Below are 52,614 nucleotides of genomic sequence, written 5' to 3' on the forward strand. Positions count from 1 at the left end.
TGTGATGGAAGAATTGGATCGTGCAAATGGAATTATTAATGACTTTCTCTCCCTTGCACAGAACCGGATCTCAGAGAAGCAATTATGGCAACTGGATCATATTATTCATGATTTAAGTCCACTACTGTGGGCTGATGCGAATCTACGTGGGCAAACCATTGAACTTATTCTAGATGCACAAATTCCTGCGCTTGAGCTAAATGCCAAAGAGATCAAGCAGCTACTTCTAAATTTATGCCGTAATGGCATGGAGGCTATGGAGGATAAGGGTCAACTTACGATCGAAACTCGTATAGACAAGCAGTATGTGGAAATGATTATTAAAGATACGGGTCCTGGAATTTCTAAGAGCAAGCAGGAAAAGCTGTTTGAGCCCTTTTTTACAACTAAGGTGAAAGGGACTGGACTAGGTCTAGCCTTATGCTTAAGCATTGTTGAACGTCATAATGGTAAAATTAGTGTCGAATCGGAGGAAGGCGAGGGAACTGCATTTATAGTTAAATTCCCGCTCAATCGTTCCGTTCAATCGGTGAGTTAAACATATCCACTTTCGAGCCTATCCCTTGCTTTCATATCATAGGAATGTATAATATTATTAACAGCAATGGTTGTTTTGCAATAATATAAATCACATGCTGAAGCCAGAGGAGTGATCAAGAATGTCTATGTCATTTGACAGATATATGAAAGATATGATTCAACCGATGCGGGATGAGTTGACCAGTCTTGGTATTCAGGAACTTAGAACACCGGAAGATGTTGAACTACATCTATCTGACGCCAAAGGAACTACGCTAGTTGTCGTGAACTCGGTATGCGGATGTGCCGCTGGGCAGTGCCGTCCAGGTGTAGCTACTGCACTAAGTAACGATTTGGTACCAGACAACTTGTTCACTGTATTTGCCGGTCAAGATAAAGAGGCTACGGCTAAGGCACGTGAGTATTTCGCTCCGTATCCGCCATCATCACCTTCGATCGCAGTGCTTAAAGATGGAGAGCTCGTTCATTTCATTGAGCGTCATCAAATTGAAGATCGTTCAGCTGAAGAAATTGCTGCTGATCTGTCTGAAGCTTTTGATCGTGTGTGCCGTTAGATAACCGTACTGCATGTTACATATGGCCCCAGGAATTCGGCATATCCGATTCCTGTGGGCTTTTGTATTTAAGATTAAGTGATTTGAAATTGGGCATGCTTAAGGGTTAGATGTGATGTTGCAAACTTATGAAAAGAGGTGCTTGATAGTGAGTTTACAGGATGAAATCATTGCAGATTTAAAAGTGAAGCCGGAAATTAATGTGGAAGAGGAAATCCGTACCAGAGTAAACTTTCTTAAAGCTTACGTCAAGAATGCCAACTCGAAGGGACTGCTCATTGCGATCAGTGGGGGGCTCGACAGTGCTGTAGCTGCGGGTCTATGTAAGCTTGCTACCGATGAATTGACGAAAGAAAATGGACAAGAATATATGACTCTGGGTGTTTACCAGCCTTATGGCACACAGGATGATATCGACCATAGCTATGCGGTGTCCAAGGCGTTCAATCTTAAGCATACGCTTGAAACTAATATTGAAGATGCGGTCGGTGAAGTAGCTCTTGAAGTTGAACACGGACTCAAACAGTTGGGTATACATCGCCACATCACACATCAGAACAAAGGAAACGTGAAAGCAAGAACGAGAATGGTTATGCAATATGCACTCTCATTCGATTTAAATCTACTCGTTGTAGGTACAGATCATGCTTCTGAAGCCATTACTGGATTCTATACCAAATGGGGCGATGGGGCGGTTGATATTACACCGCTTAGCACCCTTAATAAGCGTCAGGTTCGACAAATCGCTGCTTATATTGGTGTACCTCAGGCAATCCTCGAAAAGGCACCTACAGCCGGCCTGTGGGAAGGTCAGACAGACGAAGCTGAGCTTGGAATTTCGTACGACGAAAATAGCGATTATCTCGAAGGCAAGCAGGTATCGGATGCTGCTCGCGAGAGTCTGGAGAGCTACTACAAGCGCACAGCGCATAAACGTAATACAATTCCTGGCATTTAATGCTGAGGAATAGAAATACATAAAGGGATCGTTCTTCCGTAGCTGACTACGGTATAGGACGATCCCTTTATATGTCATGCAGCAAGGTGCTCGCTAAAATGTGGTTTTAGTTCATGTGATTGCTTTGGTTTTCTTCTTCAAACTGCTTGCAATCCAAATACACTGAGCGAGGAGTATCAAAATGACTAAGCCATCCATGATGACAGGTGTATTAATTGAAGTGCCAGCAACTTCTGGGCTCAGGAAGCGAATCAGATTATGTATAAAGTGAAACAAAATGAGCGGCAGGATATTGTTATTCTTAATAATTAATAAGGAAAGAGCTGCACCAATAAGTAAGGCATAGATGATTTGCATGATTGTGTCGAGGAGATTCTGACCGGAAAGCATGTTAAGCAAGTGGGTAATACCGAATAGAACACTTGAAGTGATCACTGCTGTAGGGATACTTTTGTTGAGGAGTGCTTTTAGAATAAGGCCACGGTATACCGTCTCTTCTACAAATCCGACTAAGAGTGTGAAACCTAGGAAGTATAACAGCTCTGAGGAAGTAACCTCCTTGAAACCTGAGGCACTGATTGCAGCTAGAACGGCAACGAATGGAAGATAGTAGAGCCATCCGCGTTTAGGTATTTCTAATAGCGGTCTAAAGCCCATATAACGCCATCTACGTTTCCAGGATAGATAAATGATAAGGGCGATCGCGATAGGAATGAATGCAATGAGTACAGGAAGTGTGGCATCGTCAACTTTTTTAATGGTAGCGTAGGCACCGGCTGCAAACATGATGATCAAAAGTAGCAGCTCGACAATGACAACCGTCCATATTGGATGCTTCTTAGCATACGGTGAAGTATTCTTATTATTCGTTATTTCAATAGACATTAGATCGGTCATTCCTTTGCATTTTTGATGAAATATTCATATCATAAAATATTGGATGTTACGATATTTAACCTCCTTAATATTTGGGTTTAATGTAAATTAATACATAATAATATATATTATAATTGATGGATATGTATTTTGGGGCAAAAATGTAATTTTAAGTTCATAGAAATGGTTGCTAAGGTTACTCGCACGAAGGCTCGGCTCCTGTTACAATAAGAACTGATGTCAGGGAAGGAAGGTGCAGGGCGATTGATCTATGGAATCGGGAACGATGTACTTGAAATCAAGCGGCTGTCGCTTCTGCTTGACGGACCTCTAGGTTTAAAGTTTATGGAGAGAGTGCTAACTTTAGAAGAGCGAGAAGAGGCACAGACCAGAGGCGGTAAGCTGACGGAGTTTGTAGCAGGACGTTTTGCGGCTAAAGAAGCGATTTCCAAAGCTTTTGGCTGCGGTATAGGGAAGAAGCTTAGTTTTACGGATATGAACATTTTGCCTGATGCATGTGGACGTCCAATCGTCGTGATTAACCCAGAAGCATGGAGACGCTTGGGTTTGCCAGGAGAACCTGAGTATCGGGTTCATTTGTCGATATCCCATCAGACAGAGCTAGCTTCAGCATTTGCCGTTGTGGAAAAATGCATGTAATAGACCGAAAGGATTGAAATAGAATTTCATGAACAATCAGAAACAACAAAGCTATTTCAGTAAACATCTGCTGGAATGGTATCTTGAGAACAAACGAGATTTGCCTTGCGTCGCCATCGCAATCCCTATTATATCTGGGTTTCAGAAATTATGTTACAGCAGACGAGAGTGGATACGGTAATCCCATATTTTAACCGATTTATTGAAAAGTTCCCTTCAATTGAAGCCTTGGCAGATGCGCCAGAACAGGAGGTACTTAAGAGCTGGGAGGGATTAGGGTATTACTCTCGCGCTCGAAATCTTCAGTTTGCAGCGAGACAGGTTAAAGAGCTACACGGAGGCATCGTACCGGATGATAAACAAGCTGTATTCGCGCTAAAGGGAGTAGGGCCATATACGGCGGGTGCTATCCTCAGCATCGCTTTTAATAAGCCTGAACCTGCGGTGGATGGCAATGTCATGCGTGTACTTTCCCGATATTTCCTTATTGAAGAAGACATCATGAAAGGGAGCACCCGTGCTTTTATGGAGAAGCTTGTCGTTATGCTTATTCCCGATGGACAGGCCTCTCACTTCAATCAGGCACTTATGGAGCTGGGTGCACTTGTCTGCACACCTAAATCACCACACTGCCTAACCTGTCCTGTTATGGAGCACTGTTCAGGACGAATTGAAGGCAGGGAGGAGACACTCCCCGTGAAGACTAAGGCTAAGCCGCCGCGTCCGGAATATCGTGTAGTTGCCCTCGTAGAAGGCACAGGTGAACATGAGGGAAGAGTACTCATTCGGCAACGGCCGCAATCTGGACTACTTGCACGGATGTGGGAACTCCCACATGTACAGGTACCTATTGATCGCAGCGGGCGGATGCCTGATGAACCTGCGATGGACATTTTAGGCCGAGAGCTGGCGGATGAAGGGTTTAGAGCAAGACCATTGGATCATCTGACGGATGCAGAGCATACGTTTAGCCATATTCACTGGAACCTACAAGTGTATCGATGCCGTGAAGAGGATCTGCCGCAGGTGGCAGAATCTAAAACGAATTATAGCGTCCTTACAACTGAAGATGTTGATACGAATACCGACCAGCCCTCGTATATATGGATTAATAAAGAAGATATGGAGCAATACGCCTTTCCATTGGTATTCTTGAAGACACTGAATCTATATTTTGATAAGCAGCAGAGTAAATAACACAAAAAAACCCGCACTCCTTAAGGAATGCGGGTTTGCTTTAGGCTATATTAAGCTTGTTTTGCTTGCTCGTAACGTTTGCCAACTTCATCCCAGTTCACTACGTTCCAGAAAGAAGCAATGTAATCAGGACGTTTGTTTTGGAATTTCAGGTAGTAAGCATGCTCCCAAACATCAAGTCCTAGAACTGGAGTCAGGCCTTCGCTGATTGGGTTGTCTTGGTTAGGTGTGCTAGTAACAGCGAGTTTGCCGTCTTTACCTACAACAAGCCATGCCCAGCCGCTACCGAAACGTGTAGTAGCTGCTTTAGCGAAATCTTCTTTGAATTTATCAAAGCCACCCAATTCGTTGTCAATTGCTGTAGCCAATGCGCCAGTAGGATTACCGCCAGCATTAGGTCCAATAACTTCCCAGAATAGGGAGTGGTTTGCGTGTCCGCCACCATTGTTACGAACAGCTGTACGAATGCTTTCAGGTACGCTATCTAGGTTTTGAAGAAGTTCTTCAATGCTCTTATTTTGGAGTTCAGGTGCATTTTCCAAAGCAGCATTCAAGTTAGTCACATATGTGTTATGGTGACGATCATGGTGGATCTCCATCGTCAAAGCGTCAATGTGAGGTTCAAGCGCGTTGTTCGAATAAGGAAGTGCCGGTAATTGAAATGCCATAATTAAAAAACCTCCCGAAAATGTTTTTTTTATGGGATCAATAAAAGATGATCCATATCATAAAGCATGATTCAAGATGTGATTTCATCCCAAAATGACATGCCCTATAGGCCGGAATATGTAGCTTAAATCGCAACTTAGTTATATTAAACCGTATTTTTTAGATTAAATCAACATTTATGTTTACAAAGTCGATCTGCATAAAAAAGAATAAGTCTACATAGCCCGTATATATCTATTACCCTAGCGAGCGATAATTATGCGAGTCTATAAAATCCATTAAATGTTAATTTTGCGATGCTAGAAAACAAATGCCTGATATAAAGCGCTTTCAAAAGAAATAGGGTGTTTTTTGAAGCATACTATGGTTTAATGAATGATAAAGAGGGAATTTAACGGTTTTTGTCGTAATTTTTATTCTGGATTGTAAGAGGTTTGAGAGAGAAATAATCTCTTCTAAATCATCTGATTAAGCTGACAAAAAGGGAGATTTTATACATGCATGTTCGTTCCTTTCAGTTGAGTGATTGTACATCGGTCACTGAATTACTGCAAATTGCTTTGTCCGAAGAATGTTACGAAAATACGATTGAACCGTTCTCAAGACAATTGTCATGGGACTCAGATTTGATTATGGTAGCAGAAGAAGATGGCGACATTATCGGTGCTTTGATCGGCACGATCGAGAACAATCATGGCTGCTATTACCGGATTGCGATTCACCCGGATTACCGCCGTCAAGGGGTAGGCAGTGCCTTGGTGTCTGCGATGGAAAGTCGGTTTCAACAACGTAAAGTAAGTCGGATTCTAGTTGCCGGAGATGAACACAACAAAGCGATTATGCCATTGTATGAAGCGATGGGATACGGAGCGAATAAAATTTTGGAGGCCTTCCAAAAGCTAAGCATTATCGCACAATAATAGAGAGAACAGAACCGGAATTTCCTTTCTTTGTATGTACAAGCTATATTGATGATATGGAGCATATCTGTGCCGCCGTTGCAAAAGCGCACAAGATATGCTTTTCTGTATATAAGGGTAAATTTTGAATAGATGAGGTGTAACATGAATGAAATGAACGTGCAGGAACCGCAACAAGATAAGGTTTCCGGCGGACGAGACAAGGTAAGAGCAGAGAAATCTAGCGGACTCGCTGAGTTTTGGGATTGGGCTAAAACCATAGTGATCGCATTTGTCGTCATGATGCTACTTAATTTATTCGTATTTAATCTTTCTTCGGTGAGAGGTCAGTCCATGCAGCCAACATTATATGAGAATGAGCGGTTATTTGTTGATAAAATCGTGTACGATTTTACAAATCCCAAACATGGCGAGGTTGTCGTATTAAAGGACCCAAGCGATGGGCCTGATAAGAAAGAATTTCTAGTAAAACGTATTGTTGGAGTACCTGGTGATATTGTGGAAGTTAAAGAACATAAGCTTTACGTGAATGGTATATTAAAGGTTGAACCCTATACGGAAGTGGATATTCAAGATGAGGACTTTGCTCCGATTACTATAGAAAAGGATCACTATTTTGTAATGGGTGATAACCGGCATTTAAGTGCGAGCAGAGACAGCCGTTCCTTCGGTAGTGTAAAGGCTGGAGATATTGTTGGACGGGCTGAGTTTATTTTCTGGCCAATAACCCAAATAAAGTCATTATAAATTCGGATACTGTGAAATTTTAAATAGAAAAGGAGGCGAATGAGATGACATCGCAGAAGAAACAAGCAGGCTACGCTCCTTCGCCATCCCCTTGGGAACAGCTTAAACAAGAAATTAAAGAAGCAGCAGCTGATTTTGGTATTGATGATATTGGTTTTGCTTCGGCAGATCCATTTGTATCGCTGCGGTCGATTTTGCAGAATCACCGTGATTTAGGATATGAGTCTGGTTTTGAAGAACCCGATTTAGATAAAAGAGTTACCCCCGCACTTCCCTCATCCGAGCCTGCCTCATTAATTGCCATCGCTGTTGCTTATCCTTCCAAAATGATGAATCCGCCGAAAAATGAGCCTGGTCAGTATCGTGGGATATTAGCACGTTCTGCGTGGGGACGGGACTACCATCAGGTCCTTCGTGACGCAATGGCTAAGCTAGAGGCGTTTATTCGTGAGCGTGTGCCTGAGGCTGTGCTTGAGAGTATGGTGGATACTGGAGCTTTAGTTGATCGTGCTGTTTCCCAGCGGGCTGGGATAGGCTTTAGTGGCAAGAACTGCTGCATTATTTCTCCTAAATGGGCTCATGGATATATCTCGGCGAGATGGTGACCAACATCCCATTCCCTCCAGATACACCAGTTACGGAAGATTGCGGCGATTGCACGCTTTGTATTGATGCTTGTCCGACGGGAGCACTCGTAGGTCCCGGACAGCTTAATGCGCAGCGGTGTATATCTTTTCTTACACAGACTAAAGGATTCTTGGAAGAGGAAGTTATGCGCAAGATTGGCAATCGGTTGTATGGTTGTGATACTTGCCAGGTTATCTGCCGAAGAATCACGGGAAAAACTGGACGCATCATGAATATTTGTTGCCACAGCCTGAGAAGGACAAACCCCTGCTATTGCCGATTCTCGATTTGAGTAATCGTGAGTTCAAGGAGAAGTTCGGTGAGAGTGCTGCTGCTTGGAGAGGCCGTAAGCCGATTCAGCGTAATGCGGTTATTGCACTTGGGAATTTCAAAGACATCTCTGCGGTACCTCGCCTTGGCAGGTTGCTGCAGGAAGATCCACGGCCAGAGCTGCGGGGAGCTGCAGCTTGGTCGCTGGGACGAATTGGAGGTAAAGAAGCAATGGATATTTTAAATAGAGAGATTGCTAAGGAGCAGGACGAGAAAGTTCAAGAGATGCTGAAGCAAGCAAGGGAGAAGCTAGATCCTGAGACAGGATCGCCAAAATCTGTGAAAGAGATTATTGAAGCTGAACGCGTGCAAGCACAAGTCCCTTTTTCTCAATCATCCGAGGAAGATAAAGTTATTTATTACGACGAAATGGAATCGCCTATTGGTCCGTTAACGATTGCAGCGACCGGTAAAGGGATTTGCCTGATCGAATTTGGACCCTTTGTTGTTAAAGAGGCGGTGCTCCAGAAGTGGTCACGTACTTGGTGTGGTGGAGCAGAGTTTGAACATAATGAAGAGCGACTAGCAGAGGTGAAGCAGCAGCTTAAGGCATATTTTGATGGAGAGCGAAAGATCTTTGATCTACCTCTTGATTTGCGTGGCACTGCTTTTCAACTACAGGTTTGGAACGCTCTTGCCGATATTCCTTATGGAGAGCTTCGTTCCTACTCTGACATTGCAAGTGCTATTGGCAGAGCCAAAGCAGTTAGAGCAGTAGGGGGAGCCAACAACAAAAATCCGGTTCCTTTGATTGTTCCTTGCCACCGAGTGATTGGGACTGACGGTAGTTTAGTTGGTTATGGTGGGGGCATGGAAATCAAGCGCCAGCTTTTGCTCGCTGAGGATTCTTTACCGGATCGTACCGCTTATCGCGGGTAGGTAACTTAGGATCGAAATCGGGGGAAGTAACATGAGGTATGTGGGCATAGGGAATGTTGAGCCTGGGCAGTATCTTGGAAAAACGATATATTCAGGTAAAGGAACAGTGCTTTTATCTGCGGGTGTTCAGTTGACTGTGTTCATGATTAATACGCTTAATCGGATTGGTGTTCCAATGGTATATATTTTAGATCCTTTATTCGCGGATGTTGAATTGGACGATATGCTTAGTGGAGAAACAAAACAGGCTATTATTCAGGAGATGAGTGATACCTTCGAGGCTGTCCGTTCAGGGAAGGAATGGAACGCACAGCATATCAACTCAACCGTTGAGAAGCTACTAGAAGATGTGATGAGTAATAGGGATACATTAGTTCAGCTAACGGATATCCGTACAATGGATAATAGTCAGTACATCCACGCTATAAATGTTTGCTTGTTGTCTACGACAATAGGTGTAAATATGGGTCTGAATTATTTGCAAGTCAAAGAATTGGCGATAGGGGCACTACTTCACGATATTGGTAAGAACGGTATGAGAGAAGAAGATATCGTACCGGGTCAAAAGACACATCATACGTGGCGCGGATTCGAGAAACTGAAACATAAACGTGAATTTAATCTATTGATTGCGCATGTAGCTTTGCAGCATCATGAGCAAGTTGATGGATTTGGTTTTCCACGCGGCCTAACGGATGAAGAGATTCATATGTATGCTAAAATTGTAGCTGTTGCCAATACGTATGATCGCTTAATTAATCCCCTACATCCTTCAAAGAAAACCCTTTTACCGCATGAGGCTTGTGAGAAAATGATGGCCATGTCAGAGAAACAATTGGATCATGAGGTGCTTTTTCAATTCAACCGGATTGTCTCCATTTATCCAAATGGCACCATGGTTCGATTGTCCACAAAAGAAATGGGCGTTGTGGTAAGGCAGCATCGTGGTCTCCCGGGTCGTCCTATCATCCGAATAGTACATGGAGAAGCGAATGCTATGGATGTAGTAGAGCTCGATATGGCGAAGGAAACGACCGTATTTATTGAGGGTGTCCTTGCGTAGAAATCCATTTGTCAGCTTTTATTGTACATGCTATGATAAGTTCGTGTTGCAAAGCACAATTACTATTTTAAACCATAGAGGTGGCGGAGTATGCAATATGTTATACCTGTTATTACGTTAATTGTAGGATTAATCGGGGGATTTTTTATTGGGGTGTATTATTTGCGCAAGCAAATGGAGAAAATGCAAAGTGACCCTCAAATGCTGCAAAAAATGGCCAAGCAGATGGGATACAATTTAAATGGAAGCCAAATGCAAAAGGCACAACAAATGATGAAGAATCAGCAGTCAGGTAAGAAAATCCCAGGATTAAACGGAAGCGCAAAACATGGACAAGGTCGCAAAGGAAAGTAACCCCCGTATATAGATTAATATAGATGAGAACCAGGGGTTGTGGGAGGAGGAAGTGCCATGGCTGGTGTTAAAGATTATGTAAATACCGAGGTAGGTAATAACCGTGAACAAATAGAGCATCATGTCGCACAGATTCTGAGATTGATCGGCGAGGATACCGAGCGGGAAGGACTGCTCGAAACTCCGGCACGCGTCACTCGAATGTATGAGGAGATCTTTGCGGGATATGAGGTTGATCCGCGTGAGGCACTTGGTGTAACATTCGACGAGAATCACGAGGAACTGGTCATTGTAAAAGATATTGTTTACTACAGCCAATGTGAACACCATATGGCGCCTTTCTTCGGGAAAGTGCATATCGGATATATTCCTAGTGGTAAAATTGCCGGACTCAGTAAGTTTGCTCGTTTGGTAGAAGCAGTGACTCGTAAACTGCAGGTGCAGGAGCGAATTACTTCGCAAATCGCTGATATTATGGTAGAGGTCCTGAATCCTCACGGCGTTATGGTCGTTGTTGAAGGTGAACATCTATGTATGTGCGCGCGTGGCGTGAAGAAACCGGGCAGTAAGACGGTTACATCTGGAGTGCGCGGTATCTTCCGTGAAGATTCAGCATCCAGAGCAGAATTCCTGTCATTGATTAAGAGCTAGCATTAAGCATTAATTAATGAATAGAACCAGTATAAAAAGAGGATCTATCCCATGATGGGGACAGATCCTCTTTTTATTATTTATTCTTAAGATTTCGGGCGTTATCAATATCAATTTGTTCGGCAAGCTTCACATTTCCAAGGAAGGTCGAGACACGGCGTAAATATTCCCTTGGATGCTCGCGGAAGATCAACTCATGCAGGCTTCCTTTGGAAATCCAAACGTCCGAAAAGGGATTCGTCTGATTAGCTGCCAACTTCTCTGGAATCGGATAGGGTGCCTTCTCATCCGCTGTTCCATGAATAAAGAAGATGGGGAACGGATAATCTTTCTTTTTGACTTCCTGATATGGAATTTGATTCAGACTTGTTCCATTTAGAACAGGAAAGAGAAGTTCTAGTATTTCCTGTGAAGGATGGCGCGGCAGATCAATCTGATTCTTGATGTTATGATACAGCGTATCTGGTTCGAGTAGGAATGTGCTATCGAGAATCATGGCATCAACATCTTTCGTGTGCAGTCCCGCTTGTAATGCTGTGCCGGCACCCATGGAGAAGCCCCACACAACGATTTGTTTGGACCCATGCTGCTTGGCAAATTGTATAGCACCGAGTAGCTGCTGAGCCTCCACTTTGCCGCCTGTAGCCACATCCTTGCTGTTCTGAGAAGCAAAGCCATAATCGAACATAACCACATTAAAATTCAAACGATGTGCGAAATGAGCTAAATCATACATTGGAATCCATGTTTCTTCTCGGTTGGCCCCGTATCCATGACTAAAAACGATTGTCTTACTGGAGCCCGGAGAGGGGATATACCAGCCCTGCATCATCCGGCTTCCATCGAGCGCCGGAAATGTGATGTCTTCGTATTTCATAGACTTGGCCTGCATAGGATTGGAATAAAGAGGGGCTACTGTCGGATTAGATAAAACCCATGCAATATATGCGTGCAAAGCGATGAAGCAGAAGAGGAGGAAGAATAAGATCGATAGAAGTAAAGCTACCACAATATGCTTAAAGCGAATAAGACGTGGTGACAGTGGTATAGGTGTGCTAGACAGGGGGCGAGATAGCTGCACTTCATTCTGTGATGTGTTATTCATACTTGCCCCTCCTTTATTTATGTTTCTTGTATATACTAGTGTAACTTGTATTTTAAAAATGCTAAATAAATAAAATTTTACTCTATATCCTATTCCGACCCACCCATAAAGTCAAACATTGCGAGATTTATCGATACGTTTTATTTAATTTTTTATTCGGATAAAGTAGACTTTCTAAGTTTAATTTCTTATAATTTATGTAACCACGTTTCATGTGGTGAAACATAGGGAGGGCTGGATATCCATGGAAGACCGCAAGTTGACTGTGCGTGCCGTGGAACGGGCACTTGATATATTAATGTGTTTTACTAAACATAATGAATTAGGATTAACTGAGATTGCCGGTATGATTAATCTCCATAAGAGTACGGTTCATCGTCTGATGACTACACTGGAAGAGAAGGGGTTTGTCATCCGAGATGCTGCTACAGAGAAATATCATCTCGGAATGAAAGTGTGGGAGCTGTCGACCCACCTGTCCCAGAATGACGATCCATCGGTCATGTTATTACCTGCTATGGAACGATTGCGTGATCAGTTGGGAGAGACCGTAAGCCTGTATTTGCGTGATGGCAAAGACCGGATACGGATTCAGGCCGTGCAGAGCAATCAGGCCATCCGCCGAGTGGCTCAAGTCGGAGCAAGGTTGCCGCTATATGTAGGTGCATCAAGTAAAGTATTAGTTGCATTTGCACCACTAGGGGAACAGCAGGATTTGCTGAACGATCCTGAATGGCCCGATTCTATCGACCGTAATGGCTATATGCGGCAGTTAAAAGAAATTACAGAGCGTGGCTATGCTACGAGCCTAGAGGAGCGGGAACCGGGTGCAGCGGCCGTGTCTGTGCCTATCGTTAACCGCAGTGGAGTTGTGACTGCTGCATTATCTGTATCAGGACCCGTAAGCAGACTCTCGATGAATACGCTACATGAGTTTGCTCCTGTTCTCATTGAAGCGGCTCGAGAAATGGGATTGATGATCCCCTAAGTGATTGCGCAATAAGATAACTATAAAGAGAAAAGCCTGAATTCCTTGTTTTCTTGGAATTCAGGCTTTTTTAACGTTACAAGTATGAAGGAATGTATTATTTCTTTGTATTTTTATTGACCCAGTTAGCAATGTCGTCGATGAGGGTTGGAGATACGTTAGCAGGCATGGCGTATTCTGCTCCGGTAGAGATACCATCATATTCGGTTAATAGATGAGTCACTTTTGGATAAGATTTAAATTCGACGTCTTTACGATCCTTCAGTTCCTTCTTCCAGGCTTCATATTCTTGGATAGGCACCTGATAATCATTTTCTCCTTGTAGAACTAGCATCGGTCCTGTTTGAGTCTTTGCTAAGTCGGTTGGTTTATAATTTTTCTGTTCATACCACCAATAAGCAGGAGGCATCGGGAAGTTCGCAGGTAGCTTATCGACGGAGTACTGTGGGTCATTCAAAAGTTTGGCAACTGATGTCCATGTCTGCAATAGTGGTTCGTAAGGAGTTGGATCTTGACCTAACTCCTTGACCCGTTGCATAACCTCATTCGTCTGTTCAATAGCTACGTCTATAAATTTGGAGCTAGGTCCTGCAAGTAGAATTGTACCGGCAATATGCTTCTGTTTATCTGCATCAATGATTAGCGGCATTGCATACCCGCCTTGACTGTGACCGGCGACGAAGATACGAGTAGAATCAATATTCTGAGTTTTAGTAAGTAGGTTTACGGCCGATATGGCATCATCTACCGTCTCTTTCTTAATGTTAAATTTCGGATCAGCGTTTACCTTCATCGTATGCTCATAGGTTACCTTATCGTAGCGCAGCACGGCGATACCTTTATTAGCAAGTCCTACGGCGAGATCTCTAAGAGGCTTAGCTCCTCCAACGCTTTCATCTCTATCGCTTGGTCCTGAACCATGTACAAGAACAACAGCGGGGAACGGACCTTGCCCAGCAGGGGTAGTAAGTGTGCCTGGAAGTGCAAGTTCACCTTCACCAATCGTTACTTCCTTCTCAGTATAAGCATCTGTATGTTCATAAGCTGGCTTCTGATAAGCTAAGGGGCTTGCAGGCACAATTCTAAAGTCATCAACTTCATTCTGGGCATTTAAGCGTAGAGTAAGGTCATAGGGAATGCGATCTGTCTTAAAGGAATAGGTTACATTTCGATGAACGCTATTACTGTTCTCTTGCTTGATAGGTTCAGTTGATGCTGTGCCAAATGCCTGTGTGAATTGTTTCCACATTACACTTATAGCTTGCTCAGGAGCGGCCTTCTTCAAAGCGGGGCTCATATATTCAGTGGCTTTAGAACCGTTCCCATCTTGGAGTTGTTTCATAAATAAATCAGCTGGATCTGATGAGTACGGGGTCTCCGTCTTGTTATTCTCTTTAAACCATTCGATAAGCCGATCCGAAGGTGCATAGGCACGACCAGATTCTACACGGACTACTCCACCAACATCTTTAGATTTACCATTGAATAGTGCCTCTGCTTTACCGATGGTAAGAATAAGTGTGTTGTTACCCTTTACGAGTGTTACCGTTCGTAAACTCTGATTCCATTGTACAACTGCACCAACCTTGGTTGCGATATCGCGAACAGGTTCGGCTAAGATACGAATTTGCTGAGTTGGCGTAGCTGCTTGAGCAATAGTGGGTAAGCATAGGCTGAGCGCAAGTGATGCGGCTGCGGTAATGCGCAACGTGTTACTTTTACTTTTGAATCCAGTCTTTCTAGTCATAAACATGGTTCCTCCTCAAATAACATTTCTACTAGACATATATTACCGATAGTATTTATATACCCAAGTTGTTCTAGGATGTAATTAAGGATATGGCCAGAATCCCACCAATAATGACTGCAAAGATAGTCCAAGCCAAGGGGCGTGCTGTATTAATCGTCCAGCCAATACCCATTCGTTTCTCAACGAACAGTGAGGGGTCTAGAGGATTATAATAAATTCCGCCAAATTTCCAGTATGAATCATCATTAACAGGTGCCTCACTGGATGAATCTTGGGGTTGTTTATGAATTCGGCTGCCACCTTGCCCCGTTGTAAAGCTAAGAATAAGGGCAATGATAACGACCGTGATGGGAGTGATTAGGCTCAAGGGAATGAGCAGGCTAGCATCAATCGGGAATATTATGTTGAATTGGATGAGCGTAAACATCAGCACCATCATCAGTCCAGAAATAAGAACAAACAATGACCAACGGCGACGAAAAATTATATTTTGCTGAACGGATTGTTGTGAATTCGTTGGTGATATTTGCTGTTTGCTCTTCTTAATTGTCCAGTTAATAAACATGAATAATCCAATCATGGCGAGCTGCATGAGATTGAAGCCTAGGATGGTACGATAGGATTTGTCTGCGCTTCGAGTTACATGCCCATCAAAGTCAAACTTCATCGGAATGGTACTAGGAATTCGGTCGTAATATACCAATGTAATGATGACACTGCCGATCACTAAAGCCAAATGGATTAGAAACCACTTGTTTGAGTAAATCAGCTTGTGATTGTTATTTCGAAAACGGGTATCTACAGCGATGATAGAGCCTTGTGAGATAGATTTAGGCAGGGTGGCTTTTAGTCTTTTCATTTTGTAATAGAACATCACATTGATTAAAGTAGACGATACCACAATCGCTATAATATAGGCACCAAAACCAATCGCTTTTTGATCGTCTGTGAAGTTGATGAGCGTGAGCAGACTGAGGAGGATGAGAAGTCCATAGATGGCAGCGCTAATCCATGCGTATTGTTTACGCATCCGGCGTAATTCAGGGCTACTGTACACCTCCTCACTTACTGAAATGCCAAAGCTAACCGTTCTTCGAGTAAGATAAGGCATACATATTAAAGAGAGAGAAATAGGAACTAACATGGCTATGAACACAATTGTAGATATCCAGTTCATTATATATTCTCCTTTCTACCATGTGCAATTTGCTTATACATGTCTTTAATTATGGTGAGTAGCTGATCCTGGCTCATACCGCGACAGATCGCTTCAGCAACGACCGGCTTTAATTGCCCGTGCAGTTTATGCTCATACTCTGCTGTAATTTCAGGCATGCCTTCGGGATTAATGACGACTCCTTTTTGTCTATGAACAAGAATAAATCCCTCTTGTTTTAACAGCGTATATGTTTTATTCACGGTATGAAGGTTGACGCCCAGATCGGAAGCCATACTTCGAACAGATGGGAGTGATTCGCCAGGCTGTAGGCTACCACTGGCAATGCCTTCGATGATTTGATTCATAAGCTGTGTGTAAATCGGAAGCTCCGATTGCATATCAAGTCGGATAATCAAGAGAAGGTCTCCTTTTCATTAATTCTAACTGTTATATATGTAATATAACAGTTAGAATTAAAGATGTAAATAGGGAACGAGGGAGTCCAACAAAAAGATCAAAAAAGAGAACGACTCGATCGAGTCGTTCTCTTTTTTGATCCAATCACTTATATGTATTTTTTGATAATCAGCGTTTTTGACTCATTTTCTCATGTAATACCTCTTTAAAGCTAAGGGGTTTCTCATTACTTTGATCCTTCTTTTGCTGGCTCAGTACCTGGGGTCTTGGAAAGGAATGATGAAAAGGCATCATTCCGGAAACGTTCATCATCTTTTGTTTCTCCTCTCGCAAATCCGGATATATCCGCTTCTTTAGTTTCTTTGTTATTTGTTACCCGCATACGGCGAATATAAAACGTATATTACGTTTTTTGGTACATTGGTCGGATTATTTGTAGGGCTATCGTATGAGTATAGGACTCACACCGATACACTTCCGTTAACAATGGATACCTATTCTAAAAAAGGAACAGTTCTACACATAGTACCTTGCAAAGCATAGTACTGAATGATATGATATTGGCGAAGGGAGCGAACAGATGAATGGAAATGTCAGAATGGACTTCACAAGTTCGCAGAGGCATATTAGAGTTTTGTATTTTGCAACTTATCGGCAAGGAGCCTAGATACGGTTATGAACTGGTGACTTTGTTGGATCGATGGGAGCCACTGGCGGTGACGGAAGGAACACTATACCCGTTGCTAAGACGGCTACTCAAAGACAATTATATTGAATCATTTTGGAAAGAATCAGAATCTGGACCCCCGCGTAAATACTATAGCTTGACTACTTCAGGGCGACATTTAATGGATATGATGTCAGTAGAATGGAGCAAAATTAGCGGTGCTGTCGGACAAATTGAATGGTTTGGAGGAGAAGGTTCATGATTAGTTCACATGGAATGGCATACCTTGAGAAACTGAACAGATATTTGGTGAAGCTTCCGGAAGAAGAAAGAATTGATGCGGTTAGAGAGATTGAAAGTCATATTTCTGAAGGCATTGCGAATGGACAGCCAGAGGCAATGATTCTGTCACGTCTCGGGGATCCCCTGAAGCTAGCTAAGGCATATCGGAGTGAGCATATCATGGGGCTTAAGGGAGTAAAATCCTTCAAGGATGTTCTTACTTTAATTGGATTTTATTGTACCACGGGTCTTCTCAGTGTAATCGTGATTCCGGTGCTAGCTGTATTTGCTTATGGTTTTGGTTTTTGTACTGTACTTACGCTACTTGCAGGAGTTCTGCGTACGTTTGGAGCGACTTGGATTAATATGAATATTGGTCCCGGCTTAGAGATCCCATCTGAGTACAGTATGATATTCTCTCTTGTAGTGGGTGCAATTATCGGAGGAATAGCGTATTTGAGTTATAAGTACTTGCGTAAATATATGGTGTTTCTATCCGCACAATACAGACGATCGTTGCCAGGCAATCATTCGATGAGGGCTTAGCTAAAAGAATGATAAGGAAATGAAGGGCTATCGTTATTATGGGAAATAACCCGAATAAGGAATAGTCTTTTTTATGTTTTGATACGACATTTTATGTCGTACCTGGTCATTTATAATGGGGAAGTCAAGTGCTTAGCATTTGTATATGAACTATGAAATGAGGTTTCTGAGCAGTATGGCAAAGACAAAAAGAGGAAGAATTCTGTGGAGTTTGCCTTCAAGGGGGCGTGGAACTTGTCCCGTATGTAGCGCAACCCGAATTAAACTGTTGTATCCACGTACTGATGCCAATGGGACGGCAGTTAAGGTATGTAAAAGGTGCTATAAAGCACCACAATCTCGCCTTGATGCAATTACGACAAGTTAGGTAAACAATGAAGTTGATCGCCCGTTTTCCTGCATAGGGATAACGGGTGATTTTGCGAAAACCGCTTGTCAGTCGAAGTGCGGAATGTTCTAATCATCATAAGGATGAATTAACGGGGATATGAAAGAGGGGGAGATGCAATGAGCAATATGCACCGCGTTCAGTGGTTTGATCAGCAGATCAGGGAAGGTAATTATCCCAATAGCCAGCGGCTTGCTTATCAATTTGAAATCTCCAGACGCCAAGCTCAGCGTGATATTGAATACTTGGAAATATCGCTGCGCGCTCCGTTGATGTATGTTGCGAAGCATCGCGGCTATATCTATGAGGATAAGACTTTTGTATTGCCTCATTTATATATGACCGAAGAGGAAAAGGATGTTCTACGTTACCTTTCTTATCGATACCGACATTACTATGATGATCACAACAGTTCTGTGCAGCGCGTTGCTCATTTATTGAGTAGATTTACGGATGAGGATGAAGAACCTCTAAAATCCAGTAGGTTACCTTTATTCAGTGCTAATCCACGGCTAATGCAGTATATGCAGTTGCTATCCTATGCAATAAAAGAGCATGTTGTTGTTCAGATCAGCTATAAAGTGGAAGGTAAAGTATCTCAATTACATATCTGCCCGTTAAAGTTCGTTTCTAAATATAATGCAGATTACATTACAGCTAACTGTGTCCAACAATCTCAACGTATGAGCTTTCGTTTAGACTGTATTGAAAGTCTAATTGTCACAAAGCAGTCTTTCACTCTGTCTTTACATGACATGGACGATGAAGTGGATGCATCGCTTCCAGTACATAAACCATTTACAGCTAGAGTGAAGTTTCAGGGCGTTCTTTCTGAGGAAACATGGAATGGATACCCATATCAGCTTGTACAAGAGAACATCTACGATATTTATTTTTATGAGACGCAAGCCTTTCTTCAACAATTGATTGTAGCGGAGTGGACACAACTGTTGGCTCCGAAATGGCTCAAGGAAAAACTAGAGAATACTTGCGTTCAAATGATGCAACGTTTGCAAAGTGGTGAGGAGAGGAGCATCGGCGGATGACTAGCGTCTATCTAGAAGGAGTTCAGATGAAAAGGGAGTCTAAATCGTTCATAGATAGTCTGTATGCGATTCTTACAGCGGCTGATCTATTTAGTGGTCCTAAATACATGCTTTCCGGATTAAGTGGAATGGCTTTTAAATTCAGCGTACACGAGCAGCTTTGGTTTATGTCCGTGAGTGCGTATGGAGAGTGGGGTACGGTACATCAGCCAGCTGTTGATAACCTTGGTCTATTTACCTCATATGATGGGGGAAGGAATAGGCACCCTACATTCCGGTATTACCAGCAGGATGCGGTACAGTGGATTAAAGCGAGTCTGGATCAGGGAATAGGTGTAATTTACTGGATACCGGAGTTTGGCGTTATTCATGGGTATGATGATGAGGACGAAATATTTTGGGTGCAGAACGGTGTGAACGCTGGGAGTCAAGTTGTACTATACGATAATTTGGGTATTAACAGCACACCATTCTGGTATGTTCAAATGGTAGGTGGGAAAGTTGAAGTTCCTGTGGAGGTAGCCATTCTAGAAGCCATTCGGATGGCGATCGATGACTGGGATACAGATCACATACTTTCAAATGCTTCAGTTGCTACAGGCAGAATGGCATATACATTCCTTATTCGTGCGTTAAATTTAGAGTCTTTTGATGAAAAAGGTGCTGTATATATTTTGAGATCCTACCAATATTCGAGATCGGAAATCCGTGATTTTCTTCAGGAAGCTTGTTTACATTTAGGTGGATTACAAGAAGCACTATCTTCATATGACCAGTTAAATGAGATTGTGGTTCCAGTGCAGACATATATGATTATGCAAGATGGACACCGTAAAATAGATCGTAGACGAATACCAGAGCTGGTAGAAATACTTATACAAGCAACAGCGTTAGAAGAGGAGGCGATGAGGGTATTTCGGCATATTTCGTCTCAGTATCCAGATCCAATTCGTTCTACTGTACCTCGGTGGGGGAAACATACGCCCCGATAGATTGATGGAGGTTAAGGTAGTAAAGGAGTGGTTATATGAAAACGCATATACTAGAAGGATTACATATGAAGTCTGAGTCTATGTCCTATATTGATGCTCTGCATGCTATTGTGGATTATCAAGGTTGGAATAAAAAATCTAAAGCGATGTTATCGGGAATGACGGTCACGGGTTTTCGTTTCACGGTCAATCGGAATCTATTTGAAGAGTCTTCCACGGCATACAACTGGATGGCAGAAAACTTACTGGCTGCTGATTTTATAGGCATAACTGCATCCCAACAAGCTGGGTTTTCGTTTAGCGCCACCTTCCCATTATATCAAGCTTATGCTGTTCAGAGTATGAAGGACTCGATCGATCAGCAAAGGGGGTCCATCATATGGAAAGATCAATTTGTTATTGTCACTGGCTATGATGATGAGCAGCAGTCATTGTATTATTCCGATGGGAATATGCCAGGGCTACAACGGTTATCATACGCTGAATTTGGGCGTAATGATGCCCCGTATTGGTATTTTCAAGTGTTGGAAGAACAGATTGAGCTTGATGAGATTGGGATTTATCAGGAATCTTTAATGCAGGCTATTTATAAATGGGAGACTCATGATCCGATGCTTCCATCATCAGAATATGCTTGTGGCCGTGCTGCCTATGAAGCGATGATTGTTGCCTTAGAGAGTGGAGTGTATGATCATGTTGGGGTACAGAGAGTCATTCAAGATTATGCAGCTTCGAAAAGAGATATAGGCATCTATATGAGCCAATTGAGTAGACAGTGGACAGAGCTTCATCCAGCTTCACTACATTACCAATATGTATCAGATAATTTTGAGAAGATGGCTCTTGTCGTTCAGGAACTAAATTTTGAAAATCATTTGGCTGTGAGAATAAAGAGTGTAGAGGAAGAACTGACTCAACATCTGATGAAGGCGGCATATCATGAAGAGCTTGCAGTTCAAGCGTTAAAGGAGTATATGCAGGAGCGTGTCGTCAATCGTGCTCAAGATATTGGATTAAGATAAAAGCGCTATGGTTTGTGATATAAAATAAAAAGAGACTCCCGTCAGCAGTTTACAGCTGACGGGAGTCTCTTTTGTAATACCGATATTATGATTGTTTTTGATTAGCAATCATTTGACGTAATACGGTTTGCAGGATACCACCATTACGGTAGTAGTCGACATCAACCATGCTGTCGAGACGAGCAGTTACTGTGAATTCGAACTTGGTGCCGTCTTCACGAGTTGCTGTAACCTTAACGTTCTCACCTGGTTTAATATCATTGCTTAGACCATTGATATCGAAAGTTTCTCTACCGTTCAGTCCAAGGCTCTTCCAGCCATGACCTTCTTGGAATTGAAGTGGCAGAACGCCCATACCAACCAAGTTACTACGGTGAATACGTTCAAAGCTCTCTGCGATAACTGCCTTCGCACCAAGTAGGTAGGTACCTTTTGCAGCCCAGTCACGGGAACTTCCTGTTCCGTACTCTTTACCAGCAATAACGATAAGGTTCTGACCGTTATCTTGATACTTCATCGAAGCATCATAGATCGACATCACTTCATCTGTTGTTAGGTAAGTCGTTACGCCGCCCTCAGTTCCAGGTGCAACCTGGTTACGAATACGGATGTTAGCAAATGTACCTCTCATCATCACTTCATGGTTACCACGACGGGAACCGTATGAGTTAAAGTCTTTGCGCTCAACGCCATGATCTTTCAAATACAGACCCGCTGGGCTAGTTGGTGAAATGTTACCCGCAGGAGAGATATGGTCTGTTGTTACAGAGTCACCAAGCAGAGCTAGTACCTTCGCTTGATTAATATCTTGAATATCGTTCAGATCGGCGCCCAAATTCTCGAAGAATGGTGGGTTTGCAATGTAAGTGGACTTGTCATCCCACTCATATAGTTCGCCTTCTGGAACTGGAATCGCATTCCAGCGCTCGTTAGCTGTAAATACATTTTCATATTTACGACGGAACATTTCAGCGCTCAAGGACTGAGCAATAGCTTCTTTGATTTCAGCAGAAGTTGGCCAGATGTCCTTCAAATATACAGGCTCGTTGTTTGGATCGTAGCCGATCGGATCATTCTGTAGATCGATGTTAACCGTTCCTGCTAGAGCGTAAGCAACAACGAGTGGCGGTGAAGCCAAATAGTTAGCTTTTACCTGAGCGTGAACACGGCCTTCAAAGTTACGGTTACCTGACAGCACAGCAGCAACGGTCATGTCATTATCTGTGATCGCTTGGCTAACTTCATCCGGCAACGGACCGGAGTTACCGATACAAGTCGCACAGCCGTAACCTGCAACGTAGAATCCAAGAGATTCTAATGGCTTAAGCAAATCAGCCTTCTCCAAATATTCCGTAACAACAAGGGAACCTGGTGTCAAACTGCTCTTCACGTATCCTGGTTTCTTAAGGCCGCGTGCTACGGCTTTCTTAGCCAGAATTCCTGCGCCCACCATAACGCTTGGGTTCGATGTGTTCGTACAGCTTGTAATCGCAGCAATCACGACAGCACCTGCACTCATTTCACTTGTAGAACCATCTTTATGTTTTACAGGTACGACTTCTTCAATCTTAGCATCACTAAGACCGTAGCCACCTTTATCAACAGGAGTACGAACGATATCATTGAAAGAATCTTTCATGTTCGTAAGCTCAATGCGGTCCTGTGGACGCTTAGGTCCTGCAAGACTTGGTACAACGGAAGCGAGGTCAAGCTCGATGACAGCGCTGAATTCAGGATCTTCTGTTTCAGCAGTACGGAACATGTTCTGCGCTTTATAGTAAGCTTCAACGAGGTCAACTTGCTCATCCGTACGACCCGTACTACGAAGGTACGCAAGAGTCTCATCATCGACAGGGAAGAATCCAACCGTTGCGCCATACTCTGGAGCCATGTTGGCTACCGTTGCACGGTCAGCAAGGCTGATATTAGCAAGACCAGGGCCAAAGAACTCAACAAACTTACCTACAACACCCTTTTTACGAAGAATTTCCGTAACTGTAAGCGCCAGGTCTGTAGCTGTAGAACCTTCAGTCAAACTACCTGTTAATTTGAAACCAATAACATCAGGTGTTACGAAGTAAAGCGGTTGCCCAAGCATACCTGCTTCTGCTTCAATACCACCAACGCCCCAACCTACAACGCCAAGACCATTAATCATGGTTGTATGGGAATCCGTACCTACGAGGGAGTCAGGATATACGACAGTTTCGCCGTCAATTGTCTTCGTAGCAGCAACGGAAGCTAGATACTCCAAGTTTACTTGGTGAACGATACCTGTAGCTGGAGGAACAGCACGGAAGTTATTGAATGCCGTTTGTGCCCAGCGAAGGAAACGATAACGTTCTTCGTTACGTTCAAATTCAAGCTCCATGTTGTAGTTCAATGCTTCACTTGTACCAAAAGCATCAACCATAACGGAGTGGTCAATAACGAGGTCAACCGGCACTAGCGGGTTAATTGATTTCGGATCTCCACCGGATTTTTTCACGGTGTCGCGCATAGCGGCAAGATCGACTACAACGGGAACGCCAGTGAAATCTTGCAATACGATACGTGCAGGGATAAATGGAATTTCTTTGTTACTATCACGGTCTTCAGTCCATTTAGCCAACTGTGCTACATGCTCTTCTGTAATAGCACGTCCATCGAATTGACGTACAGCTGCTTCAAGCAATACTTTAATTGAGAATGGAAGTTTAGAAATATTGCCGAGTCCTTGCTCTTCCAGCGCTTGCAAGTTGTAGTAACGGTAGGACTTGCCGCCTACTTCTAGCGAGCGGGCTGTTGAGAATTGATCTTTTGCTGTCATACATGTACCTCCTTGAGTGTGGTCTCATTTTTCATAACAAGTATCAATGATTACATTAGCAGCGGCGTGCATGGTTGCGAATGCCCCGATCACAAACTTGTGAATGACAAACAGAGTATCCTTGCGCCGACTTACGTTTCATCTAGTGAAACGTAATTTCAAAATTGATCTTTGTATTAAGTATACCGTGTACACGTAGTGTAGTAAAGAACTTTTTCCTTAATAAATAGCACATTTATAATAGATATATAGATGAAGCAGAAGCATGTCCTTTATTCTGAGTTCTCCAGTACATAGCAACGACTTTGTTTTCATATATTGAAATATAACGACTTCATATTGGGTTTGAATTTCGGAGAAAAGATGGGTGAGAGGGGAAGAAGCAGATGGAGAAGGGATGGAAGCAGGCACTATATACCTACGTAAATCAGTACAATCAGCATCAAATTGACTACCGTTCCCATAATACACAGCAGGTTGTTACGGATCCTGCCTATTTAATGCGGAGCGGGGAGCGGACATACAGATTAGCAGGATGGTACAAAGAGCGGGGTGCAAGTCCACTGCGCAGCGAGACGAGGGCCAAGCTACTGCGAATGGTGGGGGAGACGCAAGAGGAAACGGTCGTAGATGTGCAGCTGCATGTACAGTTATTTTATGAAAAAGGTGGAGTGAACCATCTTGAGGAAATTATTCAGCGTGAACGGCTAACCCTGATCCGAGACGGAGACGATTGGGTAATTGTATCTGTAGAGCATCTTACTCCAGAGAAATATCCAACAGGGGGCCATCATGGGAATCCTGCGGAGCAGCATTCTTATGCCTATGCCCAGGGAGGTTCTCAGCCATTTTTAAATGCTCATGTTCAGCCTGGTGGGAACTATGGTGCAGGTAAGCGTAAAGCGCGTTACAACCGTGAAGCAGCAGCGGCCTATGCGGATCGTTGGTGGGATTCGAATAATCCTGAGTTTGCGACGTTTGATGTTAACTGTACCAATTACATTTCGCAATGCCTCTTTGCAGGGGATGCACCAATAAACTATACTGGTAAAAGAGAAACGGGCTGGTGGTACAAAGGATATGTTAGCGGTAAGGAATGGTGGAGTTACAGCTGGGCAGTATCAAACAGTTTGGAACGATATTTGACCACAAGTTCGTGGGGGCTTCAAGCGGAGCGAGTTGAACGTCCTGAACAATTAATGCTTGGAGACGTTATTGTGTATGATTGGGACGGAGATGGTTTGTACCAGCATAGCACGATCGTTACTGCTTTTGACGCGGGTGGGAAACCACTTGTAAATGCCCACACGGTCAGCAGTAAACATCGTTACTGGGATTATCGTGATTCATATGCATGGAATGACAAAACGGTATACCGTTTTTTGCATATTCCTGATTACTTTTAGCACGTTATAATGACAACAGTAAACAGCAGGAGCAGCCTGCAAAACGAGAAAGAGAGATGTTAGGCATGGGGAACAATAAAACAACTGTAGGCCTTGTGTACGGTGGCAAATCAGGCGAACATGAGGTCTCATTGCAAACGGCGTATGCAGTTATGAACGCCTTTGATTACGATAAATATGAATTGATCCCTTTTTATATTACCAAGCAGGGTGAATGGAAAAAAGGTAGCGTACTCAGCTCTCCTTTTAGTAAGGTAGAACAGCTTAAATTGGAGCACGGTGAGGTTGGAGGAACGGAAGCGGCTTTAGGTGCTATTTTCAGTCGTCTTTATGGACATGGTGAGGTCATTGACCTCATGTTCCCACTTCTTCATGGCACGTATGGTGAGGACGGAACGATTCAAGGGATGTTTGAGATGGCTAATATCCCTTATGTGGGTGCAGGTGTATTGGCATCATCCGCGGGTATGGATAAAGTGGTTATGAAAAAATTGTTCGCACAGGCGGGACTGCCTCAGTGTGGATATCGTTATTTTACGAAAGCACAATGGGATCGTAGCAGTTACAATCTCCTCGTTGATGTTGAGGATGCACTGGGATATCCATGCTTCGTCAAACCAGCGAATTTGGGTTCGAGCGTAGGTATTTCGAAAGCGAAAGATCGCGAAGAATTGCAGAAGGCTGTTGAGCACGCTTTCCGCTTTGATTTGAAAGTAATCGTTGAGGAATTTGTTGATGCGCGCGAGGTAGAGGTTGCCGTGCTTGGCAATGCAGAGCCAATGGCCTCTGTGCCAGGTGAAATCGTTTCTTCTAGCGATTATTATGACTATGCTGCTAAATATACAGACGGTCAATCCGAAATGCTGATTCCGGCACCGATTGATTCCGAAGTTGCTGATCGCTTGCGCGAGGCAGCACTGACGGCCTTCACAGCTATTGAAGGTAGCGGTATTACGCGGTCAGACTTTTTCATTCGCAGATCCGATGGAGCTATTTTTATTAATGAAGTGAATACAATGCCAGGCTTCACGCCGTATAGCATGTATCCGCTCCTATGGCGCGAGACGGGACTGGATTATCAGGCTCTACTCGATAAGATGATTGAGCTTGCGCTGGAACGCTATTCCAGCAGACAGGCGCTACATTTTGCAAACGAATTATAATCCTGAATAGAAGTGGGTATCCGACCGTGAAGTAGACAGCTGGTTGGGTACCCTTAGCTTTATCCACATGTTTTATTAAAATATAAGGAGAGGTACAAATGGGATATCAAACCGAGTTTAATTCTGTATGTAAATTCAAGAATGCGCAAGAACTGTATGAACTGATGGAGTATGGACGTGGCAAAATGGTGAAGCAAGGCTTCCGCGTATTTCCAACAGGACAGAAGGTTATTGCTTATACTCCTGATAATGCGGCCGTTGCTATCGTGAAAATTGTTGGTTGTATTGCTGAAATTAACTTTCAAGGTGAAGAAGTCACTGAGGTTGAGATGGAGTTAATACGCAGACTGAATGATGAGGAATCACGAATTCAAACTAATTTGGCTTATGAAATGTTTTTTGGGGAACATAGTACTAACGGTTGAAAATAAAACAACTCAGAGGGGTACAAGCATATGATCGTCCGCTTCGGGTATGTCGCTATGTCCACAGTCGTAAAGAACGCATCGCCATCAAAAACGATGACAATGGCCAGTTTCACTAAATTAAATAACAGAGATGCGGCTATTCGTAAGCTCGAACGCATTGCCGCTGAGAATTTGCACAACACGCTCAGGCTGCTTAAACATAATCGGGCGTATGACATCAAGGTTTACCGATTTTCTTCCAAGTTGATACCATTAGCTACACATGCTGATTTGACAGATTGGGATCCGTTCATAGCACTTAAAGATGATTTTGCTGATGTCGGAAAATATGTGCGTGAGCATGGCATGAGAGTATCTTTCCATCCAGACCATTTCACGGTGCTGAGTACACCACGGCCAGAAGTGTTGCAAAATTCCATTCGCGATCTACAGCACCATGTGCAAATGCTAGATGCGATGGGGCTAAACGCCATGGCCAAGAACAACATTCATATTGGTGGAGCTATAAAGATAAGCAAACGGCTTCCGCACGGTTTGAAGAAAATTTTCGAGGGCTTGATCCGAGAATTCAAGAGCGCTTGACACTTGAGAATGATGATAAGACGTTCACAGCTCAGGAGACGCTGGCTGTATGCCAGAATCTAGGCGTACCGATGGTACTGGATATCCATCACCAATGGGTTAACAACGACGGAGAAAAGCCATGGGAACTTTGGTCAGATATCCTCAAGACTTGGCAAGGAAACTTAGCGCAGGCAGATGCTACCTTAGATCAGCCGCTTCCTCCCAAAATTCATGTCTCTAGTCCCAAGAGTCCAACGGAGTTGCGCAGTCATGCGGATGGGGTTGAGGTCGCTCCGCTACTCGCCTTTCTACGAGAAATTGCACCTTACACACCTGCACTTGATGTCATGATCGAAGCAAAAAGCAAAGATACTGCCTTATTTGATCTGATGAAAGACTTATCCAACTTTAGTGAGGAAGGTGTCAAGATATTAAGCGAGGCGAGTGTGGAAGTGTTGGCGTAGTGTATTCCTGCTGGTGGAGTTTAGTTGATGAACATTTGGATAAGCCAGCCTATTGTATATGCGTAGGCTGTTTTTTTGTCGAAACCTAAACCTGTGTTACACGTATTATTCCTTAAGAGAATAGAATACCAATACATGCTAGATTTAAATAGAAAGTAGAGTGAGTGCTTTGAACCAAGAGGATAAGGTTCCTTATGTCGTGACGAGCAAGAGCTATACTGCTGTGGCGATCAATGCTGCATCTAAAGCAGGAGAATGGATTAAGAGTAAGCTGGGTACGGTAAAACAATTAGGCATGAAATCAGGTGCCCAGGATTTAGTGACAGAAGTAGATAAAGGTGCCGAGCAGATGATTCGGAAGTTGATTCTAACCCATTTTCCAGATCATCATATTCTTGGTGAGGAAGGTGTTGAACCTGGGCCACAGGCTTCAGCGGATGCACTGAAAGAAGCACTGGATGAAGATTATGTCTGGATTGTCGATCCCATTGATGGGACAACAAACTATGTACATGGATTTCCCTTTTACTGCGTTTCGATAGCGCTTGCTTATCAGGGAGAAGTGATTGTAGGTGTGATCTACGATCCGTCCAGAGATGAGTTATTCGTCGCTGAAAAAGGAAAAGGTTGCTATGTTCATGGTAATCGTATGGAAGTATCAGCAGAGGGAAGATTAAGTGAGAGCCTTATTGCAACCGGTTTTCCAGTTGGAATTTCATCGACACTGCCAATGAATATGGCAGGACTTCAGCATTTAGTTCCTAAGGTACGAAATATTCGTTCAGGCGGTTCCGCGGCGCTACATATGGCATATGTGGCAGCAGGTAGACTTAGTGGCTTTTGGGAAATTGGATTGAATGCTTGGGATCTTGCAGCAGGTGCATTAATAGTACAAGAATCAGGTGGATCTGTAAGTGATACGCTTGGACGCCCCTACGATTTGAGTGTAAGAAATGTGGTCGCTAGTAATCGTAAGATCCACTCCGAATTCGTAGAGGCCTTGAAGGAAGCTAATGCTACGGGATTGAATGGATAATCCCCTTCGAGATGAACGATTCGCTCTCTTTCTGAACGGGTATTAAGAAGCACAGGGCGGTTTAGCCCACATATCGCAGAGGAGTGACAAGCTATGAGCGAGAATCATGATCTGGAGCGTGAGCTCAGTGAAATGCTGACTGAAGGCGAAATGGCAGAAGAACAGAGCAAAGAAGAGCGGGAACGACAGCTCATTTCACCTAAATATGAAGTTCGAATTCAAACCAAGCATGATCCTATCGTTGAAGAAACCCGTCAGTATCGCTCGATGGCGAAGGAACTAGACGATCGCTATGATAAATATATGGACAAGGTAGATCAAGACCCCTCTGGGTCTACAACGGAAAAAGAATAATCGAATAGGATAAGTGAGTGAGAGCCTTTACGATAAGTAAAGGCTCTTTTGATTGTGTAATGGATGGATTGGAGCAGGGTCGGACAGCTGAAATAATCACATGGGAGTATATGAAAATTGTTCTAAATTTACAAATTGACTGGTAGCCGTTTACCTACGGATAATGGTAAAATCAAGGTTAAGGATGAGAAGAAGGAGTGGTAAAATTGCAGAAGTCCTGGAAGAAATACATATCAGCAATGGCAGGTACAGCGTTGTTAGCTGCGATGCTAGGAACGGCTGTCGGCGCAGCGGCGACGACAACAGGAATAGCTACAATGGACCCTTACCGTATCGTAGCGATTGGAGATTCATTAACCGTTGGCTACGAGCCGGGTAAGAGTGAGAAGAATATTCCTTACGGATTTGTTGATCGTCTTCAAGAGCAGGGACTGTTACACGGTCGCAGTTGGACGGTGAATGCTGGTATTGCAGGGCTCAAAAGTACAGGTTTATTGCATTACGTTGAGGCAGTGAAAGCAGGTCAGCCGATAACGGCGGATGCAATTCAGCCGAATTTGCCTGACCCACGCACGCCTCAAATCGGAGCGGCTACAGCACAGACGAAGGCTGATTTGGAATCGGCTGATGTCATTACCATAACGATCGGCGGAAATGACTTTATGGAATTGATCCAAGGAGCTACCAAGCTTAGTGAAGATGAGCTAAATGGTAGAATGGAACAATTGTTTAAGTCGTATTCGGATAGCATGAATACTGTAATTAATGATTTACACGAACTCAGTCCAAAAGCATTAATTGTTATGGCCGACCAGTACCAGCCTGTACCTGAGATTGGCGATAAGGTGCTTTACCCGAAGTTAATGAAAGCAGCAGCATCATTCACTAACTTAACTGACAAGTTGGCGGCAGGTTATCAGACTCAAGGCATTAACGTCAAGGTAGCCCATGTGGCTAAGGAGTTTGTGGGTAGTGAAGGTACGATGACTCATATGATAGCTGATCGCGACATACATCCGAATCAGCTTGGATATGAAGCGATGGCGAAGGTATTCGCTGAATCGATTTGGGGCAGTTATAGTAAGCAAATCGTGCACGAAGCAGGGGAACCGATGGGAATTATCGTGAGTGGTAAAGAGTTGAATACCCCCTATAAACCTGTAATTCGCAAGAACATGAATTTTGTAGCCATTAAAGATATTGTGGATGCGATTGGAGCGAAGTCCACTTGGGACAATAAGACATCCAGTGCCACTATTTCTTACGCAGGGAGTACCGTAGTGGTTAAGATTGGAGCTTCATCCGTGAAAGTTAACGGAGAGGTCATTCCTGTAGCTGCACCGGCTTTTTTGAATAAAGTAGGTAAAGAATCAAAGACTTATGTTCCGTTAGCGGTATTGGCTTCTGGTCTTGGTTTCGATGTTCAATACGTACCGAATCTTAGAACGGCTTTTATTAATCCATAATTTGGCCCCATTCGGAACTCAGGATGACTATGCTGCAATGTCTAATGTAGTCCAAGAGAAATTATTAGATACGTTGTAATTAAGAAGTAGAAAGTTAACGAGCTGATTAAATATTACACATTAAAAAGGCAGACCAAGAAATTTCTTGGTCTGCCTTTTTAATTATTATAAGAAGTAAATTTAATGCTGGAATTAGCGGAGAGAATGAAACAATTATGGAAAAGCGTTCCGTTCGGGAAGCGTTCAGCTCCTAATCTTACTTCCCGCTCATCTCACGAAACGAAGCATCTGCCGCTTCTAGCGTCGCATCAATGTCGGCCTCCGTATGGGCAGTGGTTAAGAACCAAGCTTCATACTTAGAAGGTGCTAAGTTGATGTTACGCTCTAACATGTGGCGGAAGAACGCTGCAAATGCTTCTCCGTCTGTATCCTGCGCTTCTTCATAGTTCGTAACTGGGTGATCACAGAAGTGAGTAGAGAATGAACCACGAATACGGTTAATCGTAAGTGGAATACCGTGTCGATCTGCTGATGCCTTAAGTCCATCAGCAAGCTTAATGGCTAAGCGATCCATCTCTTCATAGACGCCCTCGCCTTGAAGTACCTCTAGGCAGGCAATACCTGCGGAAATGGAGGCTGGGTTGCCTGCCATTGTGCCAGCTTGGTAAGCAGGGCCGAGCGGAGCAACTTGCTCCATAACGTGCTTACGGCCACCGTATGCACCAATAGGCAGCCCGCCACCAATGACTTTGCCAAGGGCAGTCAGGTCAGGCTGAATGTCCTCAGGGTTACCGAGACCCGCAAAGGTTTGGGCTGAGCCGTAATGGAAGCGGAAGGCTGTGATGACTTCGTCATAAATAACGAGCGATCCATTATCATGTGTAAGCTTGCACAATCCTTCGAGGAAGCCTTCATGAGGCATAACCATACCGAAGTTACCAACGATAGGCTCAACCATAACAGCAGCGACATCCTCGCCCCATTTAGCAAGGGTTGTTTGCAGTGCGTCTAAGTCGTTAAAAGGAACCGTAATCACTTCTTGCGCAATACTAGCGGGGACACCAGCGCTGTCCGGAATACCAAGTGTAGATGGACCAGAACCGGCTGCAACAAGTACAAGATCGGAGTGGCCGTGATAGCAGCCAGCAAACTTAATAATTTTACTGCGTTTCGTATAGGCTCTTGCGACCCGAATCGTCGTCATGACAGCCTCTGTACCGGAGTTAACGAAGCGCACCTTATCCATAGAAGGAATAGCTTCCTTCAACATGCGTGCCAAGCGGATTTCAAGCTCTGTTGGCGTGCCATATAGTGTACCATTCTCCGCAGCGCGTGTGATCGCAGCTGTAATATGTGGATGGGCATGTCCCGTAATAATTGGGCCATAAGCAGCCAAATAATCAATGTAACGATTGTCATCTTCATCCCAGAAGAAGGCACCTTTGGCTCGTTTCATAAAGACAGGTGCACCGCCGCCAACCGCTTTAAAAGAACGGGAGGGGCTGTTGACGCCACCGACGATGTGTTGTAATGCTTCTTGGTATAATTGTTCAGAACGTGTTCGATTCATATCTGGTAGACTTCCTTTCATGTACACATGCGGAGAAAACCGCCAGCATTAGTTGCTGTCGGTTCCATCTTTTGTGCTTGAAGACGTTTTGTCTTGAGTTGATGTAGTTGAGTCATCCGTTCCGGGTTTTCCTTCACTTGAGACAGGTACCGGCTCGGGTTTGCTGAGAATATCTTGAATGTACGATTTGAGTGCCTTTTCATTCGAAACTGTTATAACATCAGATGCGCCAACGGTAGTTTCTTTGAGCAGCTTCATCGGTGGAATCTGTTCACTTCCAGCCATTTTACTTTGGTAGCCAACAGAGGCGAGCTTCCACATATCATTGACCGACAGATTTGTGTCGATGTAAGGACTTACTCCTTCAAGAATGGAAGGCAGCTTCATAATAGAAGTCGTGGACTGTAGCTTCTCAGCCATGGCTTTCAGGAATTCACGCTGGCGTTCAGTTCTGCTGAAATCGGATGTTGCATCATGGCGGAAACGTACATACTGTAGCGCGGTATTTCCATCGAGATGCTGCATGCCCTCTTTTAAATTAATATCGTATTCATGCTTATCCGCATTACTCGGATAATACATATCCTTCTCCACGAAGAAATCCACACCGTTTACTGCGTCCACCAATTTAATGAAGCCTTGGAAGTCAGTGTAGACATAATATTGAATAGGAATACCGAGCAGGTCACCAACTGCCTTCATTGCCGTGTTCGGGCCATGCGTAATCGCAGTATTAATCCGGTCCTTCCTATGCTCTGGAATATCTACATACGTATCGCGCAAAATAGAGAATACATGTATTTTCTTTTTCACGGGATCTAATGATGCTACCATCATACTGTCTGAACGGGGAACTTCACCCTCTTTTGCTCCACGGGCATCCACACCCATCAGTAGAATGTTGACGGGTTCTGTTCCTTCCCATTTCGGGGGATCAGGCACACTAACAGGTTCAGTAGCGATTGTTTTAAAAGGGGAGGCTTCACCGTCCTTCTTCAATCCTTCCAATCCGTTATAAATAGAAGTAACATAGTAGATCGCATAGCCGATGACGGCAATTAAGATGATGGCGACAATCCACAATATTGTTTTTTTCCTAGAGGACATTCGGTTCTTCCTTTCACTATCATGATCGTGGTAGAGGCATGTTGCTTCCTTATTTGTGCGTTGATGACTCATTTATTATAATTTTTTTTATGTGTTCTAGCAATTTTAATAGAAAACCCAGAATGGGAAAGGGGCTTGATTAGTGATGGTAAACATGGAAATAGGACAAGAGGTACCTGATTTTACGTTACTAGGTTCAAATGGAGAGAATGTAACGTTGAGTCATTTTCGTGGGAGTAAAGTCGTGCTCTATTTTTATCCAAAAGATATGACACCGGGATGTACACAGGAAGCCTGTGATTTCCGTGACGCTCATCATGAGCTGCAAAATAAGGGGGCTGTCGTTATTGGTATTAGTCCAGATGAATTGAAGTCACATACGAAATTTGCTGCTAAATATGATCTTCCTTTCATGCTACTTTCAGATCCAGATCATAAAGTAAGTGAACAATATGGAGTATGGCAGCTCAAAAAAATGTACGGCCGCGAGTACGAGGGTATCGTTCGTTCTACATTTCTTATCGATGAAGAGGGCAAGCTAATGAAGGAATGGAGAAAAGTGAAGGTTGCTGGCCATCGTGATGAGATCTTATCGATATTGTAAATTGTTGCAAGAATGTAAGCGATTTATACTGCATTAGGCTGGACTTTTGAAAATAGAATGTAAAATCATATGTAATTTTTATCGTATGTTTTTATTGACATTTAAATCTGTTCTCATTAATATAATTCGTACACGAATAATTAATCTTGCAATAGATTATGAAACAAGGTGAAGCAAATATTGGATCCTCAAGAGAAAATCCTCGAAATGCTGTGCTCTTTTCGTAAAGTACATCTTTCGTTATACCACTTATTGTGGAAAGACAATGAAACCCCTGAAATCACCTGGATACAATTTCTTGTTCTCCGAACCTTACGGGATCATCCTGACATCCGTCTTAATGAGTTAGCAGAATTGATTCACATTGGTAACAGTACAACCAGCGGTGTTGTAGATCGACTTGTCAAAGCTGGTCTGGTTGCGCGTACTCGTTCGGAGAATGATCGCAGGTCGATTACACTACGCGCTACAGTGAAAGGAGATGAAATTCGCAAACGAACTGAAGACACCCGTATGGATAATCTGATCCCACTTTTGGATATCAGTGCAGAGGACAGGGAACATTTATTTAGAATACATGAACAAATTGTTGAGAAATTACAACAACCAAAAGAGGGAGAGAGAGAGACTAATTATGAATAGCAGCCAAGCTCAGTCAATGGAGCACATACGCAAAGGGCCGATTATCGCAGCCCTGCTTATCGGAGCATTTGTAGCGTTCTTGAACCAGACGCTAATGAATGTAGCATTACCGAAGATTATGGAGAACTTAGGCATTACCGCATCAACAGGCCAATGGCTAACGACAGGCTACATGCTCGTTAACGGGGTATTGATTCCGGTTTCTGCATTCTTGATTGCAAGATTTACGACTCGTCAATTGTTTATTACCGCTATGTCGTTATTTTCTATAGGTACACTCATATGTGCGATTTCACCAACCTTTGCTATATTAATGACAGGGCGTGTTGTCCAAGCAGCAGGAGCAGGTATTCTAATGCCGCTCATGACCGTTGTATTCCTTAATATTTTCCCGATTGAGAAACGTGGTTCCGCCATGGGTATGATGGGGATCGCAATGATTCTCGCACCAGCCATTGGACCAACCTTATCGGGTTACGTTGTAGAGCATCATTCTTGGAGAGTTCTGTTCTATATTATTTTGCCAGTCGCTGTTATTGCTACATTGATCGGTATTTTCTTCCTAACCAATGTAACGAAAGTGACGAAGCCGAAACTGGACTATTTATCTGTCGTGCTTTCAACAGTAGGTTTTGGTGGTCTTTTGTACGGTTTCAGTGATGCCGGTACGGATGGATGGGGTAGCGCAACAGTTATTTCTACTCTTGTTATAGGTGCGTTATCACTTGTCATATTTGTTTGGCGTCAGTTAAAGTCCGAGACTCCGTTACTGGAATTTAAAATTTTCAAATATAATATGTATACGTTGACTACGATAATTAACGTCATTATTACAATGGCTATGTTTGCAGGTATGATCTTGCTTCCTATTTTCTTACAAAACATTCGTGGTTTTACTCCTATTCAATCGGGTCTTATGATGCTTCCAGGTGCGATTCTAATGGGGATTATGTCTCCAATCACCGGTGCTATTTTTGATAAAATTGGGGCAAGATGGCTATCAGTTATAGGTTTGGTCATCACAGTGATTACAACTTTTGAATTCAGTCGTCTTACTGTAGATATGACATATACACATTTAATTCTGATGTACACAGCGCGGATGTTCGGTATGTCTATGCTGATGATGCCAATTCAAACAGCAGGTCTAAATCAGTTGCCGCAACGGATGATTGCTCATGGTACGGCCATGTCGAATACACTTCGGACGATTTCCGGATCAATCGGTACAGCGATCTTGGTAACGATTATGACAACTCAGACCAAGCACCGTGTTACAGAAACACTTGCAGCAGGTGGAGTAGATCCGAACAATAAAGTGCAAATGGCCAAAGTAGTTGCAGAATCAACGGTACATGGTATCAATTACGCATTTGTTATTGCGACTTGGCTTAGTGTAACTGCTCTGGTACTTGCGTTCTTTATTAAGAAAACAAAGCCGCAACCAGAGAACTTGCAGAAAGAAATGAGTACGCCTAAGAGCGAAGCAAACAACGCATAAGAAGATAGACTCCATGATTATTGTGAATCATAAGAAAGAGGATGCTGAAATTTCAGCATCCTCTTTTTTTATGTTCTATTTTAAAGTGTTTAACGTGGTTTAGATACATGCTTGACCTTCTTCTTGCGTTCGGTCTTTAGCAGGAGTGGCAGAAATTTGTTTCGCGACCTGTAAAGTAGCAACAGAACTGCAACGAGGATGATTCCACCGACAACCCAGAATGAATATTTCTCTACGAGGTGAAATACGCTTTTCCATTGTGGACCAAATATTTTACCTATGCTTAGGAAAAGGGTAACCCAGAGCGCAGCACCACTGTAAGCATATAAAGCGAATTTACGGAAAGGAAGAGAAATGATTCCCGCAAAATAACCAGTGAAGTGACGGACGCCAGGAATGAAATAACCGATAAAAATGAGTCCGTTGCCATATTTATTAAACCATTTTTGGGCACGTTCGATTTTGTGATCCGTGAGCAGTACCCATTTGCCATAGCGCTTGATAAAGGGAAGACCCGCTTTGAGGCCAATGAGATAGGTGATTGTGATGCCAATTGTAGTTCCTACAAACGCAAGAACTAGCAGCCCCCAGAAATCTAATTTACCTGCATAGGAGAGATATCCTGCGTAGCTCATCGTGGTCTCCCCTGGAAAGGGAAGGGCAATACATTCCAGCAGCAATCCAATGAACAATACAGCATAGCCGTACTCACTGAATAACAACTGGACCCATTTCAGCAGTTCCATTATAGTTCACACTCCAAAAGGCCCTAAGGGATGCCTGAATTTATCGGTACGCAGCACTTTAATCTAATCTGGAATAATAGCGCTGTCAGAAGTCTATTTCATGAAATGAATCCATATAATCTACTAGAGCGCAAGAATCATAGATATGTGGAGGTAGAATAGGATGTTAGATTCATTGGTATATCGTAATCACGGTAGAGGTAATTTCGGAATGATTCGTTGTATGATCTTGCTTGTGTTCATCGTTGTAAGCAGCCTGATGAATAGTGATAAGCTTCTGGCAGAGGCAAGCAAGGTGAACGCTTCAATCACAGTAAATCCTAATACGGTCTATCTGACTTTTGACGACGGGCCTAGTGCTTAACGCCGAAGGTACTTGATATTTTGAAGAGGGAGCATATTCAGGCTACCTTTTTCGTGCTTGGAGAACAGGTGAAGCAGTATCCTGAAATGATCAACCGTATGTCTGAAGAGGGACATGTCATAGGTAATCATTCATTTAACCATAATTATAAAGAGTTATATCAGGCTTTCCCAATATTTTGGAATCAGATTAAAGAAACAGAAGAAGAGATCCGTGAGATTACCGGTGTCCGTCCTCAATTGGTAAGGGCGCCAGGCGGAACTGCCGGGCATTTTGATCATACCTATTTTACCCTATTGAAGCAAGGCGGATACATTGTGACAGATTGGAATGTGGATAGTGGGGATTCCAAGCGGCGTGGGGTACCAGCGGCGGATATACTACGGGAAGCAACTGCGAACATGAAAAGTAATAGCATCGTTCTGCTTATGCATGACGGCTCTGGGCATGGTGAAACTGTGAAGGCTTTGCCTGATATTATTGCTAAATACCGTGCACATGGATATCAGTTTGCTAGTTTGTCTCCGGATATGGCACCTGTACAATTCAAAGTGACGGCCAAGGCAGAATCATTGCACAGAAGCGCGCCAGATGCGAATTGGGTTCGTTCACATATCTCAATGAATACAGCTCTGTTTGAACAGGGACTTCCACTCATGCTGGAAGTAGGCCCTATCGAACTACGTTGAAACACGGAGAATATCTTATTGAAGAAGGGAGATATATGGTGCCGTTACGTATGGTAATTGAAAGATTGGGTGGGAGTATCCGTTGGGATCAGCAGGCTCGCTCAGCAACCTTTAGCTTTGATGCGGCGACCTCCCTGAAGATAGATGTTGATCAAGGAATACTCGTATCGACTAAGCGAAGCGGGGAGACTACGACAGTTACGGTACCCGTGCAAATGATCAATGATTCAGTTTGGGTGCCACTGAGGGATATTTTTGAGAAGGCAGGTCATGACCGCATGTTAGCTACAACAGATTTGAAAGAACGCCGCGTAAAAGTAGCTTAGATAGTCTCATGTCTACTTCCTCTCATTCATGGAAAGAATAGATGATAGATTCCAATTGGAATCAATCTGTGAATGAAGCGGAGGTTGTACCATTGTCAACTTCACCTAAACAAGATTATGATTTTGCTCCGGACCTGCTACAGCAGATGATTGCAAGGGTAAGCACGGTTATGGTCGGCAAAGATACTGAAATTCGTAGAGTTCTGCTCGCCATGCTATGCGGAGGGCATGTGCTACTTGAGGATGTTCCTGGCGTAGGAAAGACGCTCCTCGTACGCACAATGGCCGCTTGTATGGGCTGTACTTTTGGACGAATTCAGTTTACATATGATCTGATGCCAGCGGATATTACGGGAACATCTGTCTACCTTCCACATACCGGTAGTTTTGAATTTAGACCAGGTCCTATTTTGTCTCAAATGGTACTGGCTGATGAAATTAACCGTGCTTCACCACGGACGCAGTCGGCTCTACTTGAGGCAATGGAGGAACGTAAAATAACGGTTGATGGAGTGACCTATCCACTTCCGCGTCCATTTCTACTTCTAGCAACGCAGAATCCGTTGCATTTCGAGGGGACGTATCGTTTGCCTGAAGCACAGCTTGATCGGTTCTTTATGCGGCTAAGCCTAGGATATCCCGCCCCAGAGCAGGAAGTTGAACTACTGTCGCGCATGCAGTCTTCTCAACTGCTAGAGCATATGAGGCCTATTATGCTAGTCGAGGAAATGGAAGCGATGCAGCAGGCTGTACGGAATATTTACGTGGATGATTCAATTAAGCAAGCCATGGTGCAGGTCGCCGATACATCACGCCATGATCCGAGGCTTCAATTGGGTATAAGTCCAAGAGGGACATTGGCATGGATGAACGCATCTCAGGCCGAGGCTTATATGAACGGTCGATCCTATGTCATTCCAGGAGACATGAAGGAAACGGCTCCGTTTGTCCTTGCACATCGTATTGTGTTAAGTCATGCCTCATTGCTTGTGGGACTGCGTGGAGAAGATGTCATTCAGGAGCTGCTTAAGCAAGTTGTTCTGCTTGGGTTCCATCCGCGCAAAGGGATACAATCATGAAGCGCAGATGGCTGGAATGGGGAACAGCCGCAGCAGTACTCATAACGTTATTGCTCATCTATATTGGACGGGGCGGAGCCTCTGTATGGTTTTTATTTCTACTAAGTGTGGCAATATGCGCAGCGGCAGTGGCATTACAACTGCTTGGTCCAAGAAAGGTGACGATGAGGAGACAGCTTCAACATTCGTTCGTCACAGTAGGTGAAGGAATTGAAGTCACACTGCATGTTCATTTCAAGTCTGTGCTTCCTGTGCCTTGGCTTGCTCTAGATGAGCGATTTACGGGAGGAAGCTGCCGTATACTTGAATTCCCTGGATTTCGGCGTTCGTTTACCTGTACTTATTACATACATGAACTAGACCGGGGGATGTGTACATTTGAGAGCTGTCCTATAGAGTGGGGTGGACTTTTTGGTTGGTTCAAGGCGAGTAGACGAGTTACGATTGATGGAGAAGACCATCTCCTTGTGATGCCCGCTGCTTATCTTGTAGAGGACAGTAATGTAAGAATCGGCACTTTCAAAAATGATCATATACACACAGATCGCTTCTTCACTAGAAGCCCAGATGCGAGAGGAAATGAAGTGAGAGATTATGTGCCCGGCGATCCGTTAAACCGAATTCATTGGAAAAGTTCAGCACGACGCGGGAACCTTCAGACCTTTTTGCCGGAAAAAGAACATACTGCTGAGCATGTCATCATTCTGGATCATTCATCACAGGGATATGAGATCGCTTCGCTTCCTCCTAAGCAGAGGCAAGAAGCGGCGGAACTCATTTTTGAAGCTGCCGTATCCACGGCAGCCGGATGGGTTCTGACCTGTGGAAGAAACAGTGATCAGACAGAACTTATTTGTGATACTTCTCCAAATGGGTCGTCAGCCAAATATGATAAAATCTCATCGGAGATGCTAGCTCTGTCCACGATTCATCTCAAGTGTCAAGCACAGCGCCCAGCACTGCTCAAAGAGGTAAGACAACGAATTATACCTGGCATGCACGTAGTGGTTATTAGTGGTGTGTTGACGGGGCAGCTAGTGCACGAGGTCTCATTATTGCTAGAGCTTGGAGCTGCGGTTGATGTCTGTTGTACGGCACCCATTGCGTTTCAGGAGTCGATCATTGCACTGGGAAAAGAACAGCATGCTTCGTATGATCACGCTGACACTGTGGCATCCTCACAAATGTTGAACCGTCTTGGAGTAAGATTATTTGGTGCTGAGAACGGCAGACTTACTTTAATGAATGGACCGGCTGCTCCTGCTTTAAGTAAGGAGGTGGACGGTAGTGGAGACGCAAAGCAAACTTATTGGATCTGAGAACCTATCTGTCCAAACCACGTTTAAATCGACTGGGAAAACTCTAGATCTCACAGCCAGTGATCCGCTTTTGTTTCGATTGTTGTTATCACTGACGCTGATGGGATTGTTTGCTGAATGGCTCCATCCCTTTACGGCTATTGTAGAAGGTTCAAGCGGCAATCGACTAATAGAGGTACTGTACGTATTAACTGCAGTGTTGCTCTTTATTGGCATGTTTGGTTTCCGGTGGTTTGTCTCGACTTGGATATATGTCGCCAGTATCTTGTTTGCGTGGATGTATGCATTCGAGGAAGGAGTATCCTTATCATGGATGCGATCTTATATTGACATCCTTCAAAACGATGCAGTGGATCTGCTGAATACTGGGCATTATACTGCGTTGAGTCAGGAGACGCGTACGCTGGTTCTCGTAATTGGCTGGTGCATGCTGGTGTATTCGGTACAGTCGCTTGCACTATTTCGCCGCAGCATTATGCTGTTTGCTGTAGCTACTGTGTTGTTCTTGATTGGTCTTGAAACCGTACTTGATCTGCAAGTATATGCAGATGTAATCCGTACCTGTATGCTGGTGCTATTGTTACAGGGTTTAACTCATCTAGCAAGACTCAGAGATAGTGATGCTTCAGGTGTTATTCGTAAATCCGTTTATGGTATTTGGATCATATCTGTCAGTTTAGCGGCTGTGGGGTTGGTTGCTATAGTCTGGTCGGGGTTGCAAGTGATGCCCGCAAAGGAGCTTAACAGAGCTTCACTGAATGATGCAGTGGGCCATGTACAGGCATGGGCTGAGACAGGATATATGCAGTTAGGACAAGAGAAGGCTGAGACGGGCTATAATTTAAGCGGTGACATGATCGATATGGGTCAACCTATAATCCAGAATAGTAAACCATATTTTATAGCGGATAGTCCTGTGCAAACGTATTGGCGCGGGGAAATTTTGAATAACTATGACGGACGTAAGTGGTCAATGAAACCTGACAATTTGATGCCTACTACGGCAATAAATCCTTTTGGATCGAAAAATGAGGTTATCGCACAGGAAAAAGGAAACTTGATCACGCAGCATGTGGAATTTAAGCAAGCACTGAGACAAGACTTCCCGCTATTTGGTGGAGGCATTATATCTAAAGTAGTTGCTGTGGAGACAGGTAGCCCTAAAGCTCTACCTGTCATGATGGCAGACCCGTTGGCAGGAACAATTAAGCTCGCAGTCGATACGAATACGGCTGGTGTTGTCGGTTACAAAATCGAGACCTACATCCCTAAGGTCGAGCTGGACAAGCTGCGTCTTCAAGGTGGCACGGATCCTTCAACGATTAAAGATCATTATTTGCAATTGCCTGGGGAGTTACCAGCCCGTGTAAAAGAACTTGGATTACAAGTCACTTCGGGTAATACAAATCGATATGATACGGTATACGCGGTGAAGGAGTATCTAGCGAAGCATATGACCTATACGTTGGATACGCGAGTTCCAGCCCAAGGCCAAGATTTTGTAGATAACTTTTTGTTTGAAACGAAGCAAGGTTACTGCACCCATTTTGCAACCGCAATGACCGTGTTATTACGTAGCCAGAACATTCCTGCAAGGTACGTTATGGGGTTTGCACCTGGCCAAAAATATGCAGGGGAAGCCAATCGCTACTTGATTACAGAAGGTGATGCTCATGCGTGGGTAGAGGTATATTTTCCACAGCAAGGATGGGTACCTTTTGATCCAACACCAGGAGCTGCTACAGGCAGTATAGTCTCTCCTGTTTTAGCTCCACAAACATCAGATAACAACATATACAATGTGTTTTCATATACTTGGTCAAGCTTTATAAACCCCTCTTCATGGTCGAAAATGTTAGGCTTAATTACTGTGCTCAATAGACTGAATTGGGTGCTTATCGTAGGTACCAGTTTAAGTTTAATCTTGTTATTTCTAGCGGTACATCATCTATGGCATAGCCGTGAAATGTATCGACTATGGAAGCAGTTACATTTCACCCGTCGAACCTTTCCACACAAGAAGCATTTGATGGCAGCGGCGAACCCTGTTTGGGAAGGCTTAGGACGGCGATATGGTGCGATTGATCCGGGTGCAACCGTAAGAGAATACATTACATCCCTGAATATTGAGGAAGAAATAATGCGCAGCCGTTTGTACTCTTTTGCGGACGATTGGGAAAAGATAGCTTATGATGAAGTTCCGCCAAATCGTACAACGAGTATTGCTTTTATGCAAGAATGCTGGCTGATCGCAAACCAACTGGTATAAGTTTGCTATTGCGGTTTTCTTGACGGTATGATTTATCGTTGCGTATAATTAACTTCAACAATTGAGGGAGGCTCGGTAATGGATAAACCAAATGAAATCATTGTTGTCCTGGACTTCGGGGGACAATACAACCAACTTATCGCACGACGCATTCGTGATTTGGGCGTTTATAGCGAATTAATGCCTTACAATACACCTGTAGAGAAGATTCGGGAGTTATCTCCTAAAGGGATCGTATTCTCAGGAGGACCATCTAGCGTGTATGCAGAAGGTGCACCGCATGTTGACCCAGCTATTTATGAGCTTGGACTACCGATTTTTGGTATTTGCTACGGTATGCAATTGATGGCGCAACAGCTTAAAGGTAAAGTAGAGCGTTCATCTAAGCGTGAATACGGTAAAGCAGATCTTGAGTTTGCTCCAAATTCAGTTTTAGTTAAAGGTCTTGAGGACAAGCAGACCGTATGGATGAGTCATGGAGACCATGTTGTTGAGCTGCCTGAGGGATTCAAGCTTGACGCAGGAACGGAATCAGCTCCAATTGCGGCGATGAGTAATTTGGACAAGCAGCTTTATGCTGTTCAATTCCATCCTGAAGTGCGTCACTCTGTTCAGGGTAATGAAATGATCAAAAACTTCTTATATGAAGTATGTAAATGCGAAGGTAACTGGACGATGGAATCCTTCATCGAAGAGAAGATTAAAGATATTCGCAATGAAGTTGGCGACCGTAAGGTGCTGTGTGCACTAAGTGGTGGAGTAGATTCTTCCGTCGTAGCGATGTTGATTCATAAGGCAATCGGAGACCAATTGACTTGTATGTTCATTGATCACAACCTCTTGCGTAAAGGTGAAGCAGAGAGCGTTATGGAAACCTTCGTTGGTAAATTCGATATGAAGGTAGTTAAGATTGATGCACGTGAACGTTTCATGTCGAAGCTTGCAGCGTCGATGATCCTGAGCAGAAGCGTAAAATCATCGGTAACGAATTCATCTATGTTTTCGAAGAAGAATCGAAGCAATTTGATGATTTCACATTCCTTGCCCAAGGTACCCTTTATACAGATATCGTAGAGAGTGGTACAGCTACTGCTGAAACCATTAAATCTCACCATAATGTAGGCGGACTTCCAGAAGACATGAAGTTTAAGCTTATTGAACCGCTGAACGCATTGTTCAAGGATGAAGTACGTAAGGTTGGTGAAGAATGTGGATTGCCACCTGAAATCGTTTGGCGTCAACCTTTCCCAGGACCGGGTCTAGCTATTCGTGTTCTAGGTGAAGTAACAGAAGAAAAACTGCAAATTGTACGTGAGTCCGATTATATCCTGCGTGAAGAAATTGCGAAGGCTGGTCTGGATCGCGAAATTTGGCAGTACTTTACGGCTCTCCCTAACATGAAGAGCGTTGGCGTAATGGGTGATTCCCGTACGTATTCCTACACGGTAGGTATCCGTGCTGTAACTTCAATCGACGGTATGACTGCGGACTGGGCTCGTATCCCTTGGGATGTGCTTGAGAAAATTTCCGTACGTATCGTTAACGAGGTAGATAACGTAAACCGTATCGTTTACGATGTGACTTCTAAGCCACCGGCTACGATTGAGTGGGAGTAGGCTTGAGATTAGTAAATCTGTAATATCAAAAAACCTCTTATCTGCGTTTTCTCGCAAATAAGAGGTTTTTTTTATTATTTCAACTATTTATTTAACGAACTCAAGGTTAATATCTCCATTATTTGTATTTACCTCTAAAGTCTTATTCCCCCCGCTTTTATTTTCAGGGAGATTATTTTTTCCTTTGGAGGCTTTACTTGATATATTAAAGACGTCATATGAACCTTTAATGGTACCCGTAATATCTCCATTCTTAGAGTTTAATTTCAACGTATCGTCAACCCCAACGGAGGTAACTTTGATATTACCATCTGAATTGGACGCATCAACGGAACCCTTGATGTTTACATCGGATAATAACATGTCGTCATTTTTGGTTTTCAACACCAAGCTTTTATCAACTGCGACGTTTTTCAATTCAATCTTGCCACCTGAGTTTGCTAAATCAACGGCGCCAGCAATATTCAATTTAGAGACTTTAATATCACCGTTAGTTGTTTTAATATGAATCCCGCTGGCAATGTCGGTTGGAACGGCTATCTTTATATTACGATGCGTCTTTTCGGTATCCAGACCAATATAATCTTTCCAATTCTTATGATTAACCGCGTTCATTGTAAGTTCCTTGTTGTCTGAAACCTTTAGATCATAGGATTCCTTTTCACTTTCAAAATAATCGATATGAATCTGCTTATCGTTAGACGCTATCAACTCAATGGCTCGATCTTGGGTAGTTAGAGATATTTGGCTGACTTTCTCCGATTCAACAGTGTAATTTTTTTCTTCGTATGAAGATGAAGTATCCTGCGAACTAGAATCTGTTGTGCAGGCTGAAGTAACGAGTGCTAATCCGAGTGCAATAAGGATCCCCGACGTTTTTTTATATATTGTATTCATATGAAGTCAACCTCTTTCTTAAATTTAAGTTTAACTTTTCTTGTGAACCAAATGGCCAATCCCATCAGCTTTTTGGAAATTAGTTTAATCGGGCGAAATGTCACAATGCCCACACTCACGCTAATTAAGCCTCCAAAGAACATAAGTAAACTGAGTGGAATATCTTCACTAAAATGAATAACCGAAGCAACTACTCCTGCAATTCCAGCCACCATGAAGGAGAGTTCGATTAAAAATAGAGTAAGTACGATCAACCATACGCACGCATAAAAAACGAATATCACTGCAAACAAAGTTATCAATAATGGTGAAGCTAGGCATATCAATGCAATATTACTCTTTGAAAGCTGATTTCCCGAGACGGGAACGATCAGCTTAATTAAAGGCGTGGAATCAAGAATAATCTCACTTGCAATGTCATCAATGCGTCCAAGTCCCATGACTGCATCTTCTTCGTTCATTCCTTCATCCATGCGATCGTCAATGATTTCAGAATAAAAATCCAGAGATTTCGTAATTTCATTTTGTGGTAGCGTGTTTAATTTAGTAGCAAGTTCGGATAAGAATGTTAATTTATTCATAGTTTGCTCCTTCCTTAACAAATTCATGTAGAGCTATTACGGACTCCCATTCATTTAGAAAGTTATGAATTTTATCCTTACCCTGCTCTGTGATTTTGTAATATTTACGCAGCCTGCTGTTGTGTTCAACCGAGTATATTGTGACGCAGTTCTGGGTCTCCAATCGCTTCAATATGGGATAGAGCGTTGATTCTGAAATTTCTATATGCTTTGATAGATCCTTTACAATTTTATATCCATAAGAATCTTCTTTTGAGAGAACCGTCAGTACACAAACTTCTAACAAACCGCGTTTTAACTGTACGTCCATAGCATGCCCCCTACCCATTCATTAAAAATTAAAATTGTAATTTGTCATTTATGTGATGCCCGAATGCACCAAAATATTATACATCGCATTATACTATGCGTTACATAGCATATCAACATACACACCTTATGTTCTTTGAATTAATGGAATATGTTACTTGAATAGAAGGGGGTGGAACATAGAGTTAGTGGGATTTTAATATCATAAGATTAGAAGAAAATGGATGTGAGTAGCGGCCTTCAATTAGTACGCTCACTCTGTCAGTATGCAGCTGTTAGTAATCTGTAAAATATATTTTCCTTCCGTAACCTTGACGAATCCATGAAGCTGGTTTTTTTGTTCGGAGCTTATGTAATTACTCGGTTATTTATATTTTTCCGTGATTTGTATAAGGATCATCGTATTTTATCATTCCGTTATAAGATGAAATGTATATAATTAAGCTGTGCCTTTTTTATCTCAATCCACTCCCTAAAGGAAGGAGAGAACGAACATGATAGAAATAAGCTCATTGGAAACACCATGTATTGTTATTGATGAAAATATTGTGAAGCATAATATCGCGACGATGGCTGAGTTTGCAAGGCAGAATGGAGTTCAGCTAAGACCGCATATCAAGACTCACAAAATTCCTGAGTTTGCACTGCAGCAAGTCTCTCAAGGAGCAGTAGGAATCACGACTGCGAAAGTAAGCGAAGCAGAGGTTATGGCCGATCATGGAATTAGCGATATCTTTATTGCTTATCCGATTGTAGCTCCTTCCAAAATCAAACGTGTGATCGCTTTGGCTAAGCGTATCCGAATTTCAATTGGTGTGGAAAGCATGGCAGCAGCGGAGGAATTATCTCGGCAGGCAACAGAAGCAGGGGTAACCCTTCAACTTCGTCTTGAAGTGGATACTGGACTTGCACGCACTGGCGTAGCCCCTCACCAAGCATTGGAGCTTGCGCAGCAAATTGCTGCGTTACCAGGACTTGATCTAAACGGGATCTTTACTTTTAAAGGTGCAGTCTATAAAGGTTCATCCACGCTTGATTTAGAGGCAGCAGGTTTAGAAGAAGGACGGATCATGGTAGAGACTGCTGAAATACTACAAAATGCTGGCTTGAGAATTCAACATGTCAGTGTGGGTTCGTCTCCAACGGCCATTTATGCGGCGAAGGTCGAGGGTGTTACCGAAATAAGACCGGGGACGTATATTTTCAATGATCGTATGCTTACGGTTATGAAGCTTGCCAAATTGAAGAATGTGCGGCCAAAGTTCGTGTCACGATTGTGAGCGTTCCCAGCCCCGACCGACTTGTAGTGGATGGGGGTAGCAAAACATTCGCTACCGACGTTCAGCCTAATCAACCACCACTCCAGTTAAAAGGGTTCGGTGAGATTATAGGGTACCCGGACGCGATCCTTGAGAGAATGAATGAAGAGCATGGAATGATCCGTACGAACAGTGCGCATGGATTGCGTGTAGGACAGACACTCGACATTATACCCAATCATATCTGCTCCACTGTGAATCTGCATAATGAAGTCTATATAACGAATGAAGAAGAAGGAATACGAACATTAGCAGTTTTAGCAAGAGGAAAGCTAGCTTAGCAGAACAGGATCATGCGGGAGGTTTAGCATTCATGCTCGATATCATCATTGAAAATGGTAGATTGGTAGATGGCAGTGGGAATCCGTGGTTCTTTGGACAATTAGGCGTAAAAGATGGAGTGATTACCCATGTGGGTAGGACGGATGAAGAGAGCAAAGAGCGTATAGACGTTAAGGGTCAAGTTGTTGCCCCAGGCTTTATTGATGGGCACTGCCACTCAGATTTGCTCATTCTAGATCAGCCAGACAGCGAATTTAAAGTGCAGCAAGGAGTTACCACTGAGGTCGTGGGGAACTGTGGCCTTGCACCTGCACCTTATTTTAAGCATAGAGCCGCGGAGCTGCAGAGCTACATTGAACCGGTTATCGGCAAAACGGCATGGGCTTGGCCATGGGAGAACATCGAGGAGTATATGGAGTATCTATCCAAGTCACCTGCTTCGGAAAATGTTTCAACCTACGTCGCTCATGGAGCTCTTCGAATCTCAGTCATGGGCTTTGACAACCGTCCAGCATCACCGGCAGAGCTGAAGCAAATGAAAGAACTGCTAGAAGCTGGGCTACAAGCGGGTGCCATCGGTTTATCGATTGGCTTGCTGTACGCACCTGGAAGCTACACTTCAAAAGAAGAACTAACGGAGTTATGTAAGGTCGTAGCCCGTTACAATGGCTTGCTCTCTACTCATATTCGCGGTGAGGGTAACAATTTACTCGCCTCTGTACGGGAAGTAATTTGGATTGCTGAGCGTAGCGGTGTATCACTGCATGTTAGTCATCTTAAGGCAGCGGGCAAAATCAATTGGGGCCAAACGGGTAACGCTCTAACTCTAATTGAGGATGCAAGAAGCCGGGGGATGGATGTTACTTGTGATGTTTATCCTTATTCAGCTGGATCGACTTCACTTACTACTATTCTACCACCTTGGGTATTGGAGGGCGGAATCGAATCTACTCTAGAACGTCTTAAGGATCCTGCTATTCGCAAACGCATTAAACTTGAACTACGAGAGGAACAGCAAGATTGGGATAATCTCGTTGCTTCGACGGGCTGGCAAAGTGTTTACATATCAGCCGTCACATCTCAGGCTGGGCAGTTGCTTGAAGGCAAACATGTGCTTGAAATCAGTGAAATATGGGGAATGGACCCTGAGGATGTTGTACTAGAACTTCTGGCTCGTGAACAGGGAAAGGTATCGATTGTATATTTCCACATGTCAGAAGATGATGTGAAGGAAGTCATTCGGTATGATAAATCACTGATTGCTTCAGATAGCCTAGGCTGTGTTACGGGTAAACCTCACCCACGTTCTTACGGTACATTTCCACGTCTCTTTGCTAAGTATGTTCGGGAACAGAAAGTGCTTACGTTAGAGCAGGCTGTACGAAAAGTGACCTCTTTTCCAGTTCAGCGCTTCAAACTAGGTAAACGCGGATTACTCGTTCCAGGTTATGCGGCGGATATCGTCGTGTTTGATCCAGAACGTATCGCGGACACAGCATCCTATCAAGATCCAATCCGTTATCCAGACGGGATTTCATTAGTCATGGTAAATGGACGCAAGACGATGGAACATCAGCAACATACGCATGACCGACCGGGAATATTTATTCCGGTACAGCACTGCTGCTCACAACATCAACGCTGAAGCATTTGCATATCAACTAAAAAATACATTCATGTACATGAGAAGGAGATTATTAATTATGGCTAATATCGAAAAGATTCTTGAAGAAAAAGGTATCGTGTTGGAGAAAGTACCTGTACCTGTAGCAGAATATGTTCCAGCAAAAACGGTAGGCAACCTCGTGTATACATCAGGAAATGATTGTCGTTTAAATGGGAAATTGAAATATGAAGGTAAGGTTGGATTGGATCTTACGGTTGAGCAGGGATACGATGCTGCTCGTCAGGTAATGATAAATATTATCTCTGTGCTTAAAGATCATCTGGGTGATCTTGACCGCGTCAAGCAAGTTGTCAAAATGCTCGCTTTCGTTAATTCAGCAGACGGTTTCGTTGAACAGCCTTATGTTATCAATGGCGCTTCAGAACTGTTAGTAGAGATTTTTGGCGAAAAGGGAAGACATGCACGTTCAGCTATTTCTGCGAATGAACTTCCGTTTAATACACCGGTTGAGATTGAATTGATTGTTGAAATTGAGTAGTTTTTAGGAAACACCCACTATTTCCGAACATTGGATAGTTAAATATGATAAAACATTCGTTTTCTGTATTGACAAGCTCCTTAGTTCTCCATAAAATAAATGATGTGAGAAACGACAATAACTGAATATCTTTTCGTATATTTCCGAGGATAGGCTCGGAAGTTTCTACGAGGTCACCGTAATGATCTAGCTACGAGAAGAAGAGACTTGGAACACTAGAAACGATTTGATTAAACTTTTGGACATTTATGATGTTCTTTGATAGTCGTCGATTTTAGAAAATCTCTTTTTTTTGCATAACACCCGGTGGATCTTATAGATCTAGCCGGGTTTTTGTCGTAATGACTCAATTATTTAAGGGGGATTTTTACTAATGGAGCGTTTCTTTAAGCTAAAGGAACACGGAACAAATGTCAGAACAGAAATCATCGCAGGTTTAACTACGTTTATGGCGATGGCATACATTCTTTTCGTTAACGACCTGTTTCTTGGAGAAAATGGTGCAGGAATTCCACATAACGGCGTGTTCTTTGCAACCGCAGTTGGTGCAGGACTTGTAACTATACTGATGGGATTGTTCGTTAATATTCCGATCGCTCTGGCGCCGGGTATGGGACTTAACGCATACTTTATGACTGTTGTACTTAGCTCCAATGGTCAAATTACTTGGCAGGCGGCACTTGGCGCAGTATTCATCTCGGGGATTATCTTTATCATTTTGACAGTAACGAAGATTCGTCAGATGTTAATGGTAGCTGTTCCTGCAAATATTAAGCACGCAATCACCGTTGGTATCGGTTTGTTTATCGCAATGATCGGTTTCAAATTGAGTAATCTAGTCGCTATTAGCGTCAATCCAGGTACGGATGTTAGTGGGCCTATCGGTGGTGGAAGTTTCAACCTCATGCTAGGGGATTTCATTAACCATAAAGATACGCTACTCGCACTGATCGGCCTTTTAATTATTGCAATCTTGATGGTACTTCGTGTTAAAGGAGCACTTTTGATCGGTATCGTAGCAACTACGCTTATCGGTATTCCACTCGGAGTTACAGATGTAAGTTCATTGGCTCATGCGAACTGGCTTCCTTCATTTACAGATCTTGCTGTTGGCAAGTTGGATTTAGCAGGTGCATTCCATATTGGATTGTTTGATATCGTATTTATCTTCACGTTCGTTGAACTGTTCGATACGTTCGGTACATTGGTAGGTACAACTTCTCGGATGGGAATTATGAAGGATAAAGAGAAGGGCGATAAGATCATTGGTAAGGCAATGCTAGTAGACGCTGTTGGTGTAAGTGCGGGTGCAGTTCTTGGTACAAGTACAATTACTACTTTCGTAGAAAGTACTACTGGTGTTGAAGAGGGTGGACGTACAGGTCTGACAGCCGTAACAACAGGCGTTTTATTCCTACTCGCCTTGTTCATCGCTCCATTAGCTTTAGTTGTTCCATCTGCTGCAACAGCTCCTGCACTCATTATCGTCGGTGTATTGATGATGAGCCAGGTTCGTCAAATCGAATGGGATGATTTCTTTCACGCTTTCCCAGCTTTCTTGACGATTGTATTAATGCCTTTCTCAGGTGGTATAGCAAACGGTATCTCCGCTGGTATTCTGTCTTATGTTATCTTGGGGATCATAGCGAATATCTTCGGCAAACGTAAAGAGAGAATCCACTGGCTCATGTGGGTTTTAGCAATTATCGTAGTTTGTCGCTTTGTATTCCTTGGTTCGGAATAGAATAGAAAACATATATATAGAAGAAACGTAATCAATCGACCACTATAATATGAAGTAGGCCATTGTCGACTCGGAAGAGAAGATGATGGTCTTTTTTTTAATTTGTAAAAAAAGCTTGTATAATTTTGACGCCCATGGTATATTATAAATCCGGTCAAGAAAAACACGTTTAAACAACGACTTTTCTCGACAAGCTGATTGGAAAGAAATTAAAACATCTCAAAAAAAAGCTTGCATTAAACTGCCGGACATGATATATTATAAAAGTTGCTTCTGAGACAAACTGGTAGCAACGAAAGAGAAATTGATCTTTGAAAACTGAACAACGAGTGAGTAACGACTTTACTTGTAAAGTCGAAAAGCGAAGTGTTTTGGTTCATGCCTTCTGGCTGAATGAAACGCGGAGCG

Annotated in this window: 50 protein-coding genes, 4 pseudogenes and 1 riboswitch (1 of these 55 cut by a window edge); of the genes and pseudogenes, 40 read left to right on the forward strand and 14 right to left on the reverse strand. The window is 43.3% G+C overall.

The genetic code is table 11. The features are described 5' to 3' along the window. From JCM16418_RS16910 to nadE, 3 genes are all read left to right on the forward strand, one after another. On the forward strand, positions 1-538 hold the 3' portion of the coding sequence (locus JCM16418_RS16910; RefSeq protein WP_242403879.1) for a two-component system sensor histidine kinase NtrB. The gene continues 1,070 nt to the left of window position 1, outside the view; the window shows 538 of its 1,608 coding nt (coding positions 1,071-1,608); its start codon lies beyond the left edge, outside the window; its stop codon occupies positions 536-538. A gap of 121 nt (positions 539-659) precedes the next feature. Further along, positions 660-1,094, forward strand: a complete 435-nt coding sequence (locus JCM16418_RS16915) for a BrxA/BrxB family bacilliredoxin (protein WP_036651287.1) — start codon at positions 660-662, stop codon at positions 1,092-1,094. Positions 1,095-1,242: 148 nt separating this feature from the next. Further along, positions 1,243-2,052, forward strand: coding sequence for an NAD(+) synthase (gene nadE, locus JCM16418_RS16920; protein WP_036651289.1), 810 nt, complete (start codon positions 1,243-1,245; stop codon positions 2,050-2,052). A gap of 111 nt (positions 2,053-2,163) precedes the next feature. On the opposite strand, the gene JCM16418_RS16925 is transcribed toward nadE, so the two are convergent. Further along, positions 2,164-2,937 carry a CPBP family intramembrane glutamic endopeptidase gene (locus JCM16418_RS16925; RefSeq protein ID WP_148298845.1) on the reverse strand — a complete coding sequence of 258 codons (774 nt, stop codon included), beginning with the start codon at positions 2,935-2,937 and terminating at the stop codon, positions 2,164-2,166. Positions 2,938-3,192: 255 nt separating this feature from the next. Here JCM16418_RS16925 and acpS point away from each other — a divergent pair, with 255 nt between their 5' ends. Together acpS and mutY are read left to right on the forward strand one after the other, a co-directional pair. Continuing rightward, positions 3,193-3,588 carry a holo-ACP synthase gene (gene acpS / locus JCM16418_RS16930; protein ID WP_036651290.1) on the forward strand — a complete coding sequence of 132 codons (396 nt, stop codon included), beginning with the start codon at positions 3,193-3,195 and terminating at the stop codon, positions 3,586-3,588. A 28-nt stretch (positions 3,589-3,616) separates the two neighbouring features. Next, positions 3,617-4,785: pseudogene (gene mutY, locus JCM16418_RS16935) on the forward strand (A/G-specific adenine glycosylase). A 50-nt stretch (positions 4,786-4,835) separates the two neighbouring features. Here mutY and JCM16418_RS16940 read toward each other — a convergent pair. After that, positions 4,836-5,453: a superoxide dismutase gene (locus tag JCM16418_RS16940; RefSeq protein ID WP_036651293.1), complete on the reverse strand. Its 618-nt coding sequence runs from the start codon at positions 5,451-5,453 to the stop codon at positions 4,836-4,838. A gap of 498 nt (positions 5,454-5,951) precedes the next feature. Here JCM16418_RS16940 and JCM16418_RS16945 point away from each other — a divergent pair, with 498 nt between their 5' ends. The 6 genes and pseudogenes from JCM16418_RS16945 (at position 5,952) to folE (ending at position 11,025) form a co-directional block, all read left to right on the forward strand. Beyond that, the gene (locus tag JCM16418_RS16945) at positions 5,952-6,374 is read left to right on the forward strand and encodes a GNAT family N-acetyltransferase (RefSeq protein WP_036651295.1); all 423 of its coding nucleotides are present in this window, start codon (positions 5,952-5,954) and stop codon (positions 6,372-6,374) included. Between the two features lie 153 nt (positions 6,375-6,527). Then, entirely contained in the window at positions 6,528-7,121 is a 594-nt protein-coding gene (gene lepB, locus JCM16418_RS16950) for a signal peptidase I (RefSeq protein WP_373280728.1), read from the forward strand. A gap of 44 nt (positions 7,122-7,165) precedes the next feature. Next, a pseudogene (gene queG / locus JCM16418_RS26420) lies at positions 7,166-8,957 on the forward strand (tRNA epoxyqueuosine(34) reductase QueG). Between the two features lie 31 nt (positions 8,958-8,988). Continuing rightward, on the forward strand, positions 8,989-10,020 hold the full coding sequence (locus JCM16418_RS16960) for an HD-GYP domain-containing protein (RefSeq protein ID WP_036651298.1): 1,032 nt from the start codon (positions 8,989-8,991) through the stop codon (positions 10,018-10,020). A 90-nt stretch (positions 10,021-10,110) separates the two neighbouring features. Next, positions 10,111-10,374 (forward strand): YneF family protein, encoded by a 264-nt coding sequence (locus tag JCM16418_RS16965; protein WP_036651300.1) that lies wholly within the window; start codon positions 10,111-10,113, stop codon positions 10,372-10,374. 57 nt (positions 10,375-10,431) lie between these two features. Next, positions 10,432-11,025, forward strand: coding sequence for a GTP cyclohydrolase I FolE (gene folE / locus JCM16418_RS16970; protein WP_036651304.1), 594 nt, complete (start codon positions 10,432-10,434; stop codon positions 11,023-11,025). Between the two features lie 76 nt (positions 11,026-11,101). On the opposite strand, the gene JCM16418_RS16975 is transcribed toward folE, so the two are convergent. Continuing rightward, entirely contained in the window at positions 11,102-12,130 is a 1,029-nt protein-coding gene (locus JCM16418_RS16975) for an alpha/beta hydrolase (RefSeq protein ID WP_036651305.1), read from the reverse strand. 244 nt (positions 12,131-12,374) lie between these two features. Here JCM16418_RS16975 and JCM16418_RS16980 point away from each other — a divergent pair, with 244 nt between their 5' ends. After that, positions 12,375-13,118 (forward strand): IclR family transcriptional regulator, encoded by a 744-nt coding sequence (locus JCM16418_RS16980; RefSeq protein WP_036651307.1) that lies wholly within the window; start codon positions 12,375-12,377, stop codon positions 13,116-13,118. 97 nt (positions 13,119-13,215) lie between these two features. Here the strand turns inward: JCM16418_RS16980 and JCM16418_RS16985 are convergent, their stop codons facing one another. The 4 genes from JCM16418_RS16985 to JCM16418_RS25045 all read right to left on the reverse strand — a co-directional run bounded on the left by JCM16418_RS16985 (position 13,216) and on the right by JCM16418_RS25045 (position 16,756). Continuing rightward, entirely contained in the window at positions 13,216-14,865 is a 1,650-nt protein-coding gene (locus tag JCM16418_RS16985; protein WP_052020452.1) for an alpha/beta fold hydrolase, read from the reverse strand. 73 nt (positions 14,866-14,938) lie between these two features. After that, positions 14,939-16,045, reverse strand: coding sequence for a DUF1648 domain-containing protein (locus JCM16418_RS16990; protein ID WP_036651308.1), 1,107 nt, complete (start codon positions 16,043-16,045; stop codon positions 14,939-14,941). Beyond that, positions 16,045-16,443, reverse strand: a complete 399-nt coding sequence (locus JCM16418_RS16995; RefSeq protein ID WP_036651311.1) for a GntR family transcriptional regulator — start codon at positions 16,441-16,443, stop codon at positions 16,045-16,047. Before JCM16418_RS16995 ends, JCM16418_RS16990 begins: the two co-directional genes overlap by 1 nt. Before the next feature lie 169 nt (positions 16,444-16,612). Then, on the reverse strand, positions 16,613-16,756 hold the full coding sequence (locus JCM16418_RS25045) for a hypothetical protein (RefSeq protein ID WP_156327231.1): 144 nt from the start codon (positions 16,754-16,756) through the stop codon (positions 16,613-16,615). Between the two features lie 272 nt (positions 16,757-17,028). On the opposite strand from JCM16418_RS25045, the gene JCM16418_RS17000 reads away from it, so the two are divergent. The 6 genes from JCM16418_RS17000 to JCM16418_RS17020 all read left to right on the forward strand — a co-directional run bounded on the left by JCM16418_RS17000 (position 17,029) and on the right by JCM16418_RS17020 (position 21,387). Then, positions 17,029-17,373: a PadR family transcriptional regulator gene (locus JCM16418_RS17000; protein WP_036651313.1), complete on the forward strand. Its 345-nt coding sequence runs from the start codon at positions 17,029-17,031 to the stop codon at positions 17,371-17,373. Continuing rightward, positions 17,370-17,939, forward strand: a complete 570-nt coding sequence (locus tag JCM16418_RS17005; RefSeq protein ID WP_242403880.1) for a DUF1700 domain-containing protein — start codon at positions 17,370-17,372, stop codon at positions 17,937-17,939. Before JCM16418_RS17000 ends, JCM16418_RS17005 begins: the two co-directional genes overlap by 4 nt. 175 nt (positions 17,940-18,114) lie before the next feature. Next, on the forward strand, positions 18,115-18,306 hold the full coding sequence (locus JCM16418_RS26045; protein WP_081765488.1) for a hypothetical protein: 192 nt from the start codon (positions 18,115-18,117) through the stop codon (positions 18,304-18,306). A gap of 140 nt (positions 18,307-18,446) precedes the next feature. Then, positions 18,447-19,373: a helix-turn-helix transcriptional regulator gene (locus tag JCM16418_RS17010; protein WP_036651315.1), complete on the forward strand. Its 927-nt coding sequence runs from the start codon at positions 18,447-18,449 to the stop codon at positions 19,371-19,373. Further along, a complete protein-coding gene (locus JCM16418_RS17015; RefSeq protein ID WP_036651318.1) occupies positions 19,370-20,365 on the forward strand; it encodes a hypothetical protein in 996 nt (331 codons plus the stop codon). The genes JCM16418_RS17010 and JCM16418_RS17015 overlap by 4 nt, the downstream gene beginning before the upstream one ends. Positions 20,366-20,400: 35 nt before the next feature. Then, positions 20,401-21,387: a hypothetical protein gene (locus tag JCM16418_RS17020; RefSeq protein WP_036651322.1), complete on the forward strand. Its 987-nt coding sequence runs from the start codon at positions 20,401-20,403 to the stop codon at positions 21,385-21,387. Positions 21,388-21,472: 85 nt separating this feature from the next. Here JCM16418_RS17020 and acnA read toward each other — a convergent pair whose 3' ends face one another. Next, positions 21,473-24,196, reverse strand: coding sequence for an aconitate hydratase AcnA (gene acnA, locus JCM16418_RS17025; protein ID WP_036651325.1), 2,724 nt, complete (start codon positions 24,194-24,196; stop codon positions 21,473-21,475). A gap of 386 nt (positions 24,197-24,582) precedes the next feature. Here acnA and JCM16418_RS17030 point away from each other — a divergent pair, with 386 nt between their 5' ends. From JCM16418_RS17030 to JCM16418_RS17060, 7 genes and pseudogenes are all read left to right on the forward strand, one after another. Then, a complete protein-coding gene (locus tag JCM16418_RS17030; RefSeq protein WP_036651327.1) occupies positions 24,583-25,602 on the forward strand; it encodes an amidase domain-containing protein in 1,020 nt (339 codons plus the stop codon). Between the two features lie 65 nt (positions 25,603-25,667). Beyond that, complete coding sequence (locus JCM16418_RS17035; RefSeq protein ID WP_036651330.1) at positions 25,668-26,765, forward strand: D-alanine--D-alanine ligase; 1,098 nt, start codon at positions 25,668-25,670, stop codon at positions 26,763-26,765. A gap of 98 nt (positions 26,766-26,863) precedes the next feature. Then, entirely contained in the window at positions 26,864-27,190 is a 327-nt protein-coding gene (locus tag JCM16418_RS17040) for a hypothetical protein (protein ID WP_036651333.1), read from the forward strand. 30 nt (positions 27,191-27,220) lie between these two features. Further along, positions 27,221-28,221, forward strand: a pseudogene (uvsE, locus tag JCM16418_RS17045) (UV DNA damage repair endonuclease UvsE). 169 nt (positions 28,222-28,390) lie between these two features. After that, entirely contained in the window at positions 28,391-29,257 is an 867-nt protein-coding gene (locus tag JCM16418_RS17050) for an inositol monophosphatase family protein (RefSeq protein ID WP_036651335.1), read from the forward strand. A gap of 93 nt (positions 29,258-29,350) precedes the next feature. Beyond that, positions 29,351-29,611 carry a hypothetical protein gene (locus JCM16418_RS17055; protein ID WP_036651338.1) on the forward strand — a complete coding sequence of 87 codons (261 nt, stop codon included), beginning with the start codon at positions 29,351-29,353 and terminating at the stop codon, positions 29,609-29,611. A 197-nt stretch (positions 29,612-29,808) separates the two neighbouring features. Further along, entirely contained in the window at positions 29,809-31,077 is a 1,269-nt protein-coding gene (locus JCM16418_RS17060; RefSeq protein WP_242403881.1) for an SGNH/GDSL hydrolase family protein, read from the forward strand. A gap of 256 nt (positions 31,078-31,333) precedes the next feature. Here JCM16418_RS17060 and JCM16418_RS17065 read toward each other — a convergent pair whose 3' ends face one another. Then, positions 31,334-32,647 (reverse strand): glutamate-1-semialdehyde 2,1-aminomutase, encoded by a 1,314-nt coding sequence (locus tag JCM16418_RS17065; protein WP_036651344.1) that lies wholly within the window; start codon positions 32,645-32,647, stop codon positions 31,334-31,336. Positions 32,648-32,695: 48 nt separating this feature from the next. Next, on the reverse strand, positions 32,696-33,754 hold the full coding sequence (locus JCM16418_RS17070; RefSeq protein WP_036651346.1) for an LCP family protein: 1,059 nt from the start codon (positions 33,752-33,754) through the stop codon (positions 32,696-32,698). A 145-nt stretch (positions 33,755-33,899) separates the two neighbouring features. Between JCM16418_RS17070 and bcp the strand changes: the two genes are divergently transcribed. The 3 genes from bcp (at position 33,900) to JCM16418_RS17085 (ending at position 36,501) form a co-directional block, all read left to right on the forward strand. Beyond that, the gene (gene bcp / locus JCM16418_RS17075) at positions 33,900-34,358 is read left to right on the forward strand and encodes a thioredoxin-dependent thiol peroxidase (RefSeq protein ID WP_036651349.1); all 459 of its coding nucleotides are present in this window, start codon (positions 33,900-33,902) and stop codon (positions 34,356-34,358) included. 180 nt (positions 34,359-34,538) lie between these two features. Next, the gene (locus JCM16418_RS17080; protein WP_036651352.1) at positions 34,539-35,000 is read left to right on the forward strand and encodes a MarR family winged helix-turn-helix transcriptional regulator; all 462 of its coding nucleotides are present in this window, start codon (positions 34,539-34,541) and stop codon (positions 34,998-35,000) included. Continuing rightward, complete coding sequence (locus tag JCM16418_RS17085) at positions 34,993-36,501, forward strand: DHA2 family efflux MFS transporter permease subunit (protein ID WP_036651355.1); 1,509 nt, start codon at positions 34,993-34,995, stop codon at positions 36,499-36,501. Before JCM16418_RS17080 ends, JCM16418_RS17085 begins: the two co-directional genes overlap by 8 nt. A gap of 89 nt (positions 36,502-36,590) precedes the next feature. On the opposite strand, the gene JCM16418_RS17090 is transcribed toward JCM16418_RS17085, so the two are convergent. Continuing rightward, complete coding sequence (locus JCM16418_RS17090) at positions 36,591-37,247, reverse strand: DedA family protein (protein WP_036651357.1); 657 nt, start codon at positions 37,245-37,247, stop codon at positions 36,591-36,593. A gap of 163 nt (positions 37,248-37,410) precedes the next feature. On the opposite strand from JCM16418_RS17090, the gene JCM16418_RS23910 reads away from it, so the two are divergent. From JCM16418_RS23910 to guaA, 7 genes and pseudogenes are all read left to right on the forward strand, one after another. Continuing rightward, a complete protein-coding gene (locus tag JCM16418_RS23910) occupies positions 37,411-37,611 on the forward strand; it encodes a hypothetical protein (RefSeq protein ID WP_052020460.1) in 201 nt (66 codons plus the stop codon). A gap of 53 nt (positions 37,612-37,664) precedes the next feature. After that, positions 37,665-38,300 carry a polysaccharide deacetylase family protein gene (locus JCM16418_RS23915; RefSeq protein WP_242403882.1) on the forward strand — a complete coding sequence of 212 codons (636 nt, stop codon included), beginning with the start codon at positions 37,665-37,667 and terminating at the stop codon, positions 38,298-38,300. A gap of 50 nt (positions 38,301-38,350) precedes the next feature. Beyond that, positions 38,351-38,626: a stalk domain-containing protein gene (locus JCM16418_RS23920; protein WP_158442445.1), complete on the forward strand. Its 276-nt coding sequence runs from the start codon at positions 38,351-38,353 to the stop codon at positions 38,624-38,626. 146 nt (positions 38,627-38,772) lie between these two features. Beyond that, entirely contained in the window at positions 38,773-39,705 is a 933-nt protein-coding gene (locus tag JCM16418_RS17100) for an AAA family ATPase (protein WP_242403886.1), read from the forward strand. Further along, on the forward strand, positions 39,702-41,024 hold the full coding sequence (locus tag JCM16418_RS23925) for a DUF58 domain-containing protein (RefSeq protein WP_052020465.1): 1,323 nt from the start codon (positions 39,702-39,704) through the stop codon (positions 41,022-41,024). The genes JCM16418_RS17100 and JCM16418_RS23925 overlap by 4 nt, the downstream gene beginning before the upstream one ends. Then, positions 40,993-43,293 (forward strand): transglutaminase TgpA family protein, encoded by a 2,301-nt coding sequence (locus tag JCM16418_RS17110; protein WP_036651359.1) that lies wholly within the window; start codon positions 40,993-40,995, stop codon positions 43,291-43,293. The genes JCM16418_RS23925 and JCM16418_RS17110 overlap by 32 nt, the downstream gene beginning before the upstream one ends. A 78-nt stretch (positions 43,294-43,371) precedes the next feature. Next, positions 43,372-44,909: pseudogene (gene guaA / locus JCM16418_RS17115) on the forward strand (glutamine-hydrolyzing GMP synthase). Between the two features lie 87 nt (positions 44,910-44,996). Here the strand turns inward: guaA and JCM16418_RS17120 are convergent. The 3 genes from JCM16418_RS17120 to JCM16418_RS17130 are packed head-to-tail and all read right to left on the reverse strand — an operon-like array spanning position 44,997 to position 46,697. After that, positions 44,997-45,806 (reverse strand): DUF4097 family beta strand repeat-containing protein, encoded by an 810-nt coding sequence (locus JCM16418_RS17120; RefSeq protein ID WP_036651361.1) that lies wholly within the window; start codon positions 45,804-45,806, stop codon positions 44,997-44,999. Then, the gene (locus tag JCM16418_RS17125) at positions 45,803-46,387 is read right to left on the reverse strand and encodes a DUF1700 domain-containing protein (protein ID WP_036651362.1); all 585 of its coding nucleotides are present in this window, start codon (positions 46,385-46,387) and stop codon (positions 45,803-45,805) included. The genes JCM16418_RS17120 and JCM16418_RS17125 overlap by 4 nt, the downstream gene beginning before the upstream one ends. Further along, entirely contained in the window at positions 46,380-46,697 is a 318-nt protein-coding gene (locus tag JCM16418_RS17130; protein ID WP_036651364.1) for a PadR family transcriptional regulator, read from the reverse strand. The genes JCM16418_RS17125 and JCM16418_RS17130 overlap by 8 nt, the downstream gene beginning before the upstream one ends. Positions 46,698-47,190: 493 nt before the next feature. Here JCM16418_RS17130 and JCM16418_RS17135 point away from each other — a divergent pair, with 493 nt between their 5' ends. The 5 genes from JCM16418_RS17135 to JCM16418_RS17150 all read left to right on the forward strand — a co-directional run bounded on the left by JCM16418_RS17135 (position 47,191) and on the right by JCM16418_RS17150 (position 52,206). Continuing rightward, positions 47,191-47,976, forward strand: a complete 786-nt coding sequence (locus JCM16418_RS17135; RefSeq protein ID WP_242403883.1) for an alanine racemase — start codon at positions 47,191-47,193, stop codon at positions 47,974-47,976. After that, the gene (locus JCM16418_RS26050; protein ID WP_242403884.1) at positions 47,973-48,296 is read left to right on the forward strand and encodes a type III PLP-dependent enzyme domain-containing protein; all 324 of its coding nucleotides are present in this window, start codon (positions 47,973-47,975) and stop codon (positions 48,294-48,296) included. The genes JCM16418_RS17135 and JCM16418_RS26050 overlap by 4 nt, the downstream gene beginning before the upstream one ends. Before the next feature lie 32 nt (positions 48,297-48,328). Beyond that, complete coding sequence (locus tag JCM16418_RS17140; protein WP_036651366.1) at positions 48,329-49,942, forward strand: N-acyl-D-amino-acid deacylase family protein; 1,614 nt, start codon at positions 48,329-48,331, stop codon at positions 49,940-49,942. Positions 49,943-50,000: 58 nt separating this feature from the next. Next, positions 50,001-50,462, forward strand: coding sequence for a RidA family protein (locus tag JCM16418_RS17145; protein WP_036651369.1), 462 nt, complete (start codon positions 50,001-50,003; stop codon positions 50,460-50,462). 113 nt (positions 50,463-50,575) lie between these two features. Further along, positions 50,576-50,675: riboswitch (purine riboswitch) on the forward strand. A 160-nt stretch (positions 50,676-50,835) separates the two neighbouring features. After that, complete coding sequence (locus JCM16418_RS17150; protein WP_036651370.1) at positions 50,836-52,206, forward strand: NCS2 family permease; 1,371 nt, start codon at positions 50,836-50,838, stop codon at positions 52,204-52,206. Positions 52,207-52,614: the final 408 nt, after the last annotated feature.

Source organism: Paenibacillus pini JCM 16418 (assembly GCF_000576305.1).
GTDB lineage: Bacteria > Bacillota > Bacilli > Paenibacillales > Paenibacillaceae > Paenibacillus_AQ > Paenibacillus_AQ pini.

Bases quoted from the DNA above. Each gene is read 5' to 3' on its own strand.
- JCM16418_RS16915 (WP_036651287.1), top strand. From the start codon at position 660: ATGTCTATGTCATTTGACAGATATATGAAAGATATGATTCAACCGATG.
- JCM16418_RS16925 (WP_148298845.1), bottom strand. From the start codon at position 2,937: ATGTCTATTGAAATAACGAATAATAAGAATACTTCACCGTATGCTAAG.
- JCM16418_RS16940 (WP_036651293.1), bottom strand. From the start codon at position 5,453: ATGGCATTTCAATTACCGGCACTTCCTTATTCGAACAACGCGCTTGAA.
- JCM16418_RS16945 (WP_036651295.1), top strand. From the start codon at position 5,952: ATGCATGTTCGTTCCTTTCAGTTGAGTGATTGTACATCGGTCACTGAA.
- lepB (WP_373280728.1), top strand. From the start codon at position 6,528: ATGAACGTGCAGGAACCGCAACAAGATAAGGTTTCCGGCGGACGAGAC.
- JCM16418_RS16960 (WP_036651298.1), top strand. From the start codon at position 8,989: ATGAGGTATGTGGGCATAGGGAATGTTGAGCCTGGGCAGTATCTTGGA.
- JCM16418_RS16965 (WP_036651300.1), top strand. From the start codon at position 10,111: ATGCAATATGTTATACCTGTTATTACGTTAATTGTAGGATTAATCGGG.
- folE (WP_036651304.1), top strand. From the start codon at position 10,432: ATGGCTGGTGTTAAAGATTATGTAAATACCGAGGTAGGTAATAACCGT.
- JCM16418_RS16975 (WP_036651305.1), bottom strand. From the start codon at position 12,130: ATGAATAACACATCACAGAATGAAGTGCAGCTATCTCGCCCCCTGTCT.
- JCM16418_RS16980 (WP_036651307.1), top strand. From the start codon at position 12,375: ATGGAAGACCGCAAGTTGACTGTGCGTGCCGTGGAACGGGCACTTGAT.
- JCM16418_RS16985 (WP_052020452.1), bottom strand. From the start codon at position 14,865: ATGACTAGAAAGACTGGATTCAAAAGTAAAAGTAACACGTTGCGCATT.
- JCM16418_RS16990 (WP_036651308.1), bottom strand. From the start codon at position 16,045: ATGAACTGGATATCTACAATTGTGTTCATAGCCATGTTAGTTCCTATT.
- JCM16418_RS25045 (WP_156327231.1), bottom strand. From the start codon at position 16,756: ATGATGAACGTTTCCGGAATGATGCCTTTTCATCATTCCTTTCCAAGA.
- JCM16418_RS17000 (WP_036651313.1), top strand. From the start codon at position 17,029: ATGGAAATGTCAGAATGGACTTCACAAGTTCGCAGAGGCATATTAGAG.
- JCM16418_RS17005 (WP_242403880.1), top strand. From the start codon at position 17,370: ATGATTAGTTCACATGGAATGGCATACCTTGAGAAACTGAACAGATAT.
- JCM16418_RS26045 (WP_081765488.1), top strand. From the start codon at position 18,115: ATGGCAAAGACAAAAAGAGGAAGAATTCTGTGGAGTTTGCCTTCAAGG.
- JCM16418_RS17010 (WP_036651315.1), top strand. From the start codon at position 18,447: ATGAGCAATATGCACCGCGTTCAGTGGTTTGATCAGCAGATCAGGGAA.
- JCM16418_RS17015 (WP_036651318.1), top strand. From the start codon at position 19,370: ATGACTAGCGTCTATCTAGAAGGAGTTCAGATGAAAAGGGAGTCTAAA.
- JCM16418_RS17020 (WP_036651322.1), top strand. From the start codon at position 20,401: ATGAAAACGCATATACTAGAAGGATTACATATGAAGTCTGAGTCTATG.
- acnA (WP_036651325.1), bottom strand. From the start codon at position 24,196: ATGACAGCAAAAGATCAATTCTCAACAGCCCGCTCGCTAGAAGTAGGC.
- JCM16418_RS17030 (WP_036651327.1), top strand. From the start codon at position 24,583: ATGGAGAAGGGATGGAAGCAGGCACTATATACCTACGTAAATCAGTAC.
- JCM16418_RS17035 (WP_036651330.1), top strand. From the start codon at position 25,668: ATGGGGAACAATAAAACAACTGTAGGCCTTGTGTACGGTGGCAAATCA.
- JCM16418_RS17040 (WP_036651333.1), top strand. From the start codon at position 26,864: ATGGGATATCAAACCGAGTTTAATTCTGTATGTAAATTCAAGAATGCG.
- JCM16418_RS17055 (WP_036651338.1), top strand. From the start codon at position 29,351: ATGAGCGAGAATCATGATCTGGAGCGTGAGCTCAGTGAAATGCTGACT.
- JCM16418_RS17065 (WP_036651344.1), bottom strand. From the start codon at position 32,647: ATGAATCGAACACGTTCTGAACAATTATACCAAGAAGCATTACAACAC.
- JCM16418_RS17070 (WP_036651346.1), bottom strand. From the start codon at position 33,754: ATGTCCTCTAGGAAAAAAACAATATTGTGGATTGTCGCCATCATCTTA.
- bcp (WP_036651349.1), top strand. From the start codon at position 33,900: ATGGTAAACATGGAAATAGGACAAGAGGTACCTGATTTTACGTTACTA.
- JCM16418_RS17085 (WP_036651355.1), top strand. From the start codon at position 34,993: ATGAATAGCAGCCAAGCTCAGTCAATGGAGCACATACGCAAAGGGCCG.
- JCM16418_RS17090 (WP_036651357.1), bottom strand. From the start codon at position 37,247: ATGGAACTGCTGAAATGGGTCCAGTTGTTATTCAGTGAGTACGGCTAT.
- JCM16418_RS23910 (WP_052020460.1), top strand. From the start codon at position 37,411: ATGTTAGATTCATTGGTATATCGTAATCACGGTAGAGGTAATTTCGGA.
- JCM16418_RS23920 (WP_158442445.1), top strand. From the start codon at position 38,351: ATGGTAATTGAAAGATTGGGTGGGAGTATCCGTTGGGATCAGCAGGCT.
- JCM16418_RS17100 (WP_242403886.1), top strand. From the start codon at position 38,773: ATGATTGCAAGGGTAAGCACGGTTATGGTCGGCAAAGATACTGAAATT.
- JCM16418_RS23925 (WP_052020465.1), top strand. From the start codon at position 39,702: ATGAAGCGCAGATGGCTGGAATGGGGAACAGCCGCAGCAGTACTCATA.
- JCM16418_RS17120 (WP_036651361.1), bottom strand. From the start codon at position 45,806: ATGAATACAATATATAAAAAAACGTCGGGGATCCTTATTGCACTCGGA.
- JCM16418_RS17125 (WP_036651362.1), bottom strand. From the start codon at position 46,387: ATGAATAAATTAACATTCTTATCCGAACTTGCTACTAAATTAAACACG.
- JCM16418_RS17130 (WP_036651364.1), bottom strand. From the start codon at position 46,697: ATGGACGTACAGTTAAAACGCGGTTTGTTAGAAGTTTGTGTACTGACG.
- JCM16418_RS17135 (WP_242403883.1), top strand. From the start codon at position 47,191: ATGATAGAAATAAGCTCATTGGAAACACCATGTATTGTTATTGATGAA.
- JCM16418_RS17140 (WP_036651366.1), top strand. From the start codon at position 48,329: ATGCTCGATATCATCATTGAAAATGGTAGATTGGTAGATGGCAGTGGG.
- JCM16418_RS17145 (WP_036651369.1), top strand. From the start codon at position 50,001: ATGGCTAATATCGAAAAGATTCTTGAAGAAAAAGGTATCGTGTTGGAG.
- JCM16418_RS17150 (WP_036651370.1), top strand. From the start codon at position 50,836: ATGGAGCGTTTCTTTAAGCTAAAGGAACACGGAACAAATGTCAGAACA.